We start from the raw sequence: 57,671 nt of genomic DNA, 5'->3' as shown, positions 1-57,671 counted from the left end.
TACCACGGAATTATGAAGCTATTCCTGACCAGCCAATGGGAGAACAAATGCAGGTTGATTTTGGTCATACAAAACAAAGAACACCTGACAATCAAGAGGTGAAGCTGAGCTTTATCGCATTTGTTTTGTCTAACTCGAGATACAAATATAAAAAATGGTTAGACAGACCTTTCACTACCCAGGATGTGATGGAAGCACATGAAGATGCATTTCGGTGGTATGGCGGAATCCCAAGAGAAATCGTTTATGATCAGGATAATTTAATCGTGGTCAGTGAAAATGGCGGGGATCTTATCTTAACGAAAGAGTTTCAACACTATAAGGAAACCAGGCGTTTAAACCTTAGGGTTTGTAGAAAAGCTGACCCGGAAAGTAAAGGGAAAATTGAAAATGTGGTTGGCTTTATCAAGCATAACTTTGCAAGACATAGAGTGTTTCACAACATTGATTCCTGGAATGAGCAGGGTTGGCAGTGGCTAAACCGGACAGGGAACTATAAAATCCATAACACAACAAAAAAAAGACCGGCCGAAGTGTTCTCCTTGGAAAAGCAACACTTAAGACCAGTCGCAGAAAAATTAACTATCAAAAACAATTATGAAAATAGTATAACAAGAAGCGTCCATAAGGACAATACAATTCGTTATTTGTCGAATCGGTATTCTCTTCCACTTGGAACATTCCATAAATATGATACCGTCGGTATCAAGGAAACGGAAGACAAACAACTATTCATCTATATTACCGATACAGGAGAATTGATTGCAAAACACACTATTCCTGAAGGAAAAGGCCAATTAGTAAAGGATAGAAGCCATTCGCGCGATCGAACAAAAGGCATCAATGCATTTATGGATACGGTTGCGAAACGGTTTGAAGAGGTAGATTCCGCATACGACTATCTTAATATCATCCGGCAAAACTACCCTCGGTATATTAGAGATCAGTTGCAGATTATTTTAAAGCAGACAAAGGAGAACAATGGGGCAATCTTATCAGCAGCACTGAAAGAATGTGTGAAAAGAAATCTTTATAGTGCGACAGATTTTAGCGATATCGTTTCATACATCAAACGACAACGCCAAGTTGATGATACAGTAACCGATAACGCCCGGGCTGTATCATCTATAAATAAGATTTCAGGCTGGCTCATGGATACGGAAGCCCAAAAGAGAACAGTAAATGCCTATACTGAAATATTGGAGGGTGAGTCTAATTGAGTCAGCTGAATCAATTACAAGATTTGATGAAAACCCTCCGCCTGACCGAAACAGCTAACCATCTTCCTACACTCATAAGAGAAGCTGAGCAAAAGGACGCATCCTTTACTCAGTTTCTCCTGGATGTAGCAACCTATGAACAAAAGCGCAGAGAAGAAAAGCTATTAGAGAAACGGTTTAAATGGGCGACGTTCCCGTTTTTCAGCACTTTGGAAGAATACGATTTAAAAGAACAGAAATCATTAAGTTCGAAGAAACTAAATCAGTTAAAGGACTTAACGTGGATGGAGCAGCTATATAATATTATTTTCCTTGGCCCGCCAGGCGTCGGCAAAACCCACCTATCGATTGGGCTGGGCATTGAGGCTCTCAACCAAGGATATAAAGTGATTTTTACTACGATGGGTGATCTCATTCATGTATTAAAGACTGAAGAAATCACAAGGAAATCGAAAACAAGAATGAAGAGAATACGAGAAGCAGATCTAGTTATCATTGACGATTTAATGTTTATGGCAATGGACAAACAGGAAGCCAATATGTTTTTTCATTTGATCAATGATTTATACAATCAAACATCGATTATATTAACGTCCAATAAAGGTCCTAAAGAATGGGGGGAATTATTAGGAGATCAGGCAATTACAACTGCGATTCTAGATCGTATATTGCATCGAGTGGAAATCATTCATTTAAATGAAGACAGTTGGCGAATGAAGCATCGAAAAACCATATTTGGGCAGCAAAGTGTTTCAAATTAATAAGCAGAAATTGTGTCATTTTACTTGACGGTCACACTAGTCCATTATTGTAATACTTATTAGTTCTTTCATTATCTAAAGGAACATTAAAGGAATTTGTTAAAAGGTGTACACGTCTTTTGTCCTCAACCTCTGGGATTTTAAATACACCTAAATAATTCTCGATTATAAAGTAACCTATTGTTGTAACTATAAAAATGAATAGGAAAATGCTTTTTATGGTATCATAATCATTTACAAAAAACACTGCAATTGATAAAAACGCATTTATCCAAAAGAGATTTTCAGCTGTTTTGCTTAACTTTTCAATTATTAAGTAATGCTTATCTAACGAATCATATCTCTCAACCATAAAAATAACCTCACTTAAAATTCTGGAAAGAGTTTCTTTATTTCATTTTCAGCAGATATCGGCTTCCCTTGGTGTTCATATATTCTTGTATTGTGTACAATTTGTTTTGCCCTATCGAGTTTACCCTTAAATGATTGAGAGTCGTTATAATTGTAGGAAAGAGATTCGATACTATCGAAAACATAATCCTTTATGTAAGGTCTGGAAGAATAATGAAACTTATTTACTACCCACTTTTCTAACAAAAACGATGAGTAATAATAGTTTAATTTATTTGTATTCCAATATTTCATTAGTCTTATAGCTGGTTTAATTTTTGAGTTATTATTCCGATTAGCATTTATCAGGCTTTCGTTAAAACCTGTCGGGTCTGTCGACATCCAATCTGAAAGGAAGTTAGTTCTTGAAGGTATTGAGAGGTTGCCCCAATAATCTTGTATAGCAGGTACTAGTTCAAATTTAATGTGATTTAACTCTAAAACCATTGTTGGGCTATCTTTATATATTTCAGAACGAGAATATTTAGCTTTCATGAAATTACGTAGGTAATTTAACAAAGTTTCTGGCTTATAATTATTTGGATTTTTAAATACAACCATATAATCTATATCCGAATTAGAATCAGCCTTTCTAGGAAGTATTGTTCCTCTTGTACTTGAACCAAATTGAAAGTGCTTATGTAACTGGCCATTATTAAAGTAGGAATTTAAACGGGAAGATAATGTACTAATGGAAGTTCTAATACTTGAATTTTCGCTTGAAGATAGTACAAGATTACTCGATAAAGTTGTTAAGTACCCGTTAACTGACATTTTATTACCCCCATAACAAATTTTTCTAATTCTAGTATATAGGAAATTTTTAATCTATGGAACTTCTGCACTAAACTTATCGACTTAAATAGCACAAAACACCCTAATTTTTTGTGAAAATATATATTTTGCAGAAATGGGAATTTAAGTAAATGGACACGGGGAGGTTTTTTAAAAATAGATACGTAAATCATTCGGGTTGAGGGACTTCTAGGGGGGCTTCCCCCGTTCCCCGCCACTCCCGTAAACGTAGTTAAATCGGATTGATTAAACAACGTATTTAATTGTTCTTTTGAGAACGTAGGAATTACATGTTTCCTATCTTTCAATAACGTTATATTCTCCATTGGATTTTTAGGAATGTGCTTCTTCTTGTAAAGGTGTTTATGGCATTCTAAAAATGTAGGTTACGGAAGGCCTTCTATGTTGGTTGCCTAAGAAGGCTAAAAACAAAAAAAGCCACTTGCTAACAATCCCTGAAATTAATAGACTTCCTGTTGAGCAACCAATTAAGGACAGGAGGTCATGAAGGAGATGTTAGAAGTGACTGACATTGAGTATATCAGGAAAGAAGTAAATAAAAAAGGGTGCAGCTATTCCGATGTGGGGAGGCGGACAAACACGGACTACCGTACTGTGAAAAAGTATGCAGACCAAGACAAGTTCGACCCTTCGTACAAAAAGGATAACTCAAAAAAGAACCAACCAGCACCTGTTATGGATCCCGTAAAGCCCACGATTGATAAATGGTTGAAGGATGACATGAAGAAAAAGAAAAAGTACAGAAGGACTGCCAAACGCATATGGCAGTTGTTGAAGGAGGATGGCTTCAAGGGTTCAGAAAGAAGTGTTCGTAATTACGTGTCCCGGAGAAAAAAAGAACTATTAGACGAAGGGGAAGATGCCTCTCTGCCATTAGAAAGTAAGCCCGGAGCTGCGCAAGTAGACTTCGGAGAAGGCCCTTTCGTAAGAGAAGGAAAGATGGTTGATCTTCCGTATCTTGTTATCTCTTTTCCACGTAGTAATGGATTCTATGTTCAAGTTTTTGAATCTCTAAAAAAAGTGCCTGACCCCCACTAAGGTAAAGCGTTAAATCACTGGGGCTCAGGCACTTTTATTATATACAAAATATTGACTACGACAATTTATATTCCTTCAACTTCCTATACAACGTGCTCCTTGAAATACCAAGAGTTTTAGCTGCATCCGTAATCGAACTCGACGACTTGATCACTTCCTGGATTAATTCCCTTTCATTATTTTTAAGCGAACTTCTCGAACTAACATAACGTTCATTCTCTACATACAATTCCTCCGGGAGGTGTTGGACCTCTATTTCTTCCTGGTTGTGGGCAAACAAAACTGCCTGCTCCAATATGTTTTTCAGCTCTCTCACATTTCCCGGCCACGGATAGTTACTGATTTTTTCTATGGCTTTACTGCTTATCTTTTTCGGACTGCTTCTATACTTATCGCAGATTTCTTCGATAATATCATCTACTAACTGGGCAAGGTCCTCTTTCCTTTGTCTCAATGGAGGTATATCGATCGAAAGGACATTCAGGCGGTAGTATAGGTCGGAACGAAACGTGCCATTAAAAGCAATCTCATCTTTCAGGTTACGGTTGGTCGCTGCGATAATTCTTACATCAACATCCCGTTCCAGATGGTCACCGACCCGCACAATTTTTCTGGATTCTATCACACGTAATAACGCTACTTGCAATTCGTAGGGCATGTCTCCGATTTCATCTAAAAACAGCGTTCCGCCATTAGCTGCTTCAAACTTCCCGATCCCGCCGCCTTTTTTTGCACCGGTGAACGATCCGCCTGTGTAGCCGAAGAGTTCACTGGCAATTAAGTCTTTAGGAATCGCACCGGTATTCACCGCAACAAAGGGCTCCTCCTTCCGATCGCTTTCCATATGAATTGCTCTTGCCATTACTTCTTTCCCTGTTCCTGTTTCTCCTGTAATCAGGACGTTGGCTGTAGATTTGGCGGCGACTTCTCCGATTTCTAGCTGTTTTTTAAACGCTTCATTTAATGTCTTAATCTTATCAAATTTCTTCGGCGACTGATTGATCGATATCGCTGGCTTTGGTGTGATGACCATCAATTTTTGGTCTTGCGCTTTATAATAGTTTAAATGGAAGGAGCTTTCTAACTTGACTAAAGAGGAGGGAGATTTTATTCCGTTGGCATGCTGCTGGATCAGCTGGTTTGCTTTTTGTGAAGAATAAACGATTTCATTTTGATTAGATAGCACCACAACTGCTTCCTCACTGATCTGGGTCAATAAATCGATAACATCGGATTCGAGTCGGGGCTGTTCTGTCTTTTTTTCCATAAAAGGTCTGGCACTGATTTTACCAGAAGAATCCCAGACAATAGAAAATTGGCCATCGTCCATCACCCTGCCAATCCGGGAAGGCCTTGCCAGGTGACGATAGTTATCTTCTACTAAAATGGATCCGCAGGCTGATTCGATTTTCCGGCTGCTCAATTCATAAAAGATCGACCGGAACTCTGTGGTTTGTGCCTGCATAATCGCTTCCAGGGTCAGTTTGGTACCTAAATATGTATTGTACATCACAGAAGAAACCACCTGGTCGTGTTTCGTATGGCGCCTGAATTCTCGTAAGAAGCGTTGATTATCATCGTTATCTAATGACTGAAAATAACTGGCAGCGCCATAGTGTCCCGCTGCATATTCCGGTTTCATGGCAGCAATTTCTGTTTCTTTTGTAATCGGACTGAACACAGGGATCGCTTCCGGGTCTATTCCCAGCTCATAATAGGTTTCATAGAACGGAATGACGCTCGATCCGACCAATGTCAAAAAGATAGCATCAGGCTTTTTAACCATCACATCCTGAAGGATCGTAAAGAATTGCTTATGTCCAAACGGCACATAGTACTCCCCAACCACTGCTCCTTCTTTTTCTTTCATATATTTTTTCACTTGAATGTTCGTCTCCCGCGGGTAAATATAATCCGTTCCGATACAGTAGACCTTTTTGCCATACTGGTATGTTAAAAAATCCAATAATATATGTACCTGCTGATTCGGTACTTCTCCTGTATAGAAAACATTCGCATGGCATTCCATCCCTTCATATAACGTCGGATAGACAAGCATGCACTCGTATTTTTCCAAAACCGGAAGGATGGCTTTTCGGCAGGCAGATGTATAGCATCCGACAAATATTTTCACACCATTCTGAGCTAACAGTTCAGCTTCAGCGGCAGCTTTGACAGGGTCAGAAGCAATATCACGAATGATAACCTCCACTGGTTTATGCGTTTTGTTGAACTCATAAACCGCGTATTGGGCCATGGCACACTGGCCGCGTTCCGTAATCGCAGTTGTCCCTGTCAGTGAGAAGAGCAAACCTATTTTCATGCATCATTCCTCCTGTTCTATTATGAGAAAGCTGTTTCAAATTAGGACACTCTAGCTGCACAACTCTATTATACTATTTTTCCCACTTTTTTGAATTATCTGATATAATATGTCCCATTTTGACACACTTCCAAAAATATTTTCGTGTAAAAGTGCCTGAATACTGCAATTTTCACTTTGGCACGGATCTTGCATTATTAAAAAGATGAAGAAAAAAATTCATGAAAGGAGTTTTTATCAAATGAGACATGGGGATATCGGAAGCAGTAATGACACGGTGGGAGTTGCAGTCGTCAATTACAAAATGCCAAGACTTCATACCAAGGAGGAGGTGCTGGAAAACTGCGAAAACATTGCGGATATGATCGTCGGCATGAAAAAAGGCCTTCCCGGGATGGATTTAGTCATTTTCCCGGAATATAGCACCATGGGTATCATGTATGACGAACAGGAAATGTATGATACGGCTACTACGATTCCAGGTGAAGAAACGGATATTTTTGCAAAAGCATGCAGAAAAGCAAACGTTTGGGGAGTTTTCTCTTTAACCGGCGAAAAACACGAGGATCACCCGGACAAGACACCATATAATACATTAATCCTCATGAACAACGAAGGAAAAATTGTTCAGAAATATCGCAAGATCCTTCCTTGGAACCCGGTCGAGCCTTGGTATCCTGGTAACTCCACGCATGTCGTCGAGGGTCCAAAGGGAATGAATATCAGTCTGATTATCTGTGATGACGGAAACTATCCGGAAATCTGGCGGGACTGTGCGATGAAAGGTGCCGAATTGATTGTCCGCTGTCAGGGTTACATGTATCCATCGAAAGAACAACAGATCATGGTACCTAAAACGATGGCCTGGATGAACAACTCCTATGTTGCGGTGGCCAACGCAACCGGCTTCGATGGCGTCTACTCTTACTTCGGTCATTCCAGCATCATCGGTTTTGACGGCGGAACCCTTGGTGCCTGTGGTACAGAGGAAAACGGTATCCAATATGCGGAACTCTCTGTCTCTCAGATCCGGGACGCGAGAGCAAACTGGCAATCTCAAAACCATTTATTCAAGCTGCTGCATCGCGGTTACACCGGTACGATCAAATCGGGAGACAGTGATGACGGTGTAGCAGATTGTCCATTCGAGTTCTACCGGACATGGGTCATGGATGCGGAACAAGCGAAAGAAAATGTCGAACAAATCACCCGCAAGACCGTCGGAACCGCAGAGTGCCCAATTGAAGGCCTTCATCATGAACCACAGGAACGAGTAGCCGGAAAGAAATGACCGGCCGTGAACAAACCTAAGATGCCCTTCTTTTTGAGGAGGATAGAAGATGCCATTTATCAATGACCAAATAAAAGCAAATGAAGAACAAATCGAAAGACAAAAAGATCCAACCTCCCGATTCACGTTCAAAACCGAGGATGTCATGGACCACCTTACATCCTCGATTTATGGACAAGACCACGTCCTCAAGCATTTGGAAGATATGCTCCATATTGTGAAAGCGGACATCGGCGATCCTTATCGTCCGCTTTATGTCGCTTTATTTCTTGGACCGACCGGGGTGGGCAAAACGGAGACCGTCCGCGCGCTTGCGAAATCTATTCATGGGGACCCGGAACATTATTGCCGGGTCGATATGAATACGTTGTCGCAGGAACATTACGCAGCGGCACTTACCGGTGCTCCTCCCGGTTATGTCGGGAGTAAGGAAGGTTCCAGTATTTTTGACAATGAACTGATCGAAGGTAGTTTCAGTAAACCAGGCATCGTCTTGTTTGATGAACTGGAAAAAGCAAGCGAACCGGTCATTCAAGCTTTGCTCAATGTTTTTGATACCGGCACGCTTATCCTGACGTCCGGGGAGCAACGCATTGATTTTCACAACACCCTAATATTCATGACCAGCAATATCGGCTCGAGAGATATGGGAGATTATATCGATCCCACTGTTCGGAAAAAAATGAAACGACTGTTTCACCGATCGAAGCCGACCCACTGGAAGATGAAAGAAGACTCTCTTGTGAAGCAATTGATCAACGAAGAACTCGAAGACACGTTTCCACCAGAATTCATCAACCGTATCGATGATGTACTCACCTTTCAGTGGCTGAAAAAAGATACAATGAGAGAAATTTTAGCATCCCAGCTTCACCTCCTGAATGGTCGCCTTAAGAAGAAAAACTATCACCTGGAAGTCGATGAGGATGTACGTCAGCTGCTGATTTCCAAAGGCTATGATCAAAAGTACGGAGCGAGAGCCTTGAAACGATGTTTACGAAAGTACCTGGAACTTCCAGTCGCTTTAGCGATGCGTAAGATACCGAACGGAGCGCTAAGAGCTTCTCTAAGCAATGGAGAGGTCGTTGTCAGTCCCCTGGAAGGAGAAGATTAGCATGTCTAATGTCGGTTTGCTCTATGTCGGGGCTGTTCTGTTTGTCAACGGATTGATGCTTTTGAATCGGGTAGATGGGAAAAGTGCCGCTGTTTTTAATCTTTTTGTCGGTACCTTGCAAGTCATTACCCCGCTTTACTTAATTATTACTGCCAATGGGGACACGACGGTCATCTTGAATGCTTCCGGGATCTTCCTGTTCGGTTTCACCTACCTGTACGTCGGATTGACGAACCTGTTTGACCTCAACACTACCGGACTTGGCTACTATTGCCTATGGGTAGCTGTCATTGCCGGAGGATTTTCTTTATTGAACTTTTTCCAGTTTGGGGACATGAAATTCGGCATCATCTGGGGAATGTGGACCTACTTATGGCTGCTTTTCTTCTTACTGCTAGGCCTGGAAATGGATATCGGCTCGTATGTAGGAAAAGTCACGTTCGTTCAGTCGTGGATCACCGCTACCATTCCAGCTTTTCTCTCACTCATGGGAGTATGGAATGCGCTATATAACCTATTCTTCTACATCATCGCGGTAGCAGCTGTCGTTTACTTCATCTCCATCAGTTTTTCCACCTCACGAAATGACTCGGTCAACAAAGTTGCTTAAAATAAAACAATTTTAAGGAGAGTGACCCTATGCCAAAACCAATGTTTAAAGTCGACCTGTCCAAACGTATGGATGATCAGGAAATACCAGGACACAACCGGTGGCATCCCGATATTCCAGCTGCATTTTCCGTCAATCCAGGTGAGTCTTTCCGGATGGAATGTCTCGACTGGACAGATGGCCAAATCGAAAACAACGACGACCCTTCCGACATCAAGCACGTCAACCTGAGCCGTGTCCATGTCTTAAGTGGACCTGTCTATGTGAATGGTGTCCAGCCAGGAGATTTGCTAGTTGTAGATATCCTCGATATCGGGGCTTTTCCTGAAGCAGAATGGGGATTCAATGGAATCTTCGCAAGGGAAAATGGCGGCGGCTTTTTGACCGATCACTATCCTGAAGCAGCCAAATCCATCTGGGATTTCAATGGCATCTATGCCTCTTCCCGACATGTCCCTGGCGTTAAGTTTCCAGGTATCATCCATCCTGGCTTGATCGGGGTTGCTCCATCCCAGGAACTTCTGGATGAATGGAACAAGCGGGAAAAAGCGTTAGTGGATACCGACCCTGACCGCGAACCAGCGTTGGCTACACTCCCAGAACGCGACAGCGTTGTTCTCGGACAAGTAAAAGATGCCGACTTTGACCGGATTGCCAAAGAAGGCGCACGTACGGTCCCGCCACGTGAGAATGGCGGTAACTGTGACATTAAAAATTTATCAAAAGGATCCCGTATCTATTTCCCTGTCTTCGTCGAAGGCGGCAAACTATCCGTCGGTGATATTCACTTCTCACAAGGGGACGGGGAAATTTCCTTCTGCGGCGGAATCGAAATGCCAGGCTGGATTGACCTCCAAGTGAACGTCATCAAGGATGGCATGGCCAAATACGGCATTAAATCCAACCCAATGTTCAAACCAGGCCCGGTTGATCCTAAATTCGGGGAATACCTCGTTTTTGAAGGAATCTCTGTCAGTGAAATGGATGGCCAGCAACACTACTTGGATGCTCACATCGCTTATCGCCGTGCATGCCTCAATGCCATCGAATATATGAAAACACTCGGATTTACAGGCGAGCAGGCCTATATGCTATTGAGCACCGCTCCCGTAGAAGGCCATATTGGCGGAATCGTAGATATACCAAACGCCTGCTGTACCGTCGGCATTCCTAAAGACATCTTCGATAAAGACGTCTTACCAAAAGTAGGGAAATAACATGGGATTCTATACATTCCTATGCCGGGACTGCGGCGAATTTACAGAATGGCAACACAGTAGCTCAGGCCAGAAGAATTATTCTTTTTGCCCGAAATGCGAAGAAGAATCCTTGAGAGTTTTCAAACCAGCGCAAGTATTCAAAATGGATGGCGGGTTGAAAAAGAGGTTTGAAAGAGGGATGGAGCCCAGAGTCGTCAAGAAAGATGAGATGCCACAAAAATCAGCACGTCGCAAAAGTATGGCGAACCGTCCATGGCAAGTGGGTCATTGAAACGAAAACACACCGAGCTCTTACATGAGCCGGTGTGTTTTAATCTCCTTTAGAATATTTACTATCTATCTTTATCCTCTGGCTTATACCATACATAAAGCAATATAACGATCAAAATTATAGAAAGCAATGAGCCATACAACCAAATTGTCATCATTTCATTAATCCACATGTTACGACCTCCTTAAATACTTTTTCTCATTTCAGAATCCAGCGTAGATTCCTTGTTACGAGTGAAGTAACCGACTATCAACATGGTAAATAATCCTATTAGAACTGCCCATGCACCTGCTGCCATGGTACTTTCTTCAAAGTTTAATAGAAGTATAACCACATAAGAACCAACCCCTGCTACAAGTGAAAATTTCGCAGCAGTTGTAGTAGCCATACTTGGCGAGAACAACCCAATAAGAAGAGGACCTAAAGTTCCTGAAGCAACCCCCGATATACCAACCCAAATGAACATACCAATGGATGCAGGTGGATTAAGTACTAAAATAAAGGAAACCACACCAACAATCAGAACTGAATAACGACTTATTTTCAGTGCAGTCTTATCAGCTTCTTCTGGAGTAGCTTTTATATATCCTTTTGGTACAAGAAATTTCCGATAAATATCATTAGCAATCAAGGTTGACATTACTACAAAAATACCATCTGTTGTAGACATTGCCGCTGCAATAACCACAATTCCTAAAAAGGCTGCAACAACCGGAGGAAAGGCTTCAAGCACGTAGCTTAATATCGCTTTATCTATTTCATCAACGGATACAGTAACAGAAGCGTATAAGCCACCAAAGACAACTAGGCTAAAACAAAAAGCAGTAATTACATATACAATAATCATTTTCCTCATGTCTTTTGGATCTTTCAATGCTAGCACTTTATTAAAAAGCTGCGGCTGTGAGGAGAAAGCAAACTGTATGATAAAGGCCCCGATAATAGCCGGAACAGAATAGAATACAATTGATGATGAATTAGTTAAAGCCACCATAGAAGGATCCCTTTCAGCCAGTGTGTTGGATATAGAAGTAAAACCTTCTGTCAAGCCTCCTGGAAACATCCAGAATACTGAAATGAATACGAGCACCCCCATGATACCCATGAGAATCGCTTGGGCTGCATCTGTATAGATATCAGCGAAGGATCCGCCAGTATACACATATGCGACTACTAGAATTGCAATAAGGGTAAGCCCCAGTGTATAAGGAATATCTAGAAGTGTATTAAATATCCACGCCCCTGCGGCAAACTGGGCTGCAATATAAAAGATATTAAACAGACAGACCAATGCTGTTCCTACACGAATGAAATCACTGTTGTAACGATCGCCTAGCCAATCAGCTAGGGAGAGTGACTTTTGTGTAATATTCAATTTTCTGGCTCTTTTCGCAACGACTATTAGACCAAGTGGTGAAGCCATTATCAGAGTCAAGAAAATCCATATAGATGAAAACCCCCATTGATAGACCCACCCAGGATAACCGATGAAAGTTGATGCACTAAAGAAGGTTGCTGCATAAGCAAGTCCGAGTACTACCGGGCCTAAGGATTCCCCTGCAATGGAAAAATCAGATACTGTATTCGTTTTCTTATAACCAAGATATCCGAGAAAACCAATCATTACTAAAAAGATTGCTAGCCCGATCCACATCATAATTTGCACATCATTCATCGTTATCATCTCCTTCACTAATTAATGTTCTTCTATTAAAATCACGCAGATAGGGAATGGCTATCCTCTGTTCAACTACTTCTTCAACGTCTATTTCACTGTAGACAATTTCATATTCCTTTGTTGCCCTAGTCAAAATTTCTCCCTTGGGACTCACTATTCTCGAGTTTCCGGCAAAGGTGGTTTCTCCCTTTTCAGTTCCTGCCCGGTTACACGCTATGAGGTAACTTCCGTTTTCTAATGCCCTCGACCTTGAAGCGATATCCCAGGCATAGTTTCTCGCCATACCAAATGCTGAAGGATATACTAGTATGTCTGCTCCTAGATCTGATAAATAGCGAGCTGGTTCTGGAAACCCAATTTCGTAGCAAATTTGCATACCTACTCGGATGAAGCCTAGATCAAATACCTTTAATGCTTCCGTTCCTTTTGTAAATCTGTTTTTTTCCCGATCCCATAAATGTTTCTTTCGTTGAGTACCTATAACTCCATCTGGGCCAGTAAGAACAGCAGTGTCATATACCCGTCCCCGTGAAGTAGAACTTTCCAATATACATCCAATCATATAAATAGAAAGTTCTTTGCATAAGTCAATCATCCACTCAGTTGTACTTCCAGGTATCTCCTCAGCAAGTTCATAGTCTTTCTCTTCAACGCGGTATCCAGTATTAAATAATTCCGGAACTACAACTAATTTAGCATTATTACCTGCTGCTTCTCTTACCATTTCTTCTGCTTTCTTCAAGTTTTTCTCTTTATCCCCTAGCAGACAATTCATTTGAATTGCTGCTACAACAAATGTTTCATATGACATCTTTCTCCTCCTTTTTTCCTTTTGTAATATTCATTGCAAAATCCATGCCAAGTTTCAGAATTATTTATAAAAACTGAATTATAGCAATTTACAGCAAAGTAAGGGTTATATTATATCTGTGGTTTCACCTAAAAAAATGCACCGTTGCATGAAATTCATGCTCCGGTGCATTTTTTGGTTTCTTTCTTTAACTTTCTACTTACTGTAGATTGATTCACCCCTAAGGCTTCAGCTATCTCGTACATGTTTTTGTATTTCTCTTGAGCCAATTCAAGCAATTTATCTTCTACAATTTTTCTTGCATCATTTAAAGGAACTAGCCTGTGAATGCTAATTGAAGCTTGTCCTGTAGCATTCTTTGTTATATCTGATGGCAGGTTATTGTCTTTTATTTCATTGTCTTCAATAAAAACTGCCGCTCTTTCTACTATATTTTGCAACTCTCTTACATTACCTTCCCAGTCATACTTATACAAAGCATCTATCGCTGATTGACTGAACCTTTTTTCTGTATTATATTTTTTGTTGAAAACTTCTAAAAAATGAAGAGCTAATAACGGAATATCCTCTTTCCGATCCCGTAATGGCGGTATGTTAATAGGTAGTACATTGACTCGATAATATAGATCTTCTCTAAAAGCCCCTTCTTTTACTTTCATTTTCAAATCTTTATTTGTTGCTGCTAAGATGCGTGTGTTTATTTTTATCGGCTTTGTTCCACCCAATCGCTGTATCTCTTTTTCCTGGATCACCCGTAGTAATTTCACCTGTAGATCGATAGGTAATTCGCTGATTTCATCTAAAAAAAGCGTGCCCCCATCCGAGGCTTCAAACACCCCGATCTTTTTGCCTTTCTTTGCTCCCGTGAAAGCTCCTTCTTCATAACCAAAAAGTTCAGATTCCAGAAGATTTCTCGGTATAGCTCCGCAGTTAACTTTTATATAGGGTTTGTTATGTCTACTGCTGTTCTGGTGTATATAAGAAGCAATAACCTCTTTACCGACCCCAGACTCTCCTGTAATCAACACAGTTGAATCTACGGAAGCTACCTTTTTTGATAACATAATAACCTCTTCCATTGATTTGCTTTTATGGATGATAGAGTGATTCTGTCTTTCTCTTTCATGAATCTGTTCCAATTGTTTACGATAGCCCTCCAACAGCCTTTTAACTCCAGCAACCTCATCTTTCAACTTGGCTTCTTTCGTAATGTCTCTCGACGTGTTAATTACCCGGATGATTTCGCCACTATCATCTTTTATAGGAGTGCCAACGACCAATAATCTTCTTCCCGTCTTTGTAGTTTGAAACGTCTGTACTTTTTCTTTCCGTTCTAATACTAGTTTAGCAACGGAAGGATTAAAGATATTATTCGTTTCATGCTCATATACGGTCTTACCAACAAGTTCTTCCGGCTTAATTCCCCACAGTTTTTCAGCAGACGCGCTTACACGTAGCGTCATTCCTTCTCCATCTGTGACATAAATGACATCAAAACTTGTTTCAAAAACAGCTTTTAGATCCTGATATATTAAATTATACTTCTCTGAATAGATAGGTTTCATAGTAACACCTCATTTAAAGTGTGAATTTTCTTTCATTTAAGTATAAAGCAAATAAAAGATAACAGCATCTATAGCATGTTATTTTAACTAATCATATTTCTATTGAGGTTTGGGGTTATTTGTCATCGCACCTAGAAGATAAATATGTATCCGGCGCCATATTCCCTTCTCACCCGGACCACACAGCTCCGGATGTATTTCACGGTTCCCAGCAGCTGGGTGCTGTTGTCTATGACGCAATCGAACCAAAAGGCTGGGGGCATCTCGCCAACTATGCCGGAAAAGGTTCCGCGTATGACAACGGCATCAGCGTCTATGGACTCGCCCATGATTACGGCATCTCCACCCTGCTTTTTGAAATGCGAGGAACGCAGGACAATGCCAATGACTTTGAGGTACTAGGTCAAAAGAGTAATGGATACCTGACCAAACAGGCAGTAGTAGCGATGGATGCAGCAGCCAGAGCGATTGCAGATGGCAGCATTCAGGATAAGGATGTTTCAGTCTGGGATGACTTGCATGTTCAGGAAGAGAGACCGTATTAACGTATTTCTACAAAATTAAATTTAAAGCCTGCTCCCGTCACGAACAGCAAGCAGTGCCTGACCCCCACCTTAGTAAAGCGTTAACTCACTGGGGGTCAGGCCTTTTTTCAAACATTAAATGATTAGTCTGCCTCTAAAAAATTTTATTGCCCCTAATAAAAAAATCTCCTTCCTTACTAGAAATCTAGCAGGAAGGAGATTTTTTCACTTTATTCTTCTATAGGCAGTACCTCTATCGGGTCAACAGGACCTTGATAGAGTCCTCCGCCACCACCCGCGTCAAATACACGGATGCTAATGACATTTTCTTCCCCGTACTTGATTGTTTCAGCAGGAATGACATATTCTCGATCCCAATCCCAGGCCGAAATCATTCCTTCTTCCCCTTCGCCGGTCGGAAATTCACCGGATTGGGCAACTTTTTCACCATTTACATAGGTAGCGTCGACATCATCTATTCTACCCAGTCTGACTTTCAGCGAATGTCCTTCCCATTCGGACGGGATCTCGATGGTTTTCCTGTACCAACCATATACATTGTCATCATGGTAATCCGAATGGTCTTCCCAGCTGGATGGAAGGGTAACTTCCTGCCATTGGCTGTCATCATAACCTGGTTCTTTCCAACTCATATCGTCACCTTTTTGGAACAGCCAGGTCCCCGCCATTTCAATTACTGGCAACGCTACCGTCTTGGCATCAACGTCTCCAATGGCAACTTGATAGATTCCCGCTTCATCAGGAGCTTGATAGCTGAAAGAAACTTCTGTAGTGCCCCCTCCAGGTCCGGCAGGTACCTCAACTACTTGACTGTCTACAACATCCCCGTTAAAGGTTAATGGCACTTCTGTAGTTCCTGCATAACTTCCATAGTTAGTGACAGTGGCTTCAGTTGTGATGATTTGATCGTCTACGGCAACCTCAAGGTCGCTATAGCTGAAGGTCGGCTCCTTTTCCCTCACTGTAATTGTTTGACTATTGAGGCCTTTGATACTTACCTGATGCTTTCCTATTTCAAATAGTTTATTCGAGCTTAAGGTCACTTCATTTGTCTCCCCAGGGGCGATTCGCACCTTTTCATCAGCTACAGTTTTCCCGTCAATTTGCAGCTCCAATTGTTTACCACCAATAATATTCCCTTCATTCGTGACTTCTACCGTCACATCAAACTCATCATTGGATTGGATTGTTTCCGGAACTTTTGTATATTCCATGGAAAGAACCGGTGCTTCATATTCTGGCAGCTCTTTTACGTTTTCCTCATCAGCAGGGTAAATTCTTACAGCATGGCCACCACCTGCTGCCATCGAAGCTGTCAGTGTATCCTTGGAATCAACTATCACCTTGTCGATGGATACTGGTGTAGGATTTGATTCTAAATCAGCTTCGGGTCCATCTGAATATATTTCAGCCACATATTTCTCTCCGTTGTCTAAGAAATCAAGTGCTACATCCAGGTCTCTCGCTTGTTCATCGGTTATACTTCCGATATACCATTCTTCTCCACTGCGGCGGACAATCGTAGCATAATCCCCTATTTCCGCATTTGGAACTTTAATATCATCCCATGTGACCGGTACATCTCTGATAAACTTGAATTCTGGCAGGATATTGCCTTCTTCATCTTTATAGTTCTCCGGCAAGTCAGCGGCCATCTGCGTTCCAGTGGTGATGGTTACATAAAGTGCCAGCTGTTTGGCACGTGTGGAATGTACCCTGGTGTCCGCATGAGAAATTTCAACGTCAAAGATACCTGGCGTAAAATCAATCGGTCCAGCCATCATTCTGGTAAACGGCAGAATCGTATCATGCTCTGGCGGGTTGTTTTCATCCCCGAACGCTGCATATTCCATCCCCATTACACCTTCACGACTCATCCAGTTTGGATACGTACGTTCCAGACCAGTCGATTTGATAGGCTCATGCGTATTAATCATAATTTCATATTCGGCTGCTTTCTTAACGGCATTATTATAGTGGTTCACCATATATTGTCCATGGTGTTTTTGTCCTTCCGGGTTGTGAATGCCGTGATCGGCGACATACCCACTCTTGATCGCATGAATTCCGAGATCTTGATATAAACTGTAGGCATCATCCATCTGCTCTTCGTAATTCAAAATATCTCCGGACGTTTCATTATGCATGATATAGGAAACATTTCGATCTTGCGCATACTGGACGACTCCTTCTAAATCATAGTCAGGGTATGGTTCAGTAAAACTAAACAGATGACCATTATCTATCCAATTACCATCCCAGCCTATATTCCAGCCTTCAACTAAGAGACCAATATTTTGATTTTCCGTGTCGAGATAGTTATGAGCAAAATCGATATATCTTTTAGCGTTCTCGGTTGTGGCTCCATGTTTCTCTCCTGATGACCAGGTTGACTTACCACTAATCATTTCCCACCAGACACCGACATATTTCATCGGCTCAATCCAGGATGTATCCTCGATGGCGGATGGTTCGTTGAGGTTTAAAATCATATCCGATTCAACAAGATCTCCGGCATTTTCACCGATTTCAATCGTTCTCCACGGTGTCTCGACCGGCAGGCTGTCTTTTTTCACTTTTACCTCACCGTCAGGCCATGGTGCCAGATAACTCTTCAGTGTATTTTCTTCATTATCCACCGCCTTCAGTGCCATTCCGGAATAATCGATAAGAGCAGCTTCGTGGATAGTTAGGTGGATGCCTTCCGGTGTTTTCATGGTAAACGGTGTGCTTACTTCATCTACTTCACTCAAAGGTGTTTGATTATAATTATATTCGTAGCTGTCCCAGTCATTCTCGATCCACCAGGATGTATTATTGCTGGAAAACCGGAACTCCGTCTCCTCTGAAGTAATTTCCAGGTTTTCATCTAGATTGTCTTGTTCTGGCAACTCATAACGGAAGCCGACTCCATCATCATACACCCGGAAAATGAGGTTCATCTTCCGATTCAGATTACCCTTTTCCTGCAGATAAACAGTCATTTGCTTGTAATGGTTTTTGATTTTTTTCTTTTCGCCCCATACAGGCTCCCAATGTTCATTGAAGTTTTCTATGGAGGTGTCAACGATCTCAAAGTTGCTATCCAGAGGAGCTTGCTCTTTGAAGTGAAATCCTAAGGAAGAAGGCTTAACCAGGCTCGTACCTTCATAAGCGATTTGATATTGAGGTACTCCCTCATCTGTCAGCTGGAAATCAACATTTACCTTTCCATCCGGGGAGTGAACCGAAGTTTTTACTTTCTTATTATTATTGGTGCCTGATTTTTCTGGACCATTGGCCCAAACCAGGCTGGCAGTTAACGATAACATGATGACAAAAACAAACAGCCCTAGGAAACTTTTTTTAATAGCCATGATTTCCTCCTTTTTTTATAAAAGTTATCTAGTGTTAAACACTGCCCCCCTTTCTCACCAAATTAGATAACGCTTTCATGCATTCTATCATGGTGAGAAGGGGGGATAAATTCCTATCTATCTTCATTTTTTTGTCCTGGTCTGTACTATTTTGTCATAGAAACTGAGCAATTTATCCTTTCACAGAACCAGCCAACAGCCCTCTCACAAAAAATTTGCCTAAAAAGATGTAGACAAGCAATGTCGGTAATGCTGCAAGTAATGCCCCGGCCATCTGGACGTTCCACTGGACGATCTGGCTGCCGGACAAGTTCTGCAGGGCAACCATAACTGGCTGCTGGGCTGAAGTTGTGATTGTGACCGCGAACAAAAATTCGTTCCAGATGTTCGTAAACTGCCAGATGCCGACCACCACGAAACCAGTGATCGAGAGCGGGAACATGATATGCCGAAAAATACCAAGGAATCCAGCTCCATCGATTTTCGCTGACTCGATCATGGAATCGGGGATGCTGGCATAGAAGTTCCGGAACATCAACGTTGTGATTGGCAGTCCATAGACAACATGGACGAATACCAGACCGGCGATGGAATTGTACAAGCCGATTTCACGCAAAAATTGAATAAGTGGAATTAAGATACTCTGGTACGGGATGAACATCCCGAACAATATTGCAGTAAACAGCACATCCGATCCTTTGAATTTCCACTTGGAAAGCACATAGCCGTTTAAAGAACCGAACAGTGCCGATAGAATTGTTGCCGGAATGACCAGGTAGAAACTGTTCATCAGGTTAGGCGCCAGCCGTGTAAAAGCAGTAACGTAACTGCTGAAATCGATTGTGGTCGGAAGCTTCCACATATCAGCAAGAGTAACTTCCTGGAGCGGCTTAAAGCTTGTCACCAGCATGACGTAGACAGGCATCAGATAAAATAAAGTAAGCGCAATAAGAATCAGGTAAATGATCGGGCGTGTCAAAGTCCTCACCGCCATTTAGGCGTCCCCCTTTCGACTCGAAATCAGATACGGAACGATGAAAATAGCGACAGACAGAAGCATGATGATTGCAATAGCCGCTCCATTTGCATAATAGTTTCCGCGGAAGGTTGTTTCGAACATATAAACCCCCGGCACATCGGTAACGTAATTTGCGCCAGGGCCTGTCATCGCATAGATGAGATCGAATATTTTCAGGGAGATATGCGCCATGATAATGACGACACTGATAGTAATCGGCCGCAGCATCGGCAATACCACTTTCCAATACACCATAAATTCAGACGCTCCATCCATTCGCGCCGCTTCTCTCACCTCTTCTGGAATGGCGCGTAACCCAGCAAGGTACATCGCTACCGAAAAGCCGGTCATCTGCCATACTGCCGCAATAACAACCGCAATAAGTGCCACTGGAATCCCGAACTCAATTTTCCCCCATTCGACACCAGGGATTATCGTCGTATCGGTGTACCATTTCGATTCCAAACCAATTTTGCTTAAAAACAGGTTCACGCCAGTCGAAGGGTTCAGTAACCATTGCCATACCACACCCGTAACAACAAACGATAATGCCATCGGGAAAAAGAAAATATTGCGGAATAAAGATTCCTGCCTGATTTTCTGATCCAACAGGATTGCCAGGGTAATTCCGACAACGATGACCGCTCCAATAAAAAATAAGGTAAAAAATAATGTGTTACGTAGATCTGCCTGGAAACGGTAGTCCTGGAACAGGTTCACATAGTTTTCGATTCCCGCAAACGAAAAGTCGGGTACCAACGTATTCCAGTTGCTCAGGGACACAAAACCTGTCCAGCCTATGAAGCCATAAACGAATATACCAAGCAGAATAACGGACGGCGCTAAAAATGCCACCGCCATCCAGTGGTCTTTCGTTACCGCTTTTTTCTTCTTTTTCTTTTCGGATTCTACTTTGTATTCTGTCTCAGTTGAATGATCCACAGAGGATCGTGCTGGTTCCATCGTAAAACCTCCCTCTACTCAGATGAAATATCACTCGGCTTGTCGCCAAGTCCTTTTTGCCTAAAGCTTTAGTACACTTTTGTAAAATAAAATAAAGGGGGAAGAGTGTGACCTCTACCCCCTTCCGGTTATTTTAGTTCACTTGCTGCCTGCTCTAATGAGTCGATGAACTGTTCGGTATTCTGTTGTGTTACGAAGATGTTCACCGCCTGATTCACTTTTGTCAGGAACCCTTCTGCAGCAGCGGATCCGTGAGCAAGACTCGGCGCCAGTTTTGCTTCATTAAAATCCTCAATCGTTTCCTTGCCATATTCATCATACTTGGAAACGTCCGCATCTTTGCGGGCTGGAATCGATCCTTTCAACGTGTTGAAAGCATCCTGTCCTTCCACAGAACCAAGTACGCTCAAGAATTTTTTGACATCATCAGGATTTGATACACCTCACCCCCATGATATATTTTAAATGATAGCGGTTTCATAAATATTCTTTAGGGGGTTAGTTTGTAATTGAATAAGAAGAAGTGGACGTTTGTATCGCTTATGTTTGCACTAATATTGGCGCTTGCAGCCTGCAGTGACTCAAGTTCTAATGAAGCTGACGGAAGCAGTGTGGGCAAAGCAAAGGAACTGATGAACGATCCGGTTCATAGCCTGAAAGAGATTTGCTTCAAAGTTGGTTACAAGGATCCGAATTATTTCAGTCGGGTGTTCAAGAAAAAGGTGGGAAGAAGCCCGAATCAATACCGGAAGCAGGCGCAGTTTAAAAAATAAAAAACATTCTTGTATTATGTATTACGCGGATACCGGTCAAATATTCGATGAAAGTAACACCTTTCTTTTCTTTGAACAATTTACTAAGGTAATAGGGACTAAGATCCACGTGGGCAGCTACTTCTTCAAGCAGTAAAAGAAGATTTCGGGTGGACGGAAACTCCTGGCACGGACGGTCAGTTTATGGTAGTCACCGATACATTAACCGGCAGCTTTTCTTCATGGTTAGGACTGAATAATTGAACATCTTTCGAGTGGTTTCTAATATACTCTTTCACCCATGCAAAACTCTTATCCCGATCGTTCGCCTGACGAAAATCGATTACCATCGCATAGCCGCAGGTTATATTGATATCCAACAGCTCACTCCATTCTGTCAAGTCAAGGTCCTGCATGTGATCGACCAGCATAGATAGCGCCCACTCGGATTGCATGAACTTCAATGCTTTATTGAATTGACGTTCCAGGTACTGCTTTTCAGCCACCTGACGACTCTCTTCGACTATTTCCCTTTCCACCCGCCGTACCGCCGCGACGACTTCCTGTTTCCGGCTCGGCTTCAGCAAGTATTCTTTGACACCCTGCTGCATCACGTTTTTCGCATATTCAAATGTATCGAACGCCGACACCATGATGAACCGTGTGTTCGGTAAATTTTTTTTGATTTCCGTGACCGCTTCCACCCCATCGATGCCCGGCATCTTAATATCCATTAGAATGATATCCGGTTCGGCTTCAAGCGCTGTCTCGATCGCCTGCCTGCCATTAGCGGCTTCGGCAACCACATCAGCGCCAGGACATTCATTGGCAATTATCTTTTTCAAGCCTTCCCGCTCAATCCATTCATCATCAACCGCCATGAGACGCAACATAGTGATCGCTCCTCTGCCTCACATAATAAGGTAATTTAAATCGCACAGTAGTTCCCATTTCCAATTCGGATTCAATATCGATTTCACATGCTCCTTTATAAAAAATTTCCAGCCGTTTGATGACATTACGCATGCCAAGACCGGTCGAATGACCTTTTGAGGTTAATTCATTCCTGGCGCCATCATCCGAATCCAACAATTTCTTTTTGACGATATCATCCATGCCGGCGCCATTGTCCCATACTTCAACGACTACCTGGTTGTTCTCGTTATATACGTTCAACCCGATTTTTGCTTCCTGTTCATATCCTTCAATGCCGTGAATAAAGGCATTTTCCACAATCGGCTGCAATGTCAGAATTGGAATTTCGATATCCAAGCACTCCTCCTCAATGGCTGTCTCAAAGTTCACACGATCACCAAACCTGGTCTGCTGGATAAAAAAATACTCCTTCACTATGTTCACTTCATCCTTCAAGGTGGATGGTTTATCCAGGGTTCCCAGGTTATAGCGCAGCAGTGCCGAGACCGATTCGATTAAACTGCTCGTCTTATCGGCATCCTCCAGATAAGCCATCTTATTGATGGTATTTAATGTATTGAAAAGGAAATGAGGATTGATCTGGCTTTGCAGACTCTTCAGCTCCATTTCTTTAAGAAGCCTGTCGAGTTCCGACTGGTCCTTGATTTCCTTGATCAGCTCGCGGATATTTCCCCTCATCCGATTGAAGGTATCTCCTAATAATGCCATCTCATCATTGGTCCGTACCTCAACATCCTCACCGGAAAAATCCCCTTTGGATATTTTCCTGGCAGATTCGGACAAAAGCCTGATCGGTTTCGTTAGCCCTCTCGAAAACCAGAGAGCTGCCAGCAAACTCAAAATTATCGTAGAGAAGAACAGAGAAATTCCCATCGCTTGAAAGTAGAAATTCTTCTCTTCCATCAGATGATAAAAATCCTGGTAGCCGGTAAGCTCACTGTTCAACAGACTCAATGTCGTATCCTGGATATATTGGGAAACCTGCGAAGCTTCATTCAAGTGGAACGAATAGACATTCAAGTCCTCTTCGTGGAAAGCATCAATCGTAAGCTCGCATTCTTCCAGGAATGTATCAATCAAATTAAAATAATTCGTGACCATCAGTTGGTTCTCTGCATTTCCTACTTCTTCGAACAACCGTTCTTTATCTTGCTTCAGCTTCGTACTGGCTTCTTCATAATTTACGAGGAATTCCGGAGATTTTTCTAAAATATAAGCATTCATCTCTTCATATACAGTGGCTGTTTCCTGGGAAATCTGATTAAGTATGATAAATCGCTGGAAACTGTCATGGTATTTATGTATGGTATGCTGGCTGTTTTGATAAAGGTAAAACGTGACCCCATTTACTAACAGAACAAGGAGGACAACAAATATCATGATTTTCGTCCTGATGCGTTTCATTGGACCTCCGCCTCAATCATTTCATTCCTATTTAATGGCAGGTCACCTTGCCGGATTACGCGCGTTTCGGTATGGTTGATCGAATCGACAGCTTTCCCCTCCAGCACCTGAACCATCGCCTCGATACTTTTGTACCCCATTTCATACGGCTGCTGGATTACGGTCGCTTCAATTTTTCCTGCTTCAAGCAATTCCAGCGTCTCTGGTAAAATATCAAAACCGATGACATACGTTTCCTGTGACTTTCCCATATATTCCAGCACTTCTGAAATGCCAAGGGCATCGAGTGCGCTCGTCCCGTAAAAAGCATTGATCTCTGGATGTTCCTGAAGGATTTTATAAGTCTTTTCCGCAGCTTGTATTCTTGTAATCTGGGAAGCCTCGATTGCAATGATCTCGACACGATTTTGCTCCCTTATTGCATCTTTGAAACCTTGGACTCTCAGTTTCTGGTGATTCGTATCGAATTTTCCGGTGATGATGCCGACTTTTATTTCTCCTTCCGTGTCGGCGAGCAGTGCCTTACCAGCCAATATCCCCGCATAATAGTTGTCTGTCCCAATATAAGAAATACGATCGCTTTTCGCAGCATCCGTATCAACTGTCATAACAGGAATCCCTTTTTGCACCACTTTATTGATGAGAGGCGTAAACTGTTCCTCACTCAGCCCCTGAGTAAGGATTCCATCCACTTTCGCTGCCGCAGCCATATTTATAGATTTCAGATGTTCTTCCTGATCCGCCTGCTTCGGCCCGGTATATTCCAAGGCTATGCCGAAATCCCTGGCCGCAGCCCGAGCCCCCTTTTCAACCAGTCGCCAATAATCATTATTGATTTCTTCGGGAATGAGAACAATGTGATGCCGGGGGTATGAATAAGCCTGTGTTACAGTGTCAGGATTTATACTGAAAGCTTTAATAGAAAAATATAAAAAGACCGAGAAAACGGTTACAAACATGATAAAAGCCGCACCATAAAACAAACGAGTCATCTACCTCTCCTCCCTTCGTATAATGTAATAGTTTAGCATATTTGATCGAATATTTTTCAATTTTCTTACTCTTTCACTGGTAAAATATTTATAAAACTTGGCGTATGCCAAGTCCTTATGGCGAACACTTTAATCCTTCAACAAGGTTAAACGTTCTTAAAAGTATAAAATGCTCGGAGCTTACCCTCCGAGCATTTCCTTTGATTGCAGGTATTAATCTCATCGTTATAACAAAAAGTTGAAAAGAGTTCCTTGATTGTGAATCGTGCACCTCCCTGCAAACATGTACTTTTACGAAAATTATTCCAAAGGAACCAATTTCACCCTTGCAGCAGTCTCCATAACATCTCCTTCAGACGTCCAGAAGATATATTCCGTTTCGCCAAAACTCCCATCCCCTAAGATGGTATTTACATCTGCATAACCGGAACTTCCATATATGATAAAATTGCTTCCTTCCCCTATTGGGACAGCTTTGTATCTCCCTTCCGGAAAATCCTGACCAACGAGGTATTGCCCGGCTGCGAATTCCTTTGGCTCCTCTCCAGTTTCTACTATTATATTAGTCAGCCTTTCAATCTCGCTTTCTAAGTCAGACACTTCTTTCTTTTTACCTTTGATGGTGGAATTAAAGTCATCGATCTCTTTCTGGAAAGTGGATAGCTCCTGTTCAGCTGCATCGCGTTTTTCAATGATTTTTACCGCTTCGTCATACGCTTCTTTTTCCTTTTTATAATCAGCCTTCACTTTATCCAGCCTTTTCTCTGTATCCCGAATCTCTTCTTCGTTCTCCGACACCTTCTCTTCCTTCTCTTCAACTGCCTGCTCTACCTCTTCCTCCAGATTTTCAAGCTCTCCCTCCGCTTCACTGATTTTGTTAAGCAATTCGGAAAGGGTTACTTTTGAATCCTGGAAGTCGCCTTTGGCCTGGGTAGTGCCAACTCCATAAAATATGGAGGCAATAAGGATAATAGCTAAACCAACCCCAGTAACTTTTGCTGTTTTCGATTTGAAAAATTCTTTCACCTGCTCTCCCCCTTTTATACTGTCATTATATTCCTGATCTCTATGACCAATTACCAATAGCTCACTAAGACCATTTTCATAATTAGGTAATAAGAAAAGGATTCATGTGTTTTTTGTCGAAATGTGTAAACAAAGGAGGAATATGTATGAAAAAACAACTAGCAACCATCGCCTTATCCGGCACAATCCTAACCGGTGGAATGATGGCTGACATCCCAAAAGCCAAGGCGGCAGGGAACGGACCAGACTACCAGGGTACGAGACGATCAACACTTCCATCCTGCATACATACACGGAAATGGTGGACTTCCTGGAAACACAAGAGAAAAAACAGGCAAATATGGAGCTCGAAGTGATCGGGGAAACGGTGAAAGGACGGGACATGCATATGGTGAAGTACATGCAGAATCAGGACAACCCGACCATCCTCTACATCGCCCAGCAGCATGGGGACGAGGCGCTAACGACGGAAGGTTCACTCGAATTCATCAAGCAGCTTGGCACGGGGAAGACAAAAGGAATCTTAGAAAACGTCAATCTCCTGATCATCCCGATGTATAATGCCGACGGTGCAATGGGAGATGTCAATTATGAATTAGAAGATTACGCAGCAAAGGGCGAACGTCACCTGACTCGTCTGAACGCGAATGAGGTAGATCTGAACCGCGATCATGACGCCAAGACACAGCCAGAAACACAGGCACTTCATGAAAATGTCCTTCAAAAATATGATATCGATTATATGATCGACCTTCATCATCAAGGAGCACAATGGATAAAAGACGATAAATATGTATCCGGCGCTATCTTCCCTTCTCACCCTGACCACACAGCACCGGATGTATTTCACGGATCCCAGCAACTGGGCGCTGTCGTCTACGATGCAATCGAACCAAAAGGCTGGGGGCATCTCGCCAACTATGCCGGAAAAGGGTCCGCTTTTGACAACGGCATCAGCGTCTATGGACTCGCCCATGATTACGACATCTCCACTCTGCTTTTTGAAATGCGAGGAACGCAGGACAATGCCAACGACTTTGAAGTACTCGGTCAAAAGAGTAATGGATACCTGACGAAACAGGCAGTAGTAGCAATGGATGCAGCAGCCAAAGCGATTGCTGATGGAAGCATTCAGGATAAGGGTGTTTCTTTCTGGGATGACTTGCCGGTACAGGAAGAGAGACCGTATTAATTAGTAGTTCTTGAATCCTTTGTACTATTATTATTTGTGAATAAATCAATCTAAAATAGTGCCTGCTCCAATAATGATGGAACAGGCACCATTTTTTATTATAGAAATGGTTTCACTAACTTAAACACTGGCAAGACTTTTAATTACTTCCGAACTTAACTTTGAAGGTCTTAATTTCATAAGGAGAAACCTTACACTCGATCACACTGCTTTTCACTGTCTCACCAACAGGTTTTTCCATTAGATCACATTCCGTCCATTCTAAAATAGCAGCATCACTTTGCAGCTCTAATACATTTCTCTTCCCTGCATATTCATGAACTCTTACAATCACTTCATCACTCTGTTCTGCTTTTTTGACGGCATCCACCATGACATTATCTGTTGAAGCTGCAAACAGAGAAAAGTCCTCTTTTTCTGAAGTGCCTTTAACATAGGAGAGCGGATTGTTTAAGTACCATGCTTCTTGCACTGTTCCTCCCTCGTACCAGTCACCACTATGTGGATATAAGGAATAGGTGAATTGATGTTTCCCTTGATCTTGCTCAGGATCGGGATGCACAGCAGATTTGATAAGGGAGAGCCGCATGGCGTTGTCTTTGATGTCATAACCGTACTTACAGTCATTCAGAAGACTGACCCCATATCCTCGTTCTGATAGATCCGCCCACTGATGCCCAACCGACTCAAAGCGTGCATAATCCCAGCTGGTATTCCAGTGTGTCGGGCGTTTAACATTTCCATATTGAATATCATAAGTAGCTTCTGGCGACCTTACCTCTACAGGGAATTTAACTTTTAACAGCTGGTTGTGCTCATACCATTCTACATTCGTTTTGAAATCAATTCTACGATTCGCCGCATAAACGATCATGTCTTGTTCGATGGCAGAACCTTCATATGTCCACTTGAATGATATGACTGAACGAAGTGGTCCAATCTCTTTGATTGTAATCTCTTCTACTTGCTCAATTTGTTTGTATTTTTCCTGGTAAAATAAATCAATATCCCAGGCATCGAAATTTAAGGGCTTGTCTTCAAACACTTGGAATACATTGCCCGGATTGCCATCTAACACATGGCGCCCATTTTCCAAGTCATAGATTTTTGTAAGTTGACCTCGATCATTCCACTCAATCTCGTAATATGGTGTGGTTATACTATTTTGACCAGTAGTGAAAACATCCCCACTTGCCTTACTCTCTTCCGATTGTTCAAAGATAATCGTAGTATATCCAAGCGAAGGTATACCTTTAACCTGAACATACCAGCAGCCATCTTCCTGTTGAGCTTCCAAATCATCTCCTTGATGTGTCTTCCACTTCCCGGTTTTATTAGCTAAGCCTTCGATACAAACTGTATTGGATTGAGTCCATGGAGAAGAGTTGAACACGATATAGCTGTTTTCGGCTTCACCTGATAAAATAATGTTTTCTTGTGTCTCCCTGACAGTATTAGCAAGTTCATCTGCAATTTCGTATTCTTCCCTGCTATCTTCATACACTTCTCGTATCGATGAACCTGGAATGATATCATGGAACTGGTTACGCAAAATAATCTTCCAGCCCTCATTCAGCTTTTCTTGAGATGCCCCATCCCATTTGTTTGAGATGAGATACCCGAGAGTGCTCAGCCACTCAGCTTCACGGTAAGATAGCTCCATTTTTCTGTTCATCTTCTTATTATAAGCCTGGCTCGTATAAGTTCCCCTATGGTACTCAAGATACAATTCTCCATCCCAGGTATGAACATACTGGTCACTTTCCTCCACCTTATCCTTTAATCCAGAAAAGTACTCGTCCACTCGGCCTGTTGTAACATTCGGCATACCTGGTATTTTGTCTAAACCGCGGCGCATCTCCAACATTTCCCGGTTAACGCCGCCTCCCCCATCCCCATATCCGTAGGATAATAGTAACTCCTGATTCAATGGTTTATCTTTGTACTCATCCCATATCTCTTTGACAGAGGGAGCGTCTATCACGCCATTATACGTATAAAAATCACTATTATTATAATCTGGTGTGGTTATAAAGTGAGTCAGTATTTCCGATCCATCGATTCCACGCCAATAAAAGGTGTCATGGGGCATCCGGTTGTATTGATTCCAGCTTATCTTCGTTGTCATGAATGCTTCGATCCCAGACTTTTTCAAAATCTGAGGAAGAGCCCAGGAATAACCAAACACATCAGGCAACCATAAATATTTGAAAGCTGGGGCACCGAATTCTTCATCAAAAAATGTCTGTCCTTTCAGTATCTGTCTGACTAAGGACTCTCCAGAGGGAATATTCGCATCAGCTTCCAGCCACATCGCTCCCCCTGCTTCCCATTTACCTTCTCTGACTTTTTCCTTTATTCCTTCATATATGTCTGGATAGTCATTTTTTATATAATCATACAATTGGGGTTGTGTCTGAAGAAATACATAATCAGGATACCTCTCCATCAATCGTAATACAGTAGAGAAAGATCTGGCGCTTTTTTCCCTTGTATGTCGAAGCCTCCAGAGCCATGCCACATCGATGTGGGTATGTCCGATGGTACGGACGGTTACCCCCTCCTCCGTTTTCAGTTGCTCAAGCTCTGATTGCAATAGCTGGTTCGCTTCCTCGATAGAATTATAAAATGCTAAGTTCCCAGGATTCGCCCAATCAATCAATTTAAATGTTCTATCTAAAATTTTTAATAGTTTTGTTCTATTTAAATCGCTTTCAGGCATAACGTTGATTGATTCTATTGCTGCTTTTGCGGTGAAATATAGAAGGTCTGTATTATCATCCAGCCACGCTAATTCCGCTTGTCGGATTTTATGTTCTTGTTCCAAGTGTCTTCCTTCCATCCCATCCAGTCCGGACCATAATCTAAAATGCAACGTCAAGTCTTGATTGATATGTTCCTGGGAGAAAAACACTTCTGTATGGTTTGTATCCACACCTTGGTAAGGACTTCCATCAACATAAAGAAGTGACTCAAAACCAGAGTTGTTCCCATCTCCAGTTTTACCAAAATCAAATCTTCCTAATATCGAACGCCCTTCCCACTCTTTAGGAAACTGAATGGTGGTTTTCAGCCAAATATACTTATCCCATCCCTTCCAATGGTCACCAATCTTTAGCTGCTCCCAATTATCATTTTCTGGAGGCCTTGCTCCCACTTCCCCTTGTTCATCCTGTTGAAAAAATAGATCGTTGATTTTTATCGAATCTCTATAGCGATATTCACTTAATTCACGAATTCTGTTTTCAAGTTTTTGTTCAATTTTAAACAAATCAATTCCCTCCTATGTACATTACTTAATTCTTATCCCTTGACTGCTCCACTTGTCAAAGCACCGACGATAAGCCTTTGAAAAACTACAAACAAAATTATTACGGGGATTACAGAAATCACACTGCCAGCTGCAAGGTAATGAGTAGTGACAGCCTGCTGTGTGGATTGTAGATTCATGACGCCCACTGAAACTGGATATAAGCTTTCGTCATCCAAAAGAATGAATGGAATGACAAATTGTGACCAGCTTTGAACTGCTACCAATATGGTTACTGAAACGATTCCAGGCATACTGGTAGGGAATAATATCTTAGTTATAAACTGCCACCTATTTGCTCCGTCTATGGTAGCCGCTTCATCCAAAACGGCAGGTATGGTATCGAAATACCCTTTCAAAAACCATGTGGCTAAGGGTAATACTACGGATACATACACGATGATTAAAACGATATAGTTATTCAGTAGATTCCAATTACTGAACAGCCGATACAGCGGAATAGATATGACTACAGCAGAAATCATCTGAGTCATTAAGACAGTGATCAGAATCGGTACTTTCAATTTAAATTTAAACCGGGACAATGCATAAGCCGCCGGAACAGAAACCAAAAGTGTAAAAATCACGGTAAAGAAGACAATAATAGCTGAATTCTTCAAGTAATTTACCACTCCAGTGGTCTCTAAGACATATCTATAGTTTTCAAAAGCAAAAGTTTCCGGCATTAAAGTGGGTGGTATAGCAAAGAGTTCTTGTGATGTTTTAAACGACATCGATATAATCCAAAGGAGGGGGAACAAGAAAAACAAGGTAATGACAGCATAGCTGAAATATATACCGATTTTTTTCACCAACGTCTTATTGTGATGCGACATACTATTTCTCCCCCTGTCTTCCCAGTATTTTTAAATAAACCAGTGTCATGATGACATTTATGCTTAATAGAACTACTGAAGTTGCAGCCCCTTGCCCTAAATTAAACTCTCTGAAAATAGTAGTGTAAATACTTAAAGCAATAACTTCTGTACTTTGCCCAGGTCCACCACCGGTTAAAGCCATAACCATATCAAATGTATTAAACGTATCGATTGAAATGATAATCAATGTTACCAAAATGATTGGGGCAAGCATCGGAAGCATCACTTTGAACAACCTTTGCAGTCCGTTAGCTCCATCAATTTTCGCAGCTTCCATGACATCATTAGGCAATGTTTGAATGGCCGCGTATATTAAAATCATGCTGAACGCTGTTCCTCTCCAGACATTTGCGACAATCACTGAAATCAACGCAATAGTAGGATCCGATAGAAACGGTATCAAATCCATTCCCATCATTCCTACTAAACTATTAAAAATTCCCACCTCTGTCTCGGTATACATCACTCTCCAGATAATCCCGATAATAACTCCCGGAATCGCCCAGGCCGTTAAAACGGAGGTCCTGACAATCACCGTACCTTTCAAATCGAGCTTTTGCCCCTGATCGATCAAAAAAGCGATAATGAAACCGAAAAACAACTGGAATACAACACTGAAACTGACAAAGATAGCTGTAATCAGTAACATGCTAAAGAATTCAGATTGACCGAAAAGACGTCCATAGGATTCTGTTGTATAAGAATAGTCCGACCCCAATAAGGAGGCATCAGTGAAACTCAGCCTGATTATTTCAAAGATGGGATAAACAAAGACAAATGTCAGTATAAGCCCTAAAGGTAAAAGCCAGGGGAAGGGCGAATTTACAAATGCCCTTTTCCCTGGTTTGATTTTAGGGGATTTAACACTTTGGAAATTACTCATCGAACCCCCCCTTACTAATTATTTACCGAATTCCACGCGTCATCTAAAGCTTGCTCTGGAGTTTTTCCTCCTGAAATAACTTCCGAGATAGCAATCTGCATCTCTGTAGAAATTTTGCTATATTCAGGTGATGGCGGTCTAGTTTGAGCTTCCTCTAACATTTCACGATATTCATCACTGAATTTAGTTCCTTTATAATATTCGGAATCAAATACAGACTCACGGGATGGCAGGCCACCAAATACGTTATTGAACTCTCCCATGCCTTGATCACTCATATACAGTCGTGCCATCAAGTCAAATGCAGCCCGTTGCTTTTCTTCATCCTCCGTAAAGATCCCCCACGTCCAGCCACCTGCACTGGTAGCATCTGTACCTTCTTCAATTTGTGGAAGTGGCGCTACGTCCCAACTTTCAAATTCTTCTTCACCAATTAAATCTGGAATGACTGTCTCTTGCCAATTTCCACCCAGGAACATAGCCGTTTTTCCGGTAGCAACCTCCTGGTCTAAATCTCCTTCAGCACCATAACTGGAGACTCGTTGAGGAATAGCGCCTGCCTCTGCCGCTTCTTGAATAGTAGTTAAGACATTAAGCATCTTCTCTCTGTTCTCTCCTTCACCAAAGGTGGGGTTACCATCGTCATCGGTCAATTCTCCACCTTGCGCCCAGAAGAGCGGCCACAATGTAGTTACAGACGTCCCTTCACCACGACCGCCTGGCAGCATTAAGCCATTATAGCCCTCTTCCTGAATTTTTGTTGAAACTTCAATTACTTCATCCCATGTACTTGGCGGCTCTGGAATAACATCGGTATCATAAAAAAGTACACGAGTATCTGTGTTCATATATAATCCATAAATTTTACCATCTGGACCAGTTACCACATCTTTGGCAAAGGGCAGGTAGTCGTCTGGGTCTATTCCGTATTCTTCCATCAGATCATCCAATGGCTGCAGATGATCATAGAAGTTAGGCAGTATGTATCCATCTATTGCCGCAAGATCAGGGGCTCTTCCTGACTCGGCTTGTTCCATCAAACGAGCCATTGCTTCATTAACGTTATTAGCCATTACATCGACATTCAGGTTGACATCAGGATTCTCTTCTTCAAACTCACTTACTTTTTCACTAATATACTCGGCATCACTTTCAACTGGTGATTGAGGTGTATATCCAGCTGGAGACGCCCAATTCAAATCAACAGCATCTTCTCCAGAACTGTCAGAACTACACCCCACCATGAAAAATGCCAGGAAAACTATCCCAAAAAGCCAGCGTTTACTTATTTTCATCTCATCAACTCCTCTAATAGTATGGTTTAGCTTAGAAAACTTTGACGACTTCGATTTTCCCTCTACCCACTATGTCCTGAAACTTTCATATAATCAGGGAGTGCGGATTACTTTCAGGTATAAGTTCATTAAACCTCCTTCCGCTTCCATAAAACCGCTTTCAAATAACATAATAATATAAATTTTCTGAAAGGTCAATATATTATATATACCAAATATACTAATCTATTATTCAGTGATTTTCGCAAAGTATAAAAAAACGATGGACGCTCTCTTTACCAGCGCCCATCGCTTTTGTTAATTGCTAATTAGCAGATTTCAATCGTTACTGATTAATCCGCCTCGTTGATTTACCTTCGACAATTTCTCCTGGAAGCTTGACCGTTTCTCTTTTCTGGTCTTGGCCTTTCAACATTTCGAAGACACTTTGCACAGCCATTTTTCCCATTAGCTCCTGGTCTTGCTTAATGTAAGTAAACTTATCCTTTTCTACGGTTTCCCTTGTATAATCAAAGCATAAAATAGAAATATCATTGGGGATTTTTAACCCCATCTGAGCCACAGCGTTTTCTGCCAGCAAAGCAATTCGATATTCAGTGGCGAACAATGCCGTCAATTGAGGGTTTTCCTCTAAATGCTTTCTAATATTACGTATATCTTTTTCAATATCTCCTTTTGTATAATAATCGATCAAAGGAAAAGAAATATCACTCATCAATTTGCTCTTATCAATAGTGATGTTATTTTTTACATGTGCTTCAATGAACCCTTCATACCTTTCTTCCAGAGCAGTGGTATCATAATGGGGAGAAGTTAAAAGGCAGATATTATCATGCCCTAGACGAAATAAATATTCAGTAGCATTTTTAGCTGCCATGAAATTATCTGAGCTGATCGAAACAGCCGGAACCCCTTTTAAGTACCGGTCTACTAACACAATGGGAAAATTATTAACAACGAGTTTGAGTATCTCTTCATTATATTGCTCCGCTTGAGCAGGGAAGATAATGATTCCAGAAACACCGATTTCAATTAGTTTTTTTATTGCTTCTTTTTCCTTTTCAGGATCACCTAATGAGCGTTTCACTACAATGTGACTATTGTTATTCTCTGCCTCCTCCTCAATGCTGTTAAGAAGGTCTGTACCATAATTTGAATCCAGGTTGGGTATCACAAACCCTATTAAATTGGGTTTATTTTGTTTATTGGAAGTTATGTCTCCAGAAACTTTATCATCCGTTATTTCAGCTACAAAAGATCCTCTTCCTGCATGCCTCACTATCAAGCCTTCACTAACTAATTTCTCCAATGACTTTTTTGGCGTAATTCTGCTTACCTTCCACATTTCAGACAATTCTTTTTCAGATGGAATTTTTTCCCCTGATTTATATATCCCTGAGATAATATCTGATTTTAATTTTTCATAAATGATTTCATATAGTGGCTTCTCCAACTTTTTCACCTCACACATAAATAATATAACATGATATACCAATAAAGCAATGCTTTGTTTTACAGGAAGCCACTAACCATCAGCAGATTATTTATGAACTACCACTGTCATTTCTGACATTCTTTTATGTATATGTTCCTGCACCATTTCAAACAAAGGCTCATAAAAAGAGGCTGGGACAAAACCCAGTAAATTAAACGGAAAGTGGTCGGCATCAAAATGATGCCGACCACTTTTTTATGGTTTTCTTTTATTTTCAATAAAGAAAATAAGGACCACCTCTGATAAAATTAAAGTTACCACACAATAACCATCGGAGGTGTCCTTATGTTTAAACAGTATAACATGAACCAAGTAATCTTGCCTATGGATGTGGAAATGAAACTTCAAGATAATGATATCGCCTATGCCGTGCATGAGTTGGTGGAAAGTATTCCGGATGAAGCCTTTTCAGCATTCCTGCGTGACACGGGATGCCCGGCGTATCACCCACGCATGATGATGAAGGTCATTTTATGCGCCTACACCCAATCCGTGTTCTCTGGAAGAAAAATCGAAGGGCTACTCAAGGATAGTGTGCGTATGATGTGGCTGGCTCAAGGTTATGAACCCAGCTATCGAACCATTAATCGGTTCCGTGTCCACCCCGCCGTCAAAGATCTTCTTCGCCAGAGCTTTGTCCAGTTTCGTTCCCGACTGGTTCAAGAAGATATCATTGATGCGGAAGCTATTTTTATTGATGGAACCAAGATAGAAGCAAACGCCAACAAGTTTACGTTCGTCTGGCGTAAGGCCGTCGAAAACTACAGCGACAAGCTAATAGAAAAGTCCAACCAAATGTATGATGAATTAGTGGAAAAGGAAATCATCCCTGAAATAGAAAGGGAAAATCCGGAGGAATTATCGGTCGACGAACTTTCTGATATAGCCGAAACATTAGATGAAAAAGTCGAAGACTTGAACCGGAAAATTGAAGAAAGCGAAGACACAAGTGAACGAAAACAAATTCGTTCCGAACGCAAAGAACCGAATCAGGCCAGGAAACAGTTCAGAGACTTTGCGGCGCGCAAGCAAAAATATGCGAACGACATGGAAATCTTCGGGAAAAGGAATAGTTATTCGAAGACAGACCACGATGCGACATTTATGCGGATGAAAGATGATTACATGAAGAATGGGCAATTGAAAGCCGGCTATAATATCCAAGTTGCGACGGAAGGTCAATACGCCCTCGCTTATGATATTTTTCCGAACCCCACGGATATGCGTACCTTCGGTCCTTTCCTTGATCGGATCGAACAGGATTACTTTGAACTTCCGAACTACATCGTCGCCGATGGGGGCTATGGGAGTGAAGAAAATTATGAAGATGTCCTGGAAAACCGGGAGCGTGAGCCTCTGATTACATACAACTCTTATCGTAAAGAGAAGACGAAGAGCTTTCAAAAAAATGCCTTCCACTCCGCGAATTGGTCATACAATGAAGAAGAAGATTCCTATACGTGTCCTAACGGAAAACAAGTGACGTTCCGTTACCGATCCCAGAAAACCGATCGAAACGGTTATACTCGGGAGTTCAAAGTGTACGAGAGCGAAGATTGTACGGGATGTCCGCTCCGTTCCCCGTGCACGAAGGCAAAAGAAGGGAACAATCGAAAAATCTATTATAATGAAAAGTGGGAGCAACAAAAAAATACGGTGAGAGAGAAGCTTTCGGATGAGAAAACCGGCGAACTCTACGGCAGACGCAAAGTAGATGTAGAGCCAGTTTTTGGATTTCTGAAGGCTAATTTGCGTTTCACTCGCATGTCCGTTAGGGGCAGCGATAACGTTGAAAATGAATTAGGTTTTGCCTTTTTGGCCGTGAACTTGAGAAAGTACACGGCCTGAAACGGAAACCGTCTAACCAATTATGAGATTGACTCAGTAAAAAAGGGTTCCGGTCATCAAAATTCGATAATCGGAACCCTTTTTTTACTATTTTCGGCTAGTTATGTCCCAGCCTCCTTTATCATAACTATCCTGTTATGCATCATGATCTGAATTTTTCAGGTCAGATCTTGATGAACTTTGGCTAATTTATGGTACATATCTGTTTCTATATCTCTAAGGACAGGAAAGAATGGGCGAACACGTTGCGAATGTGTCAAATCAACTTCACCAATGGTGATTCCTTCTTCGGTATAAGAAGCTTTACAAATCTCAGGACTCCCGGGGACCTTGGAGTTTACATCACCAGCACCAATCATACACCCGCCACCCCAGTATTCTGTATCTCCTTCTTTACCTACTAAATTTGTGTAGACCACCGGGATCACATTCTCCATGGCTCTTGCCTTCACAATAGGTTCGAAAATGTCTCGCTCAAAAGAAGGCGAACCTGATATCCCTATAATTAGATCTGCACCCTTCAATGTTAGATAACGAGCCAGCTCCGGGAAGAAAATATCATAACAGATTAATAATCCTATTTTTCCTAGCTTAGTATCAATAACTGCCAGATCTCCGCCCTTTTTAAAGAATCTTCGATCAGGAAAGGCACCCGCTCCACCTTTATCAGTAGCATGACCCGGTAATGTATTCTTTCGCCACCTGCCTAAATACCCTTCAGGTCCTACAATAGCAGCAGAATTATATAATAAACCTGGAATGTTTCCTTTTTCAGGTAACCCCCAAATAATATAGATATTATATGTCCTGGCTAATTCTTTAAAATAATCAGTGGATTGCCTGTTTATGGCATTCTAAAAATGTAAGGTTTGGCAGCTAATTTATGTAGTATAAAAACATAAAAAAAGTCACTTGCCAATCACTCCCAATAACTTTAAACTCCTCGTTGGACCAACAACGTTCGACAGGAGGCTATTAGGAGATGTTAGCAGTGACTGAAATTAATTATATCAGATATGAAGCCAATCAAAAAGGTGAATCCTACGCAGATATAGGACGGCGCATGAAGGTCGATCCACGTACGGTTAGCAAGTATGCCAATCAGGAAGAATTCAAGCCCAGAAAGAAGCAAACACGCCGTTCACCGGTCATGGATCCAGTCAAACCGATTCTTGAGAAGTGGATCAACGAAGATCTTAAGAAGAAAAAGAAGAATCATCGCACGGCCAAACGCATGTACACACAGCTAGTAAAGAATCATAGTTTTACAGGTTCATATAGAAGTGTGCGTGACTATGTTTCAAAGAAAAAGCAAGAATTGAAAGCGTATGTGGAAGAGGCAGCTCTGCCTCTTGAATCTATCCCTGGGACTGCCCAAGTAGATTTTGGGGAAGCACCATTCATCTATCAATCGAAAGTGATTGACCTTCCCTATTTAGTGATGTCCTTCCCCTACAGTAATACCTTTTATTTTCAGGTTTTTCCTTCGGAAAATACAGAGTGTTTACTGGAAGGTCTTCAGCGTATGTTTCATTATATGGGAGGCGTACCACACACGATACGGTTTGATAACCTTTCGCCAGCTGTAAAGAAAATAGGGGCTAAGGGAGAGCGTGAGCTCACCAACACATTTGAACGGTTCGTATTACATTACGGCTTCAACTATGAGTTTTGTAATCCAGGGAAAGGAAATGAAAAAGGGCATGTAGAAGCCATGGTGAAATATGTACGAAATAATTTCCTATTGCCTGAATGTACTATCCTGGACCTTGATCACTTCAACAAGACTTTATGGGCATTAGCCGAAGAAGACAGAGATCGTATGCATTATGATAAGGGTATTTTACAAACACACCTTCACTCAGAAGATAAAGATGAGTGGTTGATGACCCCCGTTAAATCTTTTGATTGCGTAAGGCATGAAACATTAACCGCAGATAAATATGGGATGGTGTCGGTAGATCATAAGCAATACTCTACTTCCCCGCGTTTTGCCAAGCAGAAAGTAAATGTCCAAATCACCTATAATTCTGTAGTCATTCTAAATGATCATAACGAGGTGATTGTGAAGCACAACAGATTGTATGGAATAAAGAGAAAGTCGATGATCTGGCAGCCTTATTTAGATTTGTTGTCCAGACGTCCAAGAGCAATCAAGTATTCAAGCTTGTATGAGCAGTTCCCGCCAGTATGGACGAAATACTTAAACAATTGCACAGAGCAAGAACAGAAAGAAGCCTTACAATTACTCGGGAAACTGTTGAAGAATAATGATTTTGAGTTATTGAATCAAGCACTTGAATCGGCAATGAAGCATGGTCACCCTAAAGCAGATCAGATTAAGCATTGTGTTTATTCCATCATACAAGGAGACAGCAGCTATCAAACAATTACGCCAACGATGAAAGTTCCTAGAGTGCCAGCAGCCACCAGGGGATTGTCTCACTATGACTCACTTATGGAGACTGGAGGTGGCATAAAGTGAATCATCAAATAGAAATGTTGGCGAAACGTTTGAAACTAAGCTGGATTCGTGAGCACTATCAGGAGGTCAAAGCCGATACAAATGAAGAATTCCTTCTGGAATTATTCCAACGAGAAGTAGAGAATCGGGAAGAAAGAAAAATCAACCTATTACTTAGTCAGGCTCAACTACCCAAGACAGGTACACAACCATTTCAGTGGGAGCATATTCAAATCCCACAAGGGATTAGCCGAGAATCTGTGTTGAATGGTGACTTCATCCATGAAAAAGGAAACCTCATTTTGTATGGAGGGGTTGGCACAGGAAAAACATATTTGGCAACGTTAATTAGCTTGAATGCCATACATAGGTTTGGCAGTAAAGTAAAGTTCTTTACGGTGGCATCTTTGGTGAATCATCTCATTGAAGCCAATCAAAAAGGAGAACTTCAGAAAGTAATGAAGCAGATTAAAAAGCTTGATTTATTAGTGTTAGACGAATTGGGGTACATTCCATTGAATAAAGAAGGAGCAGAACTACTCTTTCAAGTGATATCAATGTGTTACGAAACCAAAAGTATTATAATCACAACAAACTTACAGTTTGGGCAGTGGAACCATGTATTCGGAGATCCAATCTTAACGGAAGCAGTGATTGATCGGTTGATTCATCACTCCCATCTACTGTTATTTACCGGAGAGAGCTTTCGATACAAGGAATCTTTAATCTAAAATGCGGAGTGGCAAGTGGCATACATTTTTAACTGCCATTTACTACATTTTTTACTTGCCAAATACAGATTGCCCGGGAATCGTTTCTGCAACTTCAAAAAAATGGTCTCCACAATTGTATCCTGTTAGCGCTAATTCTGGAAAAACAATTAACTCGACTCCTTGTCCAGCTGCTTTCTCAATTAGTTCTTTCATTTTCTTCATATTTATTTCTTTTTCGCCTGTAACTGGAGTTATTTGTGCAACAGATATCTTAGTCATATATTTCTCCCTTCTCGAAACGGCAGAACATAATAATGCACACTTTTTTGTTAGCGTTTTCATTATTGGGCAGCCGTAACTATCGTTTATCACTTAATTTCTTTTATTTGAATTATCTAACATTCTATAAAATCATATTATTAATTACAACATAAATGGACGACTAAGGACCTATAATCTTAAGTTTACTGTATCCCATTACGTGTTTCTACTAAATAAATTTTTTAAAGCCTGCTCCCTAGGATGGGGGCAGGCTTTATTTGTGGTCTAGTAACTTAGTTACAATTTCATAGTTATTTTATCACTATCTGCTAGAATTCAATTCTTTTCCTACACCCGTATGGTAGGCTTTAACCAATCCTATTACATAGGGGGGATGCCCTTCTATATTTCACGGAATAAGTGCAAGAAAAGACAGTGTCAAAAATATCTCCATCCTCTTAGATCAACCTCACACTTTTAGACTACTCTACCTTTTTCAACGGCACGAATGGTGTTGATTAGTTCCTTTTCTATTAATTTTTCAAAGCAGAGGAATCTGCAATAAAAAAATAAGGGAGAATGATAATGAAGAAAAGTGTATTGTTACGAAGAATCGTAATCCCAACCATTGCTTCATTACTCGCTGTAACCAGTCCGCTTCCCTATGCAGAAGCAGCGCCAAAAGGAAAAGCAGGCCAGGAAGTTTCAGAATCAACCGTCCGTGAGCCAAAAACAGGGTTTCGTGTCTTACCTTACTTACAGTCCCCATCCAGCACATCGATGACAATTAACTGGGTTTCAGAAATAGAGGAACCTGGCAAAGTCATCGTAACCGGTCCCGGCATGAAGGCGAAAAAAATGACTTCTACACCGCAATACATGGATTTGATGGAGTACACACAAAAAGAATTGGAACAGGAATTAACCTATGATAGCGGCAATGGCGTTATAGAAACACTTCCGCAGGGTTCCTGGTTAGAATCCAATTCCAACTACAAACACTCGGTAACCATTGATGGATTAGAACCTGACACCAGATACAACGTTGTCGTTAAACAAGGGAAAAAGACACACACGTCTAAATTTGAAACGTTTCCTGACAGCGAAAATTGGGATGAATTATCGTTGATTGCCTTTTCCGATACGGAGACCGAACCATACGGTGAATTGGAACATCGAGAGTGGGAATTACATCCGATGAACCCTTACGCCCCAGGTTCTGAGGAGCGTCCTGGTAAAGGATCAGCTTTTGATGAAAAGTATGGAAACCAGAATCGAAATGATATGTTCCTGGTACGTTACCCGCTCGACCAGCAAACGGCTTTAAATGAAAACCTGGCTCATATCGAAGCAGCTGATCCCGATGCATTACTTATTGCTGGTGATCTATCCCAAGGTTCCGGATACCAGCCGGCCTGGGATGAGTTTTGGCGACACTTTGCCGGGGATTTTACCGATTTCGCGACACATACCCCGTTATTACCGGCGATAGGAAACTGGGAAACTTATGCCTCCATAAATGGCGGATATGGGACTGCGGAAGATCGTTCACCGGCGGTCATCTCCCGGAATAAGTACCATGAATACTTCGATACTCCTGGGGATAAGGACAACCCGCAGTATAAAGATTCCTATTACCGGACAGATATCGGGCCTATCACGTTATTAACCTTGGATTCTACCAATGGTGTCCCTGATGAGTCTACAGCAACCGGGACTTTTACAGGGGAAGTATACAGTGAAAATGACTCTATATTAAATGAATCCGTATGGGCAGAACAAGGTGTGGATGGCGATCCATATATCACTACCGATACCCAAGGACAATTTACAACCGAAGCTTATAACCATGCGTTCACTAAGCTTTTCCACGAACTATCAATCGAGGATTCTGACCTTCCAAACTTCAACCCAGGCACGGAGCAATATCAATGGGTAGAAGAACAGCTAAAAGATGCACGTGAACAAGGACAGATTGTGTTAGTCCAATTCCACCATGCCGCTTATTCCAGCGGTGTCCATGGTGCACCGCCAAATCACGAATATGCCGACAACCAATCCGGTGTCGCCATGCGTGTCTATTCCCCAATGTTTGAAGAATATGGCGTAGCTGCTGTTATCTCGGGCCATGATGAAATGTTCGAACGCAGCTGGGTTGATTTGGATGGAGACGGCAATGGCTTTCATTCCTATGACGTGGGTGTAGCCGCTGACGGCTTACGAGGAGAAAAGATGATTCGAGATGAAGACGGCAACCTTGTGCCACAAGAATTTAATACGCACACGCAATGGAGCGCCACCAAAGATGAGCCGGAGTATTGGGAAACAAATGAAAATGGCGTCAAACACTTAATTGATGGTGGCCTACATTATGGCCATCTCCAGATGGATTTTGAAAATAAGTCGGATGGTGTGGAATTGACCTTAACGCCAGTCTATATTTTCCCGATCCTGGATGATAATTATGACTTGGTTCGTACAGAACGCCGGGTCTATGATGATGTGCAGACGATTCAGTTTGATGATGAGGGTAATATTATACAAGATTAATATTGTATCAAGGTGATTTGCACATCAAAACTTTACAATTATTAACACTTTCACCATAGATAGTCATCTGGTTCTCTTCTACACTGGTAACAAAATAAGTAAGGAGGAATGGGCACATGAAGAAGCTATCACAGATTTTATGTTTTTCTATGTTACTTGTCATGTTAGTTTCTACAGCTGGAACTGTTTATGCGGAGGACTCAGAGTTTCCGCGAGGAGAGTCGGTGAAAGTAAAGGTCATGTCCTATAATATTCACCATGCGGAAGGAGTAGATGGGGAGCTGGATTTAGGACGGATTGCAGAAGTAATCAAAGAATCAAAAGCTGATGTTATCGGACTACAGGAAGTGGACAACCACTGGTCCTCACGAAGTAATTTTCAGGATCAGGCCAAACAGATTGCAGAGCGTCTAGGTATGTTTTATGTCTATGGGGCCAACCTTGACATTGAATCTTCCGAAGAAGGTGAACCCAATCGCCAATACGGCACGGCTATTTTGAGCAGCTACCCTATCTTGGAATCTGAGAATCACTTTTTATCCAAAATCGGTGATACCGAGCAACGCGGTTTACTGGAAGCGAAAATCAATGTGAAGGGTACACATCTTAATGTATTCAACACGCATCTTGCATTGACTACCGAAGAGCGTATCCTTCAGGTGGAGGAAACCATCGATATTGCAAATGAAACAAATGGGCCAAACGTGATCATGGGAGATTTAAACGCACTCCCTGACTCTGAAGAATTGCAGCCTTTGTATCATCATTACCAGGATGCTTTTGCCGACCAACCGGAAGCTTATACCTATCCATCTGCCGATCCAACAAAAAGAATTGATTATATTTTCACCTCTAACGTACTGAAGCCAAGCCAATCAGTAGTAATCGATACACTGGCCTCTGATCATTTACCAATCACGACAGACATACATGTAAACCGAAGCGCCCCTTATAATAATGGAAAATAGAGTATAAAGAACAAACAAAAAAAAGTGCCTTACCCCACTGCAGTAAAGCGTTAACTCATTGGAGGTCAGGCACTTACATACAGTTTGATGAGCTGGGAAATATTATACAAAAAGATAAAAAAAATTAATCCTGCCCATAATTTAGAGAAAAGGAATTACTCCTCTTCTCTTCCTTTATTAAGCTGTGGTTAACTGGACACCTATAAATCAACTTAAAATTATATACAGTAAATAATAGTAATTACATTATTTATGACTTTATTTCTATTCAATTGGGTATGTTAAACCATCATTATCTTCTAATAAATTATTATATTTACTTTTATTAATTTCTTCTCCAACTTCTTTAAATATTTCTTTCATTCTCTTATTAGAGATTTCTTTCCCTTTTTTACTTTCTAGCTTAAATCGCCTCCACTCTGCTTTTAGGATTACTTGATGTAAGAACTCAATGTCTTCTTGAAAATCATAATAAGTATCATAGCTTAATTCTCTAAACTCTTCTCTTAATTCTTGTAGCATTTTAATATGGAGATCCATTAAAGCTAAATTTATATTTTCAGTTGGGTTTAAGTATAATTCAATCATTGTAGTTTTATAGACAATATCATCATTATAATTATTTTTCCTAAATTCTTCGTAAGTAATTTCACCTTTATTGTAATCATCTACAGCATTCGCATAAATATAAACCATCTTAGTGTACTCACTAAAATGCTCTCTTAGTTGATTGATCCATTTTATTCTCTCAGCGCTTACCGTATTAATAAAAACACCTTTTTTGGTAGAAAAATAACTAAGCACACCAAATACCGCAGAAATAATTATACCAATAAGCATAATTGACTCTCTAGACATTACATCACATCTTTTCCATTAGGGTATAATAGCTGCATTAAAGTCCTTTATTGCTTACAAAGTTCTTCTATTTTTTCTTGAGGAGTAGGATAAGTATAAATTTCCCTCCCCTTCAGCCTTCTCATTTCCCAATTTTCATCTGCAATATAATAAACTGAATCTTTCTCTGAAAAAATATAACCTATAAAGATTTGCCCATCCACCTCTATAGTATCTCTATAAACATTTGGAGGATGCTCTGTACAGACCCTTAATGGAACAATTAAACTCCTAATGTATTTCCCAGACCCGTATACTAAATTTGGAACAATTGTAGTAAATACTAAAATTGCAGTAAAAACTACCGTTAGAAACAGTTTTCTATCTATCATTAAGTTCTCTATAATAAAAAAATCTTTAATGTGGTGATTCATGCCTGGAAAAGTCCTTGGCTTGAAATTTAAAAGGTATGATAATACAAAAGATATTATTACACTAGTTGCGCCAGTTATAATTAAACTTTTTAAATCTACTGGATTTATCACCCAACCCCAAATCAACAAGGATAATAACCAAACTAGGGGACTAAAAAATAAAAACCTATAAAAGAAATAATTTTTCCACTTCAACAGTTTAACATTAGCTATGGACATTAAAAGCAAACTTACAAACATCATTATATAAGGGGTGTGACCGTCAAGTAAAATGACACAATTTCTGCTTATTAATTTGAAACACTTTGCTGCCCAAATATGGTTTTTCGATGCTTCATTCGCCAACTGTCTTCATTTAAATGAATGATTTCCACTCGATGCAATATACGATCTAGAATCGCAGTTGTAATTGCCTGATCTCCTAATAATTCCCCCCATTCTTTAGGACCTTTATTGGACGTTAATATAATCGATGTTTGATTGTATAAATCATTGATCAAATGAAAAAACATATTGGCTTCCTGTTTGTCCATTGCCATAAACATTAAATCGTCAATGATAACTAGATCTGCTTCTCGTATTCTCTTCATTCTTGTTTTCGATTTCCTTGTGATTTCTTCAGTCTTTAATACATGAATGAGATCACCCATCGTAGTAAAAATCACTTTATATCCTTGGTTGAGAGCCTCAATGCCCAGCCCAATCGATAGGTGGGTTTTGCCGACGCCTGGCGGGCCAAGGAAAATAATATTATATAGCTGCTCCATCCACGTTAAGTCCTTTAACTGATTTAGTTTCTTCGAACTTAATGATTTCTGTTCTTTTAAATCGTATTCTTCCAAAGTGCTGAAAAACGGGAACGTCGCCCATTTAAACCGTTTCTCTAATAGCTTTTCTTCTCTGCGCTTTTGTTCATAGGTTGCTACATCCAGGAGAAACTGAGTAAAGGATGCGTCCTTTTGCTCAGCTTCTCTTATGAGTGTAGGAAGATGGTTAGCTGTTTCGGTCAGGCGGAGGGTTTTCATCAAATCTTGTAATTGATTCAGCTGACTCAATTAGACTCACCCTCCAATATTTCAGTATAGGCATTTACTGTTCTCTTTTGGGCTTCCGTATCCATGAGCCAGCCTGAAATCTTATTTATAGATGATACAGCCCGGGCGTTATCGGTTACTGTATCATCAACTTGGCGTTGTCGTTTGATGTATGAAACGATATCGCTAAAATCTGTCGCACTATAAAGATTTCTTTTCACACATTCTTTCAGTGCTGCTGATAAGATTGCCCCATTGTTCTCCTTTGTCTGCTTTAAAATAATCTGCAACTGATCTCTAATATACCGAGGGTAGTTTTGCCGGATGATATTAAGATAGTCGTATGCGGAATCTACCTCTTCAAACCGTTTCGCAACCGTATCCATAAATGCATTGATGCCTTTTGTTCGATCGCGCGAATGGCTTCTATCCTTTACTAATTGGCCTTTTCCTTCAGGAATAGTGTGTTTTGCAATCAATTCTCCTGTATCGGTAATATAGATGAATAGTTGTTTGTCTTCCGTTTCCTTGATACCGACGGTATCATATTTATGGAATGTTCCAAGTGGAAGAGAATACCGATTCGACAAATAACGAATTGTATTGTCCTTATGGACGCTTCTTGTTATACTATTTTCATAATTGTTTTTGATAGTTAATTTTTCTGCGACTGGTCTTAAGTGTTGCTTTTCCAAGGAGAACACTTCGGCCGGTCTTTTTTTTGTTGTGTTATGGATTTTATAGTTCCCTGTCCGGTTTAGCCACTGCCAACCCTGCTCATTCCAGGAATCAATGTTGTGAAACACTCTATGTCTTGCAAAGTTATGCTTGATAAAGCCAACCACATTTTCAATTTTCCCTTTACTTTCCGGGTCAGCTTTTCTACAAACCCTAAGGTTTAAACGCCTGGTTTCCTTATAGTGTTGAAACTCTTTCGTTAAGATAAGATCCCCGCCATTTTCACTGACCACGATTAAATTATCCTGATCATAAACGATTTCTCTTGGGATTCCGCCATACCACCGAAATGCATCTTCATGTGCTTCCATCACATCCTGGGTAGTGAAAGGTCTGTCTAACCATTTTTTATATTTGTATCTCGAGTTAGACAAAACAAATGCGATAAAGCTCAGCTTCACCTCTTGATTGTCAGGTGTTCTTTGTTTTGTATGACCAAAATCAACCTGCATTTGTTCTCCCATTGGCTGGTCAGGAATAGCTTCATAATTCCGTGGTAGAGTCTCTTTCTCTATTCTATATTCAGTACGTAATTCTCTAACGTAGGCACGAACCGTGCTCTCGCCAATCTCCAGTGATTCATACCTTTCCTGTAACCAATCTTGCACTTGTGCTGCCGACATATCAGGATGTTCTCTCAGCCAGGATAAAATTAACGCTTTGTAAGGATCTAACTTTTTCTCTCTCGTTTTTATTCTTTCTACCCATTCAGCCATCTCCGAAGGAGACTTCTGCAGGTTGCGATATACCGTTGATCTTGAAACCCCCAACTTTTCCGCCACCTTCGATTTACTAAATCCTTGCTTAATTAACTGTTGAATCTCCATATACATTTCCCACTTATCCACCTTTTCTGAGCCCTCCATTGATGTCTGTATAATCTTAAATATCATACAATGGGAGAGCTGTATATTTTACTGGTATATTTGGGTAAATAAGTGTTTCTTCTAATCTAGCGGAAACTGTCTACTTTAGTTTAGCAGTCACAAGGGGACATTTCCCTTAAAAAAATTGATGAATTATGCCCGAATTTTTCTGATAGTAACCCCGGTAATAAAATACCTATTACCATTCCTGTTATTCCAATATGCCAACTATAATACATCATCATTATAAAACCCAACACTATAGCAATCGCAAAAGGAATCAGCCAAATTATAAAGGATTTAAAGTAAATTATAAAAGAGCCATTAAATCCAGTTATTAAAAATAAAGTTAAACAATATTGAAAACCACAAAACAACACGAAGACAATAAATGAATTCCTTAGTTTCTCTATTTTCCCCTCATTAACTTTAAAGAGCAAATGATATATTAATGTCATTAATAGTAATACACTGAGTGATATAAAAAGTCCCATTAAACTAACTGCATAAAAATCAAAAGGAGCAGGATTTATAAATAAATCCATTGTAGCACCGGTTTCTTTATTAAGATCACCTCCAATAAAAAAACCATACAAAAAAGTGTAACCTAACCCATAATTTATAAAGCTTAAAATGGTTACTAATAATGTATAAGGAAATATTCTTTTTAGGAACTTTAACAATCTCATTTGGTTTTCATCTGATTTTTTTACTATTTTATAAGACATTTACCGAAACTCCCCTTGCAGTAAAAGTTTTAAATTCATTCTAATAAAACTGTAATTTATGATTTTGGTTATTATTGAAATGAATGGTTTAGAGACAATTTTATTCCAGCAGAAGAACTTCGAAACCACTAGCTTTCTTTCCTCTCTCTCAACACACACTTCCTTATATATAATTCTCTCAAAATTTTAAATGTATCCGCCAGAACATTTTTTAGTTCCTCTATAAATATACGTACTTCAAAGTACAAATCTCTCTATCCTTTTTTTCTTCGAATTATTATCCACTTACCCACCACCCCTCTCACTGAATTTTACCATTTACTGGAGGAACAAGGATGACTCAATATGTCTTATTTTCCATTCAACTGTATATATGCCTATACTACTATAACAGGAGGAGAAACTTGGATTGAATGATAAACGTAAAATAGGATTAGATAATAAAAAGAGTGCCAGTGGCTCCCAATCATTTAAAGCTTTAGCTAATTGGAGGTCAGGCACTAATTTAATTCCTTTATTTGCTCCTTTAAATTACTATTTACCAATCCCCCTCTACATCCGGGTTTTGAGTTACTAAGAGATTCAGATGATTGGAATAGAATAACTGGGGAGTATTATGGAGATGGCATGTTATATAGAGGTGATTAATTATTAAAGGAAGGGCAACAATCCTTTGCTCCAACTTTTTACCCGAGGTACTGAGTTGAAAAAATTGCATGTGTAACTTTTAGGAAACAGCGACTTTATCACATAATGACTACCATTACAAACACAATACCAATCTCACTGTATACAAAAAAAGACCGGCAGTCAGCCAGTCTTTCATTATGCCGTCACTCTATTAAAAATGTACCGTCGTTTCAGCTGGTTTCGTTTTGGATAAAATTTTTCCGTGGCGGATCGAGTAACGGACTGCCGCCTGCTTTCTTACCGCTTCGTATTCATCTTCAGCATCGAGAATAATCAAGTTGGCTGGTCGACCTTCGTCTAAGCCATACTTGTCTTTCAGGTTTAAAATTTTGGCACTATTTTCAGTAATGAAGTCCATGCCCTGTTTGATTTGCTCATATCCCATCAGGTGGGAGAGATGGAGCCCCATATGAAGGACTTGCAGCATATTGCCTGTTCCGAGCGGGTACCACGGATCGAAGATGTCATCGTGGCCAAAACCAACATTGATACCGGCTTCCTTTAATTCTTTTACCCTCGTTAAACCTCTCCGCTTTGGATAGCTGTCGAACCTGCCCTGCAGGTGGATGTTGACGAGGGGGTTAGCGACAATATGAATCCTGGACATCTTCAACAGACGGAACAGCTTCGATGTGTAGGCCTCGTTATAAGAGCCCATGGCGGTCGTATGACTTGCAGTCACCTTCTCCCCCATGCCTCTTTCTAATGCCTCTGTTGCGACGACTTCCACAAACCGGGATTGTTCATCATCAATTTCATCACAGTGCACATCGACAAACCGGTCATATTCCTGAGCGAGATCAAACGCAATTTTCAAAGATTCTACCCCATACTCGCGGGTGAACTCAAAGTGCGGAATAGCTCCTACCACGTCTGCCCCAAGCTTCAATGCTTCTTCCAGCAATTCTTTTCCATTCGGGTAGGAAAGAATGCCTTCTTGTGGAAAAGCAACGAGCTGAAGATCAACCGCTTCTTTCATTTCTTCTTTTACTTCTAAAAGAGCTTTCAAGGCGGTCAGCTCAGGATCTGTGACATCGACATGGGTACGGACATACTGAATGCCGTTTGCGATCTGCATCGATAGAGCCTGCTTTGCTCTTTCTTTCACATCCGCTGCCGTCAGCTTATCTTTCCGTTCTGCCCAGCGCTGAATTCCTTCAAAAAGAGTACCGCTTTTGTTCCACTCCGGATCTCCGGCAGTCAGGGTCGTATCCAGATGGATGTGCGGTTCGACGAATGGGGGGATGACAAGCGACCCTCCTGCATCGATGGTGGTTTCATCCTCCTGGTTGATTTGGTCCTGCGTAATTTTCTGGATAACGCCATTATCTATCACGATCGACCAAAGGCCTTCTTTTCCGCGGAGTTTCGCTTGTTTAATAATCATACAACTTCTCCTTCTTCAACTTGGTGGTGTACGGTCTGTTCGGCTAACTTAGACAGCACGGTATAGATAAGGATGGAAGCAATCAAGGCATTCACTGGTGCAATACCTGGTACCCATTGGGCGGCCGCGACACCTGCTGCCCAGGCGATGATTCCGGTCCATTTGACTTTTTTGAACGTCTGCTGTTCAAATGCAGCCATGTTTTTACGACGGTATAAATAATAATCGATTAAAATAATTGCTCCAATCGGCGGTAGTGCAGAGCCGAGCATTGTCAGCCATCCGACGAAGTTGTTATACAGCCACATCGCGGCTACTGTTCCGACAATCCCGTTAAAAATGACCACTTTGTTTTTAGTGATTTTCGTAATGCTTGAGAAACCGAGACCAGAAGCATAGAGTGCATTATCATTAGTTGTCCAGATGTTCATCCCGAGTACCAGAATGGCTGGAATGATCAGTCCTTGCGTGAACATCACTTCGGAGATATCCGCTTTTCCTGTCGCCATTGCACCTACTGCACCGAATAGAAACATAAGTGAATTCCCTATAAAAAACGCAATGACCGTGCTAGTGACGGCAGATTTTTTAGTTTTGGAAAAACGGGTGAAATCAGGGGTTAACGTACCAGCGCTAATAAAGGAACCGATACAAATCGTCAGTGCAGCCGCTAGTCCAAGTGATTCAGACGGACTGTGCGCCATCAGCTGCTCAAAGCCACCCATGCTTCCAGCTGCATGAAAAACGGAGAAGCTTCCAAGAATCGTAATCAAGGGAACTGCGATAAAGCTAAGCCACATCAACGCCTTCATCCCGAAGAAAGCAGTAGCTGTCATTAATACCCCAGCACCTGCGATCAGCCAAATCATATCAATACCGGTCACTTTCTGAACAGGAAGCGCGAACATGACCACTCCGACACCAAACCATCCGACCTGCGTTCCGCCAAGAAGTAGCGAGGCAAGGTAGGATCCTTTTTCACCAAAAGCATAACGGCTGAGCAAGTGAGTGGAAAGGCCAGTTTTTGCAGAAATATAAGCAAGCGCACCTGTATAAGCGCCAAGGATAAGGTTACCAAGCAGGACAATCGCCATAAACTGAACAAACGTTAAACCTGTACCGAGTGTACCGCCTGACCACATGCTCGCTGAGAAGAAAGTCAGTCCCATCATCACCATCAGCATCTTCCAGAATCCGTGTCGTTCTGACTGAGGTACAGCCTTTAATGCAAAATCGCTATTAGTCATTTTCATATTCGATTCCTCCAGTATCTGTAATTAGATACCGGTACCGGGAGCGGGAAAGATTGGGCATAAAAAAAGGCTTCCTGCCGTTTTCCGACAAGAAGCCTTAAGATACTGCATGAAAAAGATACAACTCTCTCGGAATTGTACATTTCTACAGATCTTTCTTAAAACGCCGTCCTTGTCAGCCTCACGGGACTGAATTAAAGGTACCAGTATGTTGTTAGTCAACATTATGACAAAATACAGGGGAAGTTGTCAAACTTTTTTATTCGTAACTCCCCTTCTTCTGCCACTAGAAGAATAGTTTTTCATATATATTTGTTTCCTTAATGCACTGCTCCAAAACCCGATCAGAACCTGGTTTAATCATCCGAAACGAATGAATATATTTTCCCCTAACCTTAATATCGAAATGTTGGGGGATTTTCAGTTTTAAGTAAAAACTTTCCAGATACTCCAGCTTTTAAAGTAAACCTCCATAAATAATCGTAGAAACAATCACGATTACAATTCCAATTAACGTTTCATATGGCAGTGCTTTCAGTCGTTCTTTCATATGCATGTAGAAACTATCCCGTGAAATGTGAAAGAGGGGACCATGCGGTAAATGATCAAAAGAAACGGCACCAGCATTGATCATCGTTGCAGCAGCTAAAGCGCTGACTCCATTCTCTAACAATATTTCACCAAACACATTACTGGAAATCGCCGCAGAAGATGTTGCGGATGCAGTCGCTAACGCCATAAACGAACCTGATAGAGGTGCTATGAAAGAGATGGGTAAATCAAATGCATTCAAGCCGCTCATAATCATGCTATTGAGTGAGGAATTCACGATAATGCCGGCTAACGTACCCGTCGCTAGTATTAAAATGGATATCCCAGCCATTTTCTGAAGCCCACTTGACATATAAGACTTTAAATCTGTTGTTTTTCTCATTACAACCGCCCCAAAGATCCCTCCAGCTGGTAATGCAAGTAATGAATCAATTTTAATATCGAATAACGGTTGTAAGGATAGGAGAAAAATCGCAAACAATGGCCCTGAAATGGCCGCAAAAAAAGAAGGCTTATTCATCTCATCTGTCTTTTCTTCCCTATTTTTAGTGACCATCGAACCTTTATTATTTATCTTTTTGGCAATAAAATATGTAAACGCCGCTCCTGCGACAGCTGGCACTAGTCCAGCAAACATGACGCTCGTTAACGGTAAGGAAAAGCTTTCAGCCGCTGCTATGGTATTCGGGTTAGGTGACATTACATTCCCTGCTCTCGCCCCACATACGACGGCGATTAAAACACTTAGTCTTGAAACTCCGGTTCGTTTGGCGATCATTAAAGCAATCGGGGCAACTGTAATAACAGCTGCTGCGATAAACACACCTACTGCTGTTAAAACTAATGTGGATACCGTAATCGCTAATAAAGCTCTTGTTTCTCCCATTTTTGTAACAATTGTATTCGCAATGACGTTGGCCGCGCCTGATTCTATTAAAACCCCAACCAAAACTCCTGCTGCTAAAATCCGTAATACGGCTGGTGTCAGTAATTGAGCACCTTCGATCATGAAGTCGAGGGTAGTTGTTATATGAAGGCCTCCGACAATTCCGCCAGCTAAAGCACCTGCCATCATGGCATATGGAGGGTTAATTCTCCTGAATATCAAAATTATCGTTAATGCCATTGCCACTAACACACCTAAAATACTAACCTCTGAATTGATTAGCCCCACCTCTCTTTCCTAGTTCTTAATTAATGCCTGACCCCAAAAGATCAGACGCTTTTAAGTAGCCTTTTCCCTGTAAATCATCTCTTTAGTTACCATACCAGTTATTTGTTTCGGATTCACTATCGAAGCAGGACCTAATACTAAAAAAGTGCCTGACCCCCACTGCAGTAAAGCATTAACTTACTGGGGGTCAGGCACTTTAAAAAGAGAGAGCGAATCGCCGGGTTTCAATGCATGTGACCCGGCATCTCTCCACCAATGTTCACATTCATCAGGAAGAGAATCAGACCGACAACGATTAACAAAACTGCCCAAATCAAATCAAAATTAACAATATACTTTCGTATTTTCATCATGCCAATATGGTAAACAATAAAGGCGACCACGGTCATCGAAGTAAGCATCGCAAGTTCATGAAATAAATAAAGCGGCAGAATGTCAGCAATAGAATCTGCTCCTAAGATGAACGGAGAGAGCAGCAGTCCGGATCCATGAGTCGAGGCAGCGAGAAACGACCAAAGCAGCAGCTGTCCGTACCCTACCTTCAATCCCCCCGTCCATTTCACATGACGAAAATAGCGAAACAAACGATAGATCCCGTAGCCAAGCACGATGGAAGCGATGCTCAAATGGACGATATGCAAAGGAAATTGAAACCGGGCGATCGTCTGAAGGAGGACGACCGCTCCATCTCCTAACATCTGCCCCATGCCAATCGGGATAATCGCATAAATGAGCACCCGCCAGTCGTCTTTTTGAACGGCTAGAAAGACGGCGAAGAGCCAGCCCATCGCCGGATTCAGTCCATGAAAGGCACCAAGAAGGGCAGCAATGGCAATCTGGCTGCCCTCAGAAACTAGCATTTCCATTTTGTTTTCCTCCGATCAAGATCATGGGTAGCAGAACGTATCCGTGGAGCAGTCTCCCCCATCCAGCCGGATTTGGTGAGCCCTGCCCTTCTCTAATTGGAGAAGGAAGTCTTTATCGATTTCCATTCCTCCTTCTGGAAGGATATCTACTTTGACCACGGCTCCTTGAATGCCTTCCGGATAAAATTGATCGTCCCAGGAACTATAGAGGGAATTACTGAAATAAAGCCGTTTTCCGTCCCTGCTTAATTCCACCATCTGCGGTCCGCCGGTTATCTTTTTTCCATTCGGATGGGCTTTCTGATTCACGATTCCTCCAATCTCCACTTTTCCCGTCAATTTCGCATTAAACGGGTCACTGACGTCATATTGCCTTAGTTCCCCAGTCCCCCAGCACGGGACATAAAGGTAACGATCATCAAGGGAAAGCACAATGTCGGTCACTAACGGCGGGACGGCACCAACGTCTTTGAGTGCTGGCGGAAGCTGGTCCGGGTCGGCCGGCTGGGCAGGAATTTCAACGATTTTCTTCACGTCCCATTTCCCATCCTCCTGGTACCACGTCCAAATTGAGCTGGCCAGATTGGTGACATCGGTGACAACACTCACAAATCCATACGTTTTCTTCGGATTATGGGCCGGGCGAAGCTCTAATACCATCTGATGCTGATCGCCAAAGTCAATTTCAGTCAGATGCTTTCTGGAACGGCTGTCAAAAAAGTGCATTTTATGTCCATACTTTCTCTGCAAGAGGGCATCCAGGTGTAATCCATTCTCAAAAAGATCCGGTGTTGCCCATTCACTGGTCACCGTCACATCATGCGCAATATGCCACCAGAAATCATAGGAAAAATGCTGCGGCCCGCGGTCCATTTCCCAGGCACCTAACACATTAAAATTGAAATGGTCCAAAACAAGTATACCGCCCGGACCACCGTCCCCATCCCCGGAGCCCAGAGCACTGATAAAGATTCCATCCGGCCCGCAATGAACGGTATGCAAGCGGCTGTAGCCCGTTCGTTCCTTGACCTCCTCCGGTTCAATCGTTCGGACAATACGGGGGTGCTTCGGATCTGGCTGCGTATCGACAATATAGATACGGGACGAGCGGATACCAGGAAGAATTAAATAACGTCTCTCCAGCGTGGGATGAAAAGCGGTAGGGCAAAGCGCAGAACTGCAGGCATTCCAGCCGAAATGATGAAGTTCGTCTTCCTCCTCCCCAGGCAAAAGCAATTGATGAATCAATTGTCCATAAGTCTCTGAGTCAGGGTCAAGATCGATCACCCCAAGTGCATCCGGCTGAAGGAGCGCAACGTAAGCAAGTTTCTCCCTTGGACCTTCCATTGCTGATTTAGGAGAAGGGTAAAACGTGGGATCCGTACCAACCCACTTAGCCATAATTTGTTCACCTCTCTAAGATAGTCATGTACTTCAGAACTTAACCACCTATTAATACGAGTGGTTTAGTCGGTTTTAAGTTTATATAATGTATGTAAACGTAAAGTATTTGATACTTTATTTTAAAACAAAAAATACATCAACTCACAGGTTGATAGATACACAATTTCTATTTTTGGACATTAAAAAACCGCAGCTGTGATGCAACACACTGCGGTTTTTCCAATCAACTAGCTATAACGATTTATTGCTCCAATTGCTCTTTTACAATTTCTCGTACCTCTTCCCCAGTTACATGCTTATTTACTCTTTTCATAACATAACCCTGGACTTCCCCTTCATCATTCGGATTTTCTTCGTCTGTTTGCTCGATTGCATATTCAACCAGAAAACGTAACTGGTCATCGGTCAACTGATAGGATTCCTGATGCGGTTTCAGTTTACCTTCTAAAAACGCGATCATCTCTGCTTTTATTTCTGATAGTTTTTCCTTCCAATTTTCATTAGCTTCCTCCAAATCGGAAAGGTGATCGTTCACTTCATAAAATCGTTCCATTTTTTCATCTAAATCACCGGAAGTTTGAAGGGGCATATTTTTTAGTGACAGAATCAGTTGCTCTATTTCTCCCAATGCGACAGGGACATTGACATCATCGACATTGATGTGCCCCCATCCACCAGTAGCATTGTCTGTTACTTGAATGATGAGCTGTTCGCCCAAGTATTCGGAGGCGTCCCATTCCACTCTTCGATAAGCTTCATCATTTCTTCCAGTTTCCTTGAATAAAACTTCTCCATCGGAAGCTCTTACAAGCGCTACATGCAAGTCTTCGATATTGTTTCCTCCACCTACAAGGAAGTTGATTTGACCGTTCCCTCCTAATTCAAAGGTGTCCGATTGCAAGATACCGGTAGCAGCATCTCCACCTGCATCAGGATGGAATCCCCAAAGGTGGTAACGCTCAGGATCAATGGAGTCTTCGGCCTGGTGGAACGGGCCTCCCCATCCCCAATCACCTTTAGTTGTTACATGATCATCCGTAAACGTATTACCTTCAATGATATTCCAGCCTGTCAGATCCCCAGTTTGGAAATCATGGTTAGGGAGTTCTCCGTGAGGCGGGACAGGTTCTGATTCTTTTTCAAAGACCGAAGCTGCCTCGCCATAGGAGGATTTCATTTCCCACACTTCCATCGAATTAATGAAAGCTTCTCCGCCTTCACTCCACAGCTCAAGGCCAAGTGCATCATACCTTGTCGGATACACCCTGGTGGTGATGCTTTTCTGTTCATTCGCGTATGCTTCAATCATGGAACGGTCGAGATAGATATGGAGCTTCACACTCTCATCCTCAATCGTTAACTCGCCTCCCTGAATTCCTTTACGGACATCGGGATCCAGACTGGAATTGTTACGATCTACATTAAATGTCTGCTCCATCTTATCAAAATAAAGTAACGTTTCTTCTTTCCCATTCTCACTCTGGCGGACTTTTATCCCTGCCTTTTCCGCTTGTTTTGGATCGATTTCCACTACAAGTTCAAGCATGTCACCTTTCACATCACTTAGCAGTTCGTTGGCATCCGCCAGCTTTTTGTTTGTAAAAGAGGCCAGTTGCTCTCCTCTTAGGGAAGTTAGTTCTTCAATTGGTTTGATGCCAAGGTCGTTATTCTCTGTTAATGATAATTCGATTGGCAAACCAGCATTATGTGCCCAGCCGGCATCATAATGGTCCTGCTCGCTTCGTTTATCC

At 41.5% G+C, this 57,671-nt stretch carries 49 protein-coding genes and 3 pseudogenes (2 of these 52 only partly in view); 18 read left to right on the top strand and 34 right to left on the bottom strand.

Annotated features, from left to right (window positions below; genetic code table 11):
* Positions 1–1,220 carry the 3' portion of an IS21 family transposase gene (istA, locus tag B9Y67_RS13160; protein WP_085505788.1) on the top strand. 349 nt of this gene lie to the left of the window's left edge, so 1,220 of the gene's 1,569 nt are visible here — the last part of the coding sequence; the start codon falls outside the window, past its left edge; its stop codon occupies positions 1,218–1,220.
* Positions 1,221–1,246: 26 nt separating this feature from the next.
* Positions 1,247–1,981 carry an IS21-like element helper ATPase IstB gene (gene istB / locus B9Y67_RS13155; RefSeq protein WP_439330193.1) on the top strand — a complete coding sequence of 245 codons (735 nt, stop codon included), beginning with the start codon at positions 1,247–1,249 and terminating at the stop codon, positions 1,979–1,981.
* Between the two features lie 31 nt (positions 1,982–2,012).
* Here the strand turns inward: istB (B9Y67_RS13155) and B9Y67_RS13150 are convergent, their stop codons facing one another.
* From B9Y67_RS13150 to B9Y67_RS21040, 3 genes and pseudogenes are all read right to left on the bottom strand, one after another.
* Positions 2,013–2,333 carry a hypothetical protein gene (locus tag B9Y67_RS13150; RefSeq protein ID WP_085507150.1) on the bottom strand — a complete coding sequence of 107 codons (321 nt, stop codon included), beginning with the start codon at positions 2,331–2,333 and terminating at the stop codon, positions 2,013–2,015.
* A 14-nt stretch (positions 2,334–2,347) separates the two neighbouring features.
* Positions 2,348–3,145: an SMODS domain-containing nucleotidyltransferase gene (locus B9Y67_RS13145; protein WP_085507149.1), complete on the bottom strand. Its 798-nt coding sequence runs from the start codon at positions 3,143–3,145 to the stop codon at positions 2,348–2,350.
* A 236-nt stretch (positions 3,146–3,381) separates the two neighbouring features.
* Positions 3,382–3,534: pseudogene (locus B9Y67_RS21040) on the bottom strand (tyrosine-type recombinase/integrase); the annotation flags it as partial.
* Positions 3,535–3,679: 145 nt separating this feature from the next.
* On the opposite strand from B9Y67_RS21040, the gene B9Y67_RS13135 reads away from it, so the two are divergent.
* A complete protein-coding gene (locus tag B9Y67_RS13135; RefSeq protein WP_085507148.1) occupies positions 3,680–4,225 on the top strand; it encodes a hypothetical protein in 546 nt (181 codons plus the stop codon).
* Positions 4,226–4,280: 55 nt separating this feature from the next.
* Here B9Y67_RS13135 and B9Y67_RS13130 read toward each other — a convergent pair whose 3' ends face one another.
* Positions 4,281–6,548: a transporter substrate-binding protein gene (locus B9Y67_RS13130; RefSeq protein ID WP_085507147.1), complete on the bottom strand. Its 2,268-nt coding sequence runs from the start codon at positions 6,546–6,548 to the stop codon at positions 4,281–4,283.
* Between the two features lie 241 nt (positions 6,549–6,789).
* Between B9Y67_RS13130 and B9Y67_RS13125 the strand changes: the two genes are divergently transcribed.
* The 5 genes from B9Y67_RS13125 to B9Y67_RS20725 all read left to right on the top strand — a co-directional run bounded on the left by B9Y67_RS13125 (position 6,790) and on the right by B9Y67_RS20725 (position 11,054).
* The gene (locus B9Y67_RS13125; RefSeq protein WP_085507146.1) at positions 6,790–7,839 is read left to right on the top strand and encodes an aliphatic amidase; all 1,050 of its coding nucleotides are present in this window, start codon (positions 6,790–6,792) and stop codon (positions 7,837–7,839) included.
* Between the two features lie 49 nt (positions 7,840–7,888).
* Positions 7,889–8,953, top strand: coding sequence for an AAA family ATPase (locus B9Y67_RS13120; RefSeq protein ID WP_085507145.1), 1,065 nt, complete (start codon positions 7,889–7,891; stop codon positions 8,951–8,953).
* A 1-nt stretch (position 8,954) separates the two neighbouring features.
* Entirely contained in the window at positions 8,955–9,563 is a 609-nt protein-coding gene (locus B9Y67_RS13115) for an AmiS/UreI family transporter (RefSeq protein WP_085507144.1), read from the top strand.
* 29 nt (positions 9,564–9,592) lie between these two features.
* Positions 9,593–10,780 carry a formamidase gene (fmdA, locus tag B9Y67_RS13110; protein WP_085507143.1) on the top strand — a complete coding sequence of 396 codons (1,188 nt, stop codon included), beginning with the start codon at positions 9,593–9,595 and terminating at the stop codon, positions 10,778–10,780.
* A 112-nt stretch (positions 10,781–10,892) separates the two neighbouring features.
* Positions 10,893–11,054 (top strand): hypothetical protein, encoded by a 162-nt coding sequence (locus tag B9Y67_RS20725; protein WP_176224000.1) that lies wholly within the window; start codon positions 10,893–10,895, stop codon positions 11,052–11,054.
* Positions 11,055–11,238: 184 nt separating this feature from the next.
* Here the strand turns inward: B9Y67_RS20725 and B9Y67_RS13100 are convergent, their stop codons facing one another.
* The 3 genes from B9Y67_RS13100 to B9Y67_RS13090 all read right to left on the bottom strand — a co-directional run bounded on the left by B9Y67_RS13100 (position 11,239) and on the right by B9Y67_RS13090 (position 15,108).
* Positions 11,239–12,729: a sodium:solute symporter family transporter gene (locus B9Y67_RS13100; protein ID WP_085507141.1), complete on the bottom strand. Its 1,491-nt coding sequence runs from the start codon at positions 12,727–12,729 to the stop codon at positions 11,239–11,241.
* The gene (locus tag B9Y67_RS13095) at positions 12,722–13,543 is read right to left on the bottom strand and encodes a carbon-nitrogen hydrolase family protein (protein WP_085507140.1); all 822 of its coding nucleotides are present in this window, start codon (positions 13,541–13,543) and stop codon (positions 12,722–12,724) included. Before B9Y67_RS13095 ends, B9Y67_RS13100 begins: the two co-directional genes overlap by 8 nt.
* Before the next feature lie 155 nt (positions 13,544–13,698).
* Positions 13,699–15,108: a sigma-54 interaction domain-containing protein gene (locus B9Y67_RS13090; RefSeq protein ID WP_085507139.1), complete on the bottom strand. Its 1,410-nt coding sequence runs from the start codon at positions 15,106–15,108 to the stop codon at positions 13,699–13,701.
* Positions 15,109–15,227: 119 nt separating this feature from the next.
* Between B9Y67_RS13090 and B9Y67_RS13085 the strand changes: the two genes are divergently transcribed.
* A complete protein-coding gene (locus B9Y67_RS13085) occupies positions 15,228–15,653 on the top strand; it encodes a hypothetical protein (protein ID WP_085507138.1) in 426 nt (141 codons plus the stop codon).
* A 209-nt stretch (positions 15,654–15,862) separates the two neighbouring features.
* Here the strand turns inward: B9Y67_RS13085 and B9Y67_RS13080 are convergent, their stop codons facing one another.
* From B9Y67_RS13080 to B9Y67_RS13065, 4 genes and pseudogenes are all read right to left on the bottom strand, one after another.
* The gene (locus B9Y67_RS13080) at positions 15,863–19,009 is read right to left on the bottom strand and encodes a glycoside hydrolase family 97 catalytic domain-containing protein (RefSeq protein ID WP_139823803.1); all 3,147 of its coding nucleotides are present in this window, start codon (positions 19,007–19,009) and stop codon (positions 15,863–15,865) included.
* Positions 19,010–19,181: 172 nt separating this feature from the next.
* A complete protein-coding gene (locus tag B9Y67_RS13075) occupies positions 19,182–20,003 on the bottom strand; it encodes a carbohydrate ABC transporter permease (protein WP_085507137.1) in 822 nt (273 codons plus the stop codon).
* Positions 20,004–20,888, bottom strand: coding sequence for a carbohydrate ABC transporter permease (locus B9Y67_RS13070; RefSeq protein ID WP_254901858.1), 885 nt, complete (start codon positions 20,886–20,888; stop codon positions 20,004–20,006).
* A 230-nt stretch (positions 20,889–21,118) separates the two neighbouring features.
* Positions 21,119–21,433: pseudogene (locus B9Y67_RS13065) on the bottom strand (carbohydrate ABC transporter substrate-binding protein); the annotation flags it as partial.
* A gap of 168 nt (positions 21,434–21,601) precedes the next feature.
* On the opposite strand from B9Y67_RS13065, the pseudogene B9Y67_RS13060 reads away from it, so the two are divergent.
* Positions 21,602–21,763: pseudogene (locus tag B9Y67_RS13060) on the top strand (helix-turn-helix domain-containing protein); the annotation flags it as partial.
* On the opposite strand, the gene B9Y67_RS13055 reads toward B9Y67_RS13060, so the two are convergent.
* The 5 genes from B9Y67_RS13055 to B9Y67_RS21035 all read right to left on the bottom strand — a co-directional run bounded on the left by B9Y67_RS13055 (position 21,753) and on the right by B9Y67_RS21035 (position 26,100).
* Positions 21,753–21,896, bottom strand: coding sequence for an AraC family transcriptional regulator (locus tag B9Y67_RS13055; RefSeq protein WP_085507135.1), 144 nt, complete (start codon positions 21,894–21,896; stop codon positions 21,753–21,755). The pseudogene B9Y67_RS13060 and the gene B9Y67_RS13055 sit on opposite strands and share 11 nt — an antisense overlap.
* A gap of 43 nt (positions 21,897–21,939) precedes the next feature.
* On the bottom strand, positions 21,940–22,635 hold the full coding sequence (locus B9Y67_RS13050; RefSeq protein ID WP_085507134.1) for a response regulator: 696 nt from the start codon (positions 22,633–22,635) through the stop codon (positions 21,940–21,942).
* Positions 22,613–24,082, bottom strand: coding sequence for a sensor histidine kinase (locus B9Y67_RS13045; RefSeq protein WP_085507133.1), 1,470 nt, complete (start codon positions 24,080–24,082; stop codon positions 22,613–22,615). The genes B9Y67_RS13050 and B9Y67_RS13045 overlap by 23 nt, the downstream gene beginning before the upstream one ends.
* Complete coding sequence (locus B9Y67_RS13040; RefSeq protein ID WP_085507132.1) at positions 24,079–25,074, bottom strand: sugar-binding protein; 996 nt, start codon at positions 25,072–25,074, stop codon at positions 24,079–24,081. The genes B9Y67_RS13045 and B9Y67_RS13040 overlap by 4 nt, the downstream gene beginning before the upstream one ends.
* A gap of 300 nt (positions 25,075–25,374) precedes the next feature.
* Positions 25,375–26,100: a hypothetical protein gene (locus B9Y67_RS21035; RefSeq protein WP_254901800.1), complete on the bottom strand. Its 726-nt coding sequence runs from the start codon at positions 26,098–26,100 to the stop codon at positions 25,375–25,377.
* Positions 26,101–26,246: 146 nt separating this feature from the next.
* On the opposite strand from B9Y67_RS21035, the gene B9Y67_RS21150 reads away from it, so the two are divergent.
* The gene (locus B9Y67_RS21150; protein ID WP_369668760.1) at positions 26,247–26,456 is read left to right on the top strand and encodes a hypothetical protein; all 210 of its coding nucleotides are present in this window, start codon (positions 26,247–26,249) and stop codon (positions 26,454–26,456) included.
* Positions 26,399–27,292, top strand: coding sequence for a M14 family zinc carboxypeptidase (locus B9Y67_RS13030; protein WP_369668759.1), 894 nt, complete (start codon positions 26,399–26,401; stop codon positions 27,290–27,292). The genes B9Y67_RS21150 and B9Y67_RS13030 overlap by 58 nt, the downstream gene beginning before the upstream one ends.
* 139 nt (positions 27,293–27,431) lie before the next feature.
* Here the strand turns inward: B9Y67_RS13030 and B9Y67_RS13025 are convergent, their stop codons facing one another.
* From B9Y67_RS13025 to B9Y67_RS13005, 5 genes are all read right to left on the bottom strand, one after another.
* Positions 27,432–30,563: an alpha-mannosidase gene (locus B9Y67_RS13025; protein ID WP_085507131.1), complete on the bottom strand. Its 3,132-nt coding sequence runs from the start codon at positions 30,561–30,563 to the stop codon at positions 27,432–27,434.
* Positions 30,564–30,595: 32 nt separating this feature from the next.
* Positions 30,596–31,438, bottom strand: coding sequence for a carbohydrate ABC transporter permease (locus tag B9Y67_RS13020; protein WP_085507130.1), 843 nt, complete (start codon positions 31,436–31,438; stop codon positions 30,596–30,598).
* Position 31,439: 1 nt separating this feature from the next.
* Positions 31,440–32,363: a carbohydrate ABC transporter permease gene (locus B9Y67_RS13015; protein ID WP_085507129.1), complete on the bottom strand. Its 924-nt coding sequence runs from the start codon at positions 32,361–32,363 to the stop codon at positions 31,440–31,442.
* A 14-nt stretch (positions 32,364–32,377) separates the two neighbouring features.
* Complete coding sequence (locus B9Y67_RS13010) at positions 32,378–33,658, bottom strand: extracellular solute-binding protein (RefSeq protein WP_085507128.1); 1,281 nt, start codon at positions 33,656–33,658, stop codon at positions 32,378–32,380.
* A gap of 325 nt (positions 33,659–33,983) precedes the next feature.
* Entirely contained in the window at positions 33,984–35,129 is a 1,146-nt protein-coding gene (locus tag B9Y67_RS13005) for a GntR family transcriptional regulator (RefSeq protein WP_085507127.1), read from the bottom strand.
* A gap of 309 nt (positions 35,130–35,438) precedes the next feature.
* Here B9Y67_RS13005 and B9Y67_RS13000 point away from each other — a divergent pair, with 309 nt between their 5' ends.
* The gene (locus B9Y67_RS13000) at positions 35,439–37,001 is read left to right on the top strand and encodes an IS1182 family transposase (protein WP_085507126.1); all 1,563 of its coding nucleotides are present in this window, start codon (positions 35,439–35,441) and stop codon (positions 36,999–37,001) included.
* Between the two features lie 158 nt (positions 37,002–37,159).
* Here the strand turns inward: B9Y67_RS13000 and B9Y67_RS12995 are convergent, their stop codons facing one another.
* Positions 37,160–37,849 carry a carbon-nitrogen hydrolase family protein gene (locus B9Y67_RS12995; protein WP_085507125.1) on the bottom strand — a complete coding sequence of 230 codons (690 nt, stop codon included), beginning with the start codon at positions 37,847–37,849 and terminating at the stop codon, positions 37,160–37,162.
* Positions 37,850–37,983: 134 nt separating this feature from the next.
* Between B9Y67_RS12995 and istA (B9Y67_RS12990) the strand changes: the two genes are divergently transcribed.
* Positions 37,984–39,486: an IS21 family transposase gene (gene istA / locus B9Y67_RS12990; protein WP_085507124.1), complete on the top strand. Its 1,503-nt coding sequence runs from the start codon at positions 37,984–37,986 to the stop codon at positions 39,484–39,486.
* Entirely contained in the window at positions 39,483–40,196 is a 714-nt protein-coding gene (gene istB / locus B9Y67_RS12985) for an IS21-like element helper ATPase IstB (protein WP_085507123.1), read from the top strand. Before istA (B9Y67_RS12990) ends, istB (B9Y67_RS12985) begins: the two co-directional genes overlap by 4 nt.
* A 51-nt stretch (positions 40,197–40,247) precedes the next feature.
* On the opposite strand, the gene B9Y67_RS12980 is transcribed toward istB (B9Y67_RS12985), so the two are convergent.
* Positions 40,248–40,520 (bottom strand): nitrilase-related carbon-nitrogen hydrolase, encoded by a 273-nt coding sequence (locus tag B9Y67_RS12980; RefSeq protein ID WP_085507122.1) that lies wholly within the window; start codon positions 40,518–40,520, stop codon positions 40,248–40,250.
* 504 nt (positions 40,521–41,024) lie between these two features.
* Between B9Y67_RS12980 and B9Y67_RS12975 the strand changes: the two genes are divergently transcribed.
* Together B9Y67_RS12975 and B9Y67_RS12970 are read left to right on the top strand one after the other, a co-directional pair.
* Positions 41,025–42,989 (top strand): metallophosphoesterase family protein, encoded by a 1,965-nt coding sequence (locus B9Y67_RS12975; protein WP_085507121.1) that lies wholly within the window; start codon positions 41,025–41,027, stop codon positions 42,987–42,989.
* Between the two features lie 116 nt (positions 42,990–43,105).
* On the top strand, positions 43,106–43,957 hold the full coding sequence (locus B9Y67_RS12970; protein ID WP_085507120.1) for an endonuclease/exonuclease/phosphatase family protein: 852 nt from the start codon (positions 43,106–43,108) through the stop codon (positions 43,955–43,957).
* A gap of 264 nt (positions 43,958–44,221) precedes the next feature.
* Here the strand turns inward: B9Y67_RS12970 and B9Y67_RS12965 are convergent, their stop codons facing one another.
* The 5 genes from B9Y67_RS12965 to B9Y67_RS12945 form a co-directional block, all read right to left on the bottom strand.
* Complete coding sequence (locus tag B9Y67_RS12965) at positions 44,222–44,797, bottom strand: hypothetical protein (protein WP_139823801.1); 576 nt, start codon at positions 44,795–44,797, stop codon at positions 44,222–44,224.
* 65 nt (positions 44,798–44,862) lie between these two features.
* The gene (locus B9Y67_RS12960) at positions 44,863–45,471 is read right to left on the bottom strand and encodes a hypothetical protein (RefSeq protein ID WP_176223999.1); all 609 of its coding nucleotides are present in this window, start codon (positions 45,469–45,471) and stop codon (positions 44,863–44,865) included.
* Positions 45,472–45,518: 47 nt separating this feature from the next.
* A complete protein-coding gene (istB, locus tag B9Y67_RS12955) occupies positions 45,519–46,253 on the bottom strand; it encodes an IS21-like element helper ATPase IstB (protein WP_439330193.1) in 735 nt (244 codons plus the stop codon).
* A 26-nt stretch (positions 46,254–46,279) separates the two neighbouring features.
* A complete protein-coding gene (gene istA / locus B9Y67_RS12950; RefSeq protein WP_085505788.1) occupies positions 46,280–47,848 on the bottom strand; it encodes an IS21 family transposase in 1,569 nt (522 codons plus the stop codon).
* A 128-nt stretch (positions 47,849–47,976) separates the two neighbouring features.
* Entirely contained in the window at positions 47,977–48,594 is a 618-nt protein-coding gene (locus tag B9Y67_RS12945; protein ID WP_085507117.1) for a hypothetical protein, read from the bottom strand.
* 409 nt (positions 48,595–49,003) lie between these two features.
* Here B9Y67_RS12945 and B9Y67_RS20720 point away from each other — a divergent pair, with 409 nt between their 5' ends.
* Positions 49,004–49,171 carry a hypothetical protein gene (locus tag B9Y67_RS20720; RefSeq protein WP_176223998.1) on the top strand — a complete coding sequence of 56 codons (168 nt, stop codon included), beginning with the start codon at positions 49,004–49,006 and terminating at the stop codon, positions 49,169–49,171.
* Positions 49,172–49,435: 264 nt separating this feature from the next.
* On the opposite strand, the gene codA is transcribed toward B9Y67_RS20720, so the two are convergent.
* The 6 genes from codA to B9Y67_RS12915 form a co-directional block, all read right to left on the bottom strand.
* Positions 49,436–50,671, bottom strand: coding sequence for a cytosine deaminase (gene codA / locus B9Y67_RS12940; protein WP_085507116.1), 1,236 nt, complete (start codon positions 50,669–50,671; stop codon positions 49,436–49,438).
* The gene (gene codB, locus B9Y67_RS12935; protein ID WP_085507115.1) at positions 50,668–51,924 is read right to left on the bottom strand and encodes a cytosine permease; all 1,257 of its coding nucleotides are present in this window, start codon (positions 51,922–51,924) and stop codon (positions 50,668–50,670) included. The genes codA and codB overlap by 4 nt, the downstream gene beginning before the upstream one ends.
* 457 nt (positions 51,925–52,381) lie before the next feature.
* Positions 52,382–53,641: a GntP family permease gene (locus B9Y67_RS12930; RefSeq protein ID WP_085509178.1), complete on the bottom strand. Its 1,260-nt coding sequence runs from the start codon at positions 53,639–53,641 to the stop codon at positions 52,382–52,384.
* Positions 53,642–53,874: 233 nt separating this feature from the next.
* Positions 53,875–54,516, bottom strand: a complete 642-nt coding sequence (locus B9Y67_RS12925; protein ID WP_085507114.1) for a hypothetical protein — start codon at positions 54,514–54,516, stop codon at positions 53,875–53,877.
* A gap of 21 nt (positions 54,517–54,537) precedes the next feature.
* The gene (locus B9Y67_RS12920; protein WP_085507113.1) at positions 54,538–55,917 is read right to left on the bottom strand and encodes a selenium-binding protein SBP56-related protein; all 1,380 of its coding nucleotides are present in this window, start codon (positions 55,915–55,917) and stop codon (positions 54,538–54,540) included.
* Positions 55,918–56,161: 244 nt separating this feature from the next.
* A protein-coding gene (locus B9Y67_RS12915; protein ID WP_085507112.1) for a GH32 C-terminal domain-containing protein crosses the window boundary here: on the bottom strand, positions 56,162–57,671 show its end. The gene runs 4,193 nt beyond the window's last position; the window shows 1,510 of its 5,703 coding nt (coding positions 4,194–5,703); its start codon lies off the right edge, out of view — the gene reads right to left on this strand; it ends in the stop codon at positions 56,162–56,164.

The organism is Thalassobacillus devorans (assembly GCF_900176565.1).
Classification (GTDB): Bacteria; Bacillota; Bacilli; order Bacillales; family Halobacillaceae; genus Thalassobacillus; species Thalassobacillus devorans_A.
This window is presented reverse-complemented; position numbering and strand designations above follow the sequence as displayed.

Coding starts and splice junctions, on each gene's coding strand:
- istB (WP_439330193.1), top strand. CDS start 1,247: ATGAAAACCCTCCGCCTGACCGAAACAGCTAACCATCTTCCTACACTC.
- B9Y67_RS13150 (WP_085507150.1), bottom strand. CDS start 2,333: ATGGTTGAGAGATATGATTCGTTAGATAAGCATTACTTAATAATTGAA.
- B9Y67_RS13145 (WP_085507149.1), bottom strand. CDS start 3,145: ATGTCAGTTAACGGGTACTTAACAACTTTATCGAGTAATCTTGTACTA.
- B9Y67_RS13135 (WP_085507148.1), top strand. CDS start 3,680: ATGTTAGAAGTGACTGACATTGAGTATATCAGGAAAGAAGTAAATAAA.
- B9Y67_RS13130 (WP_085507147.1), bottom strand. CDS start 6,548: ATGAAAATAGGTTTGCTCTTCTCACTGACAGGGACAACTGCGATTACG.
- B9Y67_RS13125 (WP_085507146.1), top strand. CDS start 6,790: ATGAGACATGGGGATATCGGAAGCAGTAATGACACGGTGGGAGTTGCA.
- B9Y67_RS13120 (WP_085507145.1), top strand. CDS start 7,889: ATGCCATTTATCAATGACCAAATAAAAGCAAATGAAGAACAAATCGAA.
- B9Y67_RS13115 (WP_085507144.1), top strand. CDS start 8,955: ATGTCTAATGTCGGTTTGCTCTATGTCGGGGCTGTTCTGTTTGTCAAC.
- fmdA (WP_085507143.1), top strand. CDS start 9,593: ATGCCAAAACCAATGTTTAAAGTCGACCTGTCCAAACGTATGGATGAT.
- B9Y67_RS13100 (WP_085507141.1), bottom strand. CDS start 12,729: ATGAATGATGTGCAAATTATGATGTGGATCGGGCTAGCAATCTTTTTA.
- B9Y67_RS13095 (WP_085507140.1), bottom strand. CDS start 13,543: ATGTCATATGAAACATTTGTTGTAGCAGCAATTCAAATGAATTGTCTG.
- B9Y67_RS13090 (WP_085507139.1), bottom strand. CDS start 15,108: ATGAAACCTATCTATTCAGAGAAGTATAATTTAATATATCAGGATCTA.
- B9Y67_RS13080 (WP_139823803.1), bottom strand. CDS start 19,009: ATGGCTATTAAAAAAAGTTTCCTAGGGCTGTTTGTTTTTGTCATCATG.
- B9Y67_RS13075 (WP_085507137.1), bottom strand. CDS start 20,003: ATGGCGGTGAGGACTTTGACACGCCCGATCATTTACCTGATTCTTATT.
- B9Y67_RS13070 (WP_254901858.1), bottom strand. CDS start 20,888: ATGGCGGTGGCATTTTTAGCGCCGTCCGTTATTCTGCTTGGTATATTC.
- B9Y67_RS13050 (WP_085507134.1), bottom strand. CDS start 22,635: ATGTTGCGTCTCATGGCGGTTGATGATGAATGGATTGAGCGGGAAGGC.
- B9Y67_RS13045 (WP_085507133.1), bottom strand. CDS start 24,082: ATGAAACGCATCAGGACGAAAATCATGATATTTGTTGTCCTCCTTGTT.
- B9Y67_RS13040 (WP_085507132.1), bottom strand. CDS start 25,074: ATGACTCGTTTGTTTTATGGTGCGGCTTTTATCATGTTTGTAACCGTT.
- B9Y67_RS21150 (WP_369668760.1), top strand. CDS start 26,247: ATGAAAAAACAACTAGCAACCATCGCCTTATCCGGCACAATCCTAACC.
- B9Y67_RS13030 (WP_369668759.1), top strand. CDS start 26,399: ATGGTGGACTTCCTGGAAACACAAGAGAAAAAACAGGCAAATATGGAG.
- B9Y67_RS13020 (WP_085507130.1), bottom strand. CDS start 31,438: ATGTCGCATCACAATAAGACGTTGGTGAAAAAAATCGGTATATATTTC.
- B9Y67_RS13015 (WP_085507129.1), bottom strand. CDS start 32,363: ATGAGTAATTTCCAAAGTGTTAAATCCCCTAAAATCAAACCAGGGAAA.
- B9Y67_RS13010 (WP_085507128.1), bottom strand. CDS start 33,658: ATGAAAATAAGTAAACGCTGGCTTTTTGGGATAGTTTTCCTGGCATTT.
- B9Y67_RS13005 (WP_085507127.1), bottom strand. CDS start 35,129: ATGTGTGAGGTGAAAAAGTTGGAGAAGCCACTATATGAAATCATTTAT.
- B9Y67_RS13000 (WP_085507126.1), top strand. CDS start 35,439: ATGTTTAAACAGTATAACATGAACCAAGTAATCTTGCCTATGGATGTG.
- istA (WP_085507124.1), top strand. CDS start 37,984: ATGTTAGCAGTGACTGAAATTAATTATATCAGATATGAAGCCAATCAA.
- B9Y67_RS12980 (WP_085507122.1), bottom strand. CDS start 40,520: ATGAAAACGCTAACAAAAAAGTGTGCATTATTATGTTCTGCCGTTTCG.
- B9Y67_RS12975 (WP_085507121.1), top strand. CDS start 41,025: ATGAAGAAAAGTGTATTGTTACGAAGAATCGTAATCCCAACCATTGCT.
- B9Y67_RS12970 (WP_085507120.1), top strand. CDS start 43,106: ATGAAGAAGCTATCACAGATTTTATGTTTTTCTATGTTACTTGTCATG.
- B9Y67_RS12965 (WP_139823801.1), bottom strand. CDS start 44,797: ATGCTTATTGGTATAATTATTTCTGCGGTATTTGGTGTGCTTAGTTAT.
- B9Y67_RS12960 (WP_176223999.1), bottom strand. CDS start 45,471: ATGATGTTTGTAAGTTTGCTTTTAATGTCCATAGCTAATGTTAAACTG.
- istB (WP_439330193.1), bottom strand. CDS start 46,253: ATGAAAACCCTCCGCCTGACCGAAACAGCTAACCATCTTCCTACACTC.
- B9Y67_RS12945 (WP_085507117.1), bottom strand. CDS start 48,594: ATGTCTTATAAAATAGTAAAAAAATCAGATGAAAACCAAATGAGATTG.
- codA (WP_085507116.1), bottom strand. CDS start 50,671: ATGATTATTAAACAAGCGAAACTCCGCGGAAAAGAAGGCCTTTGGTCG.
- codB (WP_085507115.1), bottom strand. CDS start 51,924: ATGAAAATGACTAATAGCGATTTTGCATTAAAGGCTGTACCTCAGTCA.
- B9Y67_RS12925 (WP_085507114.1), bottom strand. CDS start 54,516: ATGGAAATGCTAGTTTCTGAGGGCAGCCAGATTGCCATTGCTGCCCTT.
- B9Y67_RS12920 (WP_085507113.1), bottom strand. CDS start 55,917: ATGGCTAAGTGGGTTGGTACGGATCCCACGTTTTACCCTTCTCCTAAA.